55 protein-coding genes and 1 CRISPR repeat array (2 of these 56 only partly in view) are annotated in these 56,233 nt (G+C 61.8%); of the genes, 32 read left to right on the forward strand and 23 right to left on the reverse strand.

Annotation, left to right across the window (positions count from 1 at the left end; genetic code table 11):
- The 9 genes in view from HJD22_RS16210 to murB are tightly spaced (at most 45 nt apart) and all read left to right on the forward strand, a layout consistent with a single transcriptional unit that may run on beyond the window.
- Positions 1 to 653: the final stretch of a DNA internalization-related competence protein ComEC/Rec2 gene (locus tag HJD22_RS16210; RefSeq protein WP_340163049.1), read on the forward strand. Its footprint begins 1,609 nt before the window's first position; only the last 653 of its 2,262 coding nucleotides appear in the window; its start codon lies off the left edge, out of view; it ends in the stop codon at positions 651 to 653.
- Positions 654 to 698: 45 nt separating this feature from the next.
- Positions 699 to 1,385 carry a MotA/TolQ/ExbB proton channel family protein gene (locus HJD22_RS16215; protein WP_208656136.1) on the forward strand — a complete coding sequence of 229 codons (687 nt, stop codon included), beginning with the start codon at positions 699 to 701 and terminating at the stop codon, positions 1,383 to 1,385.
- Positions 1,382 to 1,810, forward strand: coding sequence for a biopolymer transporter ExbD (locus tag HJD22_RS16220; RefSeq protein WP_208656135.1), 429 nt, complete (start codon positions 1,382 to 1,384; stop codon positions 1,808 to 1,810). Before HJD22_RS16215 ends, HJD22_RS16220 begins: the two co-directional genes overlap by 4 nt.
- On the forward strand, positions 1,807 to 3,546 hold the full coding sequence (gene msbA, locus HJD22_RS16225; RefSeq protein ID WP_208656134.1) for a lipid A export permease/ATP-binding protein MsbA: 1,740 nt from the start codon (positions 1,807 to 1,809) through the stop codon (positions 3,544 to 3,546). The genes HJD22_RS16220 and msbA overlap by 4 nt, the downstream gene beginning before the upstream one ends.
- A complete protein-coding gene (gene lpxK / locus HJD22_RS16230; protein WP_208656133.1) occupies positions 3,543 to 4,550 on the forward strand; it encodes a tetraacyldisaccharide 4'-kinase in 1,008 nt (335 codons plus the stop codon). Before msbA ends, lpxK begins: the two co-directional genes overlap by 4 nt.
- Before the next feature lie 37 nt (positions 4,551 to 4,587).
- A complete protein-coding gene (locus tag HJD22_RS16235) occupies positions 4,588 to 4,824 on the forward strand; it encodes a Trm112 family protein (protein ID WP_208656929.1) in 237 nt (78 codons plus the stop codon).
- A complete protein-coding gene (gene kdsB, locus HJD22_RS16240) occupies positions 4,821 to 5,621 on the forward strand; it encodes a 3-deoxy-manno-octulosonate cytidylyltransferase (protein ID WP_208656132.1) in 801 nt (266 codons plus the stop codon). The genes HJD22_RS16235 and kdsB overlap by 4 nt, the downstream gene beginning before the upstream one ends.
- 2 nt (positions 5,622 to 5,623) lie before the next feature.
- Positions 5,624 to 5,749 carry a hypothetical protein gene (locus HJD22_RS18030; RefSeq protein ID WP_283101691.1) on the forward strand — a complete coding sequence of 42 codons (126 nt, stop codon included), beginning with the start codon at positions 5,624 to 5,626 and terminating at the stop codon, positions 5,747 to 5,749.
- Complete coding sequence (gene murB, locus HJD22_RS16245) at positions 5,746 to 6,765, forward strand: UDP-N-acetylmuramate dehydrogenase (RefSeq protein ID WP_340163050.1); 1,020 nt, start codon at positions 5,746 to 5,748, stop codon at positions 6,763 to 6,765. The genes HJD22_RS18030 and murB overlap by 4 nt, the downstream gene beginning before the upstream one ends.
- A gap of 129 nt (positions 6,766 to 6,894) precedes the next feature.
- Here the strand turns inward: murB and rne are convergent, their stop codons facing one another.
- A complete protein-coding gene (gene rne / locus HJD22_RS16250) occupies positions 6,895 to 10,149 on the reverse strand; it encodes a ribonuclease E (RefSeq protein WP_208656130.1) in 3,255 nt (1,084 codons plus the stop codon).
- Positions 10,150 to 10,737: 588 nt separating this feature from the next.
- Here rne and rluC point away from each other — a divergent pair.
- Genes rluC through sppA form a run of 3 tightly spaced genes read left to right on the forward strand, consistent with a single transcriptional unit; the run spans position 10,738 to position 13,457 of the window.
- Complete coding sequence (rluC, locus tag HJD22_RS16255) at positions 10,738 to 11,685, forward strand: 23S rRNA pseudouridine(955/2504/2580) synthase RluC (RefSeq protein ID WP_208656129.1); 948 nt, start codon at positions 10,738 to 10,740, stop codon at positions 11,683 to 11,685.
- 14 nt (positions 11,686 to 11,699) lie between these two features.
- A complete protein-coding gene (locus HJD22_RS16260) occupies positions 11,700 to 12,350 on the forward strand; it encodes an HAD family hydrolase (RefSeq protein WP_208656128.1) in 651 nt (216 codons plus the stop codon).
- Positions 12,351 to 12,368: 18 nt separating this feature from the next.
- Positions 12,369 to 13,457 (forward strand): signal peptide peptidase SppA, encoded by a 1,089-nt coding sequence (gene sppA / locus HJD22_RS16265; protein WP_208656127.1) that lies wholly within the window; start codon positions 12,369 to 12,371, stop codon positions 13,455 to 13,457.
- 27 nt (positions 13,458 to 13,484) lie between these two features.
- Here sppA and HJD22_RS16270 read toward each other — a convergent pair whose 3' ends face one another.
- Positions 13,485 to 14,066 carry a nucleoside triphosphate pyrophosphatase gene (locus HJD22_RS16270; protein WP_208656126.1) on the reverse strand — a complete coding sequence of 194 codons (582 nt, stop codon included), beginning with the start codon at positions 14,064 to 14,066 and terminating at the stop codon, positions 13,485 to 13,487.
- A 152-nt stretch (positions 14,067 to 14,218) separates the two neighbouring features.
- Here HJD22_RS16270 and HJD22_RS16275 point away from each other — a divergent pair, with 152 nt between their 5' ends.
- The 12 genes from HJD22_RS16275 (at position 14,219) to HJD22_RS16330 (ending at position 23,558) form a co-directional block, all read left to right on the forward strand.
- A complete protein-coding gene (locus HJD22_RS16275) occupies positions 14,219 to 14,746 on the forward strand; it encodes a YceD family protein (protein ID WP_208656125.1) in 528 nt (175 codons plus the stop codon).
- A 30-nt stretch (positions 14,747 to 14,776) separates the two neighbouring features.
- A complete protein-coding gene (gene rpmF / locus HJD22_RS16280) occupies positions 14,777 to 14,947 on the forward strand; it encodes a 50S ribosomal protein L32 (RefSeq protein WP_009099300.1) in 171 nt (56 codons plus the stop codon).
- A gap of 36 nt (positions 14,948 to 14,983) precedes the next feature.
- Positions 14,984 to 16,024, forward strand: coding sequence for a phosphate acyltransferase PlsX (gene plsX / locus HJD22_RS16285; protein WP_208656124.1), 1,041 nt, complete (start codon positions 14,984 to 14,986; stop codon positions 16,022 to 16,024).
- A 59-nt stretch (positions 16,025 to 16,083) separates the two neighbouring features.
- Positions 16,084 to 17,028 carry an ACP S-malonyltransferase gene (gene fabD / locus HJD22_RS16290; RefSeq protein ID WP_208656123.1) on the forward strand — a complete coding sequence of 315 codons (945 nt, stop codon included), beginning with the start codon at positions 16,084 to 16,086 and terminating at the stop codon, positions 17,026 to 17,028.
- Between the two features lie 49 nt (positions 17,029 to 17,077).
- Entirely contained in the window at positions 17,078 to 17,821 is a 744-nt protein-coding gene (gene fabG, locus HJD22_RS16295; RefSeq protein WP_208656122.1) for a 3-oxoacyl-ACP reductase FabG, read from the forward strand.
- A 114-nt stretch (positions 17,822 to 17,935) separates the two neighbouring features.
- Positions 17,936 to 18,169: an acyl carrier protein gene (gene acpP, locus HJD22_RS16300; protein ID WP_016414620.1), complete on the forward strand. Its 234-nt coding sequence runs from the start codon at positions 17,936 to 17,938 to the stop codon at positions 18,167 to 18,169.
- A 234-nt stretch (positions 18,170 to 18,403) separates the two neighbouring features.
- A complete protein-coding gene (fabF, locus tag HJD22_RS16305) occupies positions 18,404 to 19,642 on the forward strand; it encodes a beta-ketoacyl-ACP synthase II (protein WP_208656121.1) in 1,239 nt (412 codons plus the stop codon).
- Positions 19,643 to 19,645: 3 nt separating this feature from the next.
- The gene (gene pabC, locus HJD22_RS16310) at positions 19,646 to 20,485 is read left to right on the forward strand and encodes an aminodeoxychorismate lyase (protein WP_208656120.1); all 840 of its coding nucleotides are present in this window, start codon (positions 19,646 to 19,648) and stop codon (positions 20,483 to 20,485) included.
- A gap of 13 nt (positions 20,486 to 20,498) precedes the next feature.
- Positions 20,499 to 21,500: an endolytic transglycosylase MltG gene (mltG, locus tag HJD22_RS16315; protein WP_208656119.1), complete on the forward strand. Its 1,002-nt coding sequence runs from the start codon at positions 20,499 to 20,501 to the stop codon at positions 21,498 to 21,500.
- A 24-nt stretch (positions 21,501 to 21,524) separates the two neighbouring features.
- On the forward strand, positions 21,525 to 22,178 hold the full coding sequence (gene tmk / locus HJD22_RS16320) for a dTMP kinase (protein WP_208656118.1): 654 nt from the start codon (positions 21,525 to 21,527) through the stop codon (positions 22,176 to 22,178).
- Between the two features lie 2 nt (positions 22,179 to 22,180).
- Positions 22,181 to 23,161 carry a DNA polymerase III subunit delta' gene (locus HJD22_RS16325; protein WP_248730293.1) on the forward strand — a complete coding sequence of 327 codons (981 nt, stop codon included), beginning with the start codon at positions 22,181 to 22,183 and terminating at the stop codon, positions 23,159 to 23,161.
- Between the two features lie 61 nt (positions 23,162 to 23,222).
- Entirely contained in the window at positions 23,223 to 23,558 is a 336-nt protein-coding gene (locus tag HJD22_RS16330; RefSeq protein WP_208656116.1) for a PilZ domain-containing protein, read from the forward strand.
- A 6-nt stretch (positions 23,559 to 23,564) separates the two neighbouring features.
- Here HJD22_RS16330 and menE read toward each other — a convergent pair whose 3' ends face one another.
- From menE to frdA, 9 genes are read right to left on the reverse strand one after another with little or no spacing between them, the layout of a single operon-like run.
- Positions 23,565 to 24,959 carry an o-succinylbenzoate--CoA ligase gene (gene menE / locus HJD22_RS16335; RefSeq protein WP_208656115.1) on the reverse strand — a complete coding sequence of 465 codons (1,395 nt, stop codon included), beginning with the start codon at positions 24,957 to 24,959 and terminating at the stop codon, positions 23,565 to 23,567.
- Positions 24,952 to 25,902 carry an o-succinylbenzoate synthase gene (gene menC / locus HJD22_RS16340; RefSeq protein ID WP_208656928.1) on the reverse strand — a complete coding sequence of 317 codons (951 nt, stop codon included), beginning with the start codon at positions 25,900 to 25,902 and terminating at the stop codon, positions 24,952 to 24,954. Before menC ends, menE begins: the two co-directional genes overlap by 8 nt.
- A complete protein-coding gene (gene menB, locus HJD22_RS16345) occupies positions 25,902 to 26,762 on the reverse strand; it encodes a 1,4-dihydroxy-2-naphthoyl-CoA synthase (protein WP_208656114.1) in 861 nt (286 codons plus the stop codon). Before menB ends, menC begins: the two co-directional genes overlap by 1 nt.
- Positions 26,743 to 27,531, reverse strand: a complete 789-nt coding sequence (gene menH, locus HJD22_RS16350; RefSeq protein ID WP_208656113.1) for a 2-succinyl-6-hydroxy-2,4-cyclohexadiene-1-carboxylate synthase — start codon at positions 27,529 to 27,531, stop codon at positions 26,743 to 26,745. Before menH ends, menB begins: the two co-directional genes overlap by 20 nt.
- On the reverse strand, positions 27,521 to 29,227 hold the full coding sequence (gene menD / locus HJD22_RS16355; RefSeq protein ID WP_208656112.1) for a 2-succinyl-5-enolpyruvyl-6-hydroxy-3-cyclohexene-1-carboxylic-acid synthase: 1,707 nt from the start codon (positions 29,225 to 29,227) through the stop codon (positions 27,521 to 27,523). The genes menH and menD overlap by 11 nt, the downstream gene beginning before the upstream one ends.
- Before the next feature lie 39 nt (positions 29,228 to 29,266).
- Complete coding sequence (frdD, locus tag HJD22_RS16360; protein WP_208656111.1) at positions 29,267 to 29,644, reverse strand: fumarate reductase subunit FrdD; 378 nt, start codon at positions 29,642 to 29,644, stop codon at positions 29,267 to 29,269.
- The gene (locus HJD22_RS16365) at positions 29,641 to 30,039 is read right to left on the reverse strand and encodes a fumarate reductase subunit C (RefSeq protein ID WP_217267778.1); all 399 of its coding nucleotides are present in this window, start codon (positions 30,037 to 30,039) and stop codon (positions 29,641 to 29,643) included. Before HJD22_RS16365 ends, frdD begins: the two co-directional genes overlap by 4 nt.
- 9 nt (positions 30,040 to 30,048) lie before the next feature.
- The gene (locus HJD22_RS16370; protein WP_208656110.1) at positions 30,049 to 30,780 is read right to left on the reverse strand and encodes a succinate dehydrogenase/fumarate reductase iron-sulfur subunit; all 732 of its coding nucleotides are present in this window, start codon (positions 30,778 to 30,780) and stop codon (positions 30,049 to 30,051) included.
- A complete protein-coding gene (frdA, locus tag HJD22_RS16375) occupies positions 30,777 to 32,561 on the reverse strand; it encodes a fumarate reductase (quinol) flavoprotein subunit (protein ID WP_208656109.1) in 1,785 nt (594 codons plus the stop codon). The genes HJD22_RS16370 and frdA overlap by 4 nt, the downstream gene beginning before the upstream one ends.
- Positions 32,562 to 33,084: 523 nt before the next feature.
- On the opposite strand from frdA, the gene HJD22_RS16380 reads away from it, so the two are divergent.
- Positions 33,085 to 34,536, forward strand: coding sequence for an anion permease (locus HJD22_RS16380; RefSeq protein WP_208656108.1), 1,452 nt, complete (start codon positions 33,085 to 33,087; stop codon positions 34,534 to 34,536).
- Between the two features lie 80 nt (positions 34,537 to 34,616).
- On the opposite strand, the gene HJD22_RS16385 is transcribed toward HJD22_RS16380, so the two are convergent.
- On the reverse strand, positions 34,617 to 35,945 hold the full coding sequence (locus tag HJD22_RS16385; RefSeq protein WP_217267779.1) for an isochorismate synthase MenF: 1,329 nt from the start codon (positions 35,943 to 35,945) through the stop codon (positions 34,617 to 34,619).
- A gap of 263 nt (positions 35,946 to 36,208) precedes the next feature.
- Between HJD22_RS16385 and menA the strand changes: the two genes are divergently transcribed.
- The 6 genes from menA to HJD22_RS16415 all read left to right on the forward strand — a co-directional run bounded on the left by menA (position 36,209) and on the right by HJD22_RS16415 (position 43,042).
- Positions 36,209 to 37,117 carry a 1,4-dihydroxy-2-naphthoate octaprenyltransferase gene (menA, locus tag HJD22_RS16390; protein WP_208656107.1) on the forward strand — a complete coding sequence of 303 codons (909 nt, stop codon included), beginning with the start codon at positions 36,209 to 36,211 and terminating at the stop codon, positions 37,115 to 37,117.
- Positions 37,118 to 37,201: 84 nt separating this feature from the next.
- Positions 37,202 to 38,029, forward strand: coding sequence for a TatD family hydrolase (locus HJD22_RS16395; protein ID WP_208656106.1), 828 nt, complete (start codon positions 37,202 to 37,204; stop codon positions 38,027 to 38,029).
- A 41-nt stretch (positions 38,030 to 38,070) separates the two neighbouring features.
- The gene (locus tag HJD22_RS16400; protein WP_208656105.1) at positions 38,071 to 38,616 is read left to right on the forward strand and encodes a DUF1285 domain-containing protein; all 546 of its coding nucleotides are present in this window, start codon (positions 38,071 to 38,073) and stop codon (positions 38,614 to 38,616) included.
- On the forward strand, positions 38,613 to 40,823 hold the full coding sequence (locus tag HJD22_RS16405) for an ATP-dependent helicase (protein ID WP_208656104.1): 2,211 nt from the start codon (positions 38,613 to 38,615) through the stop codon (positions 40,821 to 40,823). Before HJD22_RS16400 ends, HJD22_RS16405 begins: the two co-directional genes overlap by 4 nt.
- Before the next feature lie 152 nt (positions 40,824 to 40,975).
- Complete coding sequence (locus HJD22_RS16410) at positions 40,976 to 41,938, forward strand: Gfo/Idh/MocA family oxidoreductase (protein WP_208656103.1); 963 nt, start codon at positions 40,976 to 40,978, stop codon at positions 41,936 to 41,938.
- Between the two features lie 15 nt (positions 41,939 to 41,953).
- Entirely contained in the window at positions 41,954 to 43,042 is a 1,089-nt protein-coding gene (locus HJD22_RS16415; RefSeq protein WP_208656102.1) for a DegT/DnrJ/EryC1/StrS aminotransferase family protein, read from the forward strand.
- A gap of 94 nt (positions 43,043 to 43,136) precedes the next feature.
- On the opposite strand, the gene HJD22_RS18135 is transcribed toward HJD22_RS16415, so the two are convergent.
- From HJD22_RS18135 to cas3, 9 genes are all read right to left on the reverse strand, one after another.
- Complete coding sequence (locus HJD22_RS18135; RefSeq protein WP_208657058.1) at positions 43,137 to 43,241, reverse strand: 4Fe-4S dicluster domain-containing protein; 105 nt, start codon at positions 43,239 to 43,241, stop codon at positions 43,137 to 43,139.
- Positions 43,242 to 43,249: 8 nt separating this feature from the next.
- Positions 43,250 to 44,926: a CRISPR direct-repeat array (repeat unit 29 nt; unit sequence CGGTTCATCCCCACGCCTGTGGGGAACGG).
- A gap of 110 nt (positions 44,927 to 45,036) precedes the next feature.
- Positions 45,037 to 45,330 carry a type I-E CRISPR-associated endoribonuclease Cas2e gene (gene cas2e, locus HJD22_RS16425; protein WP_208653626.1) on the reverse strand — a complete coding sequence of 98 codons (294 nt, stop codon included), beginning with the start codon at positions 45,328 to 45,330 and terminating at the stop codon, positions 45,037 to 45,039.
- A gap of 1 nt (position 45,331) precedes the next feature.
- Entirely contained in the window at positions 45,332 to 46,252 is a 921-nt protein-coding gene (cas1e, locus tag HJD22_RS16430) for a type I-E CRISPR-associated endonuclease Cas1e (RefSeq protein WP_208653625.1), read from the reverse strand.
- A gap of 3 nt (positions 46,253 to 46,255) precedes the next feature.
- The gene (gene cas6e, locus HJD22_RS16435) at positions 46,256 to 46,954 is read right to left on the reverse strand and encodes a type I-E CRISPR-associated protein Cas6/Cse3/CasE (protein WP_208653624.1); all 699 of its coding nucleotides are present in this window, start codon (positions 46,952 to 46,954) and stop codon (positions 46,256 to 46,258) included.
- Positions 46,954 to 47,736: a type I-E CRISPR-associated protein Cas5/CasD gene (gene cas5e / locus HJD22_RS16440; protein WP_208653623.1), complete on the reverse strand. Its 783-nt coding sequence runs from the start codon at positions 47,734 to 47,736 to the stop codon at positions 46,954 to 46,956. Before cas5e ends, cas6e begins: the two co-directional genes overlap by 1 nt.
- An 11-nt stretch (positions 47,737 to 47,747) precedes the next feature.
- A complete protein-coding gene (gene cas7e / locus HJD22_RS16445; protein ID WP_208653622.1) occupies positions 47,748 to 48,842 on the reverse strand; it encodes a type I-E CRISPR-associated protein Cas7/Cse4/CasC in 1,095 nt (364 codons plus the stop codon).
- A gap of 60 nt (positions 48,843 to 48,902) precedes the next feature.
- Positions 48,903 to 49,592: a type I-E CRISPR-associated protein Cse2/CasB gene (gene casB, locus HJD22_RS16450; RefSeq protein ID WP_208653621.1), complete on the reverse strand. Its 690-nt coding sequence runs from the start codon at positions 49,590 to 49,592 to the stop codon at positions 48,903 to 48,905.
- Positions 49,589 to 51,286, reverse strand: a complete 1,698-nt coding sequence (casA, locus tag HJD22_RS16455) for a type I-E CRISPR-associated protein Cse1/CasA (RefSeq protein ID WP_208653620.1) — start codon at positions 51,284 to 51,286, stop codon at positions 49,589 to 49,591. The genes casB and casA overlap by 4 nt, the downstream gene beginning before the upstream one ends.
- A gap of 612 nt (positions 51,287 to 51,898) precedes the next feature.
- Positions 51,899 to 54,547 carry a CRISPR-associated helicase Cas3' gene (gene cas3, locus HJD22_RS16460; RefSeq protein ID WP_208653619.1) on the reverse strand — a complete coding sequence of 883 codons (2,649 nt, stop codon included), beginning with the start codon at positions 54,545 to 54,547 and terminating at the stop codon, positions 51,899 to 51,901.
- 144 nt (positions 54,548 to 54,691) lie between these two features.
- Between cas3 and HJD22_RS16465 the strand changes: the two genes are divergently transcribed.
- Positions 54,692 to 55,141, forward strand: coding sequence for a hypothetical protein (locus tag HJD22_RS16465; RefSeq protein WP_208653618.1), 450 nt, complete (start codon positions 54,692 to 54,694; stop codon positions 55,139 to 55,141).
- A gap of 187 nt (positions 55,142 to 55,328) precedes the next feature.
- On the opposite strand, the gene HJD22_RS16470 is transcribed toward HJD22_RS16465, so the two are convergent.
- Complete coding sequence (locus HJD22_RS16470; RefSeq protein WP_208653617.1) at positions 55,329 to 55,922, reverse strand: malonic semialdehyde reductase; 594 nt, start codon at positions 55,920 to 55,922, stop codon at positions 55,329 to 55,331.
- A gap of 81 nt (positions 55,923 to 56,003) precedes the next feature.
- On the reverse strand, positions 56,004 to 56,233 hold the end of the coding sequence (locus HJD22_RS16475) for a TspO/MBR family protein (RefSeq protein ID WP_248730297.1). It continues 247 nt past the right edge of the window; only the last 230 of its 477 coding nucleotides appear in the window; the start codon falls outside the window, past its right edge — the gene reads right to left on this strand; the stop codon is at positions 56,004 to 56,006.

Consider the following 56,233-nt stretch of genomic DNA (forward strand, 5'->3'; position numbering starts at 1 on the left):
CGGGATCCATGCCGCTGGAAAGCCTATGGCGCACGCCGCAGCGTTTCGACAAGGTGGTGGTCAGCCACGTCGACACGGATCATGCCGGAGGTGTGCCGGTACTGGCCGAGCACCGTGTCGAGCGCTTTTTGGCACCGCGCGGCGAACAGGTCGGGGTACCGTTCGACGCCTGTCAGGCAGGCGAGGGCTGGCATTGGGATGGTGTCGAGTTCCGCTTCCTATGGCCCCCCGCTGGCAGCGACAATGACGAGTGGTTCAGCAATGATCGTTCCTGCGTACTACTGGTCGAGGCGGGGACGCAGCGGATTTTAATCACCGGTGATGTCGGCCGTCAGGTCGAGCGCCGCTTCCTGCTGGCCATCGAGCCGCCAGTCAACCTGCTGGTGGCCGGTCACCACGGTAGCCGTACTAGTACCGGCCCGCAGCTGGTCGACATGTTGAAGCCTCATCATGTCATCTTCAGTGCCGGTCGCGACAATGCCTACGGCCACCCCCACGACGAGGTGGTGCAGCGGCTGCGCGATCCGTTGCGCTGTCTCTGGAGTACGGCGCTGGATGGGGCCGTGACCTGGCGATTGGGAAGTGATGAGGCGCCACACGTCAAGGCCGAGCGTTCCAGCACATGGCGGCGGTGTCGAAGCCCGTTGCCATAGGGTAGAATCGCACCCTATACAAGAGGGCGGTGCGAGAGACCCCGAATGGAAATGCTTGAAGCTCTGCTGGCCGTTGGCTGGCTGATGTTGCCGCTGTTTGGCTGTTCACTCGTCGCCTCGGTGATCATCATCGAACGTTGCTGGACCCTGCGGCGGAGTCGAATTGCGCCGCTGGGGCTGGGCCAGGAGATCTGCATGCTGATCGCCCGCGGTCAGGTCAACCTGTTCTGGCTGGAGAGCCACTCGCCGCTGGGCGGTGTGCTCGCCTCGGGCCTGCGTAACGTTAGCCTGGGTCATGACCAGGTGCGAGCCCGCCTGCAGGATGCCGCCACTGCCGTGATCCACGATATGGAGCGGTTTCTGAGTCCGCTAGGTACCATCGCGGCTATCGCCCCGCTGATCGGCCTGCTGGGGACGGTAGTGGGAATGATCGAGGTGTTTGCGGTGATCGTCAGCGCCGACGGTGCCGATAGGGCAGTGGACATGGCTGGGGGAATTTCCCGCGCCTTGATGACTACCGCGGCGGGTCTGACCGTGGCCATTCCGGCGTTGATGTTCCATCGTCACTTTCAGCGCAAGGTCGAGGATATTACTGTCGCCATGGAGGAGCAGGCTGGGCAGATGGTGGAGTTTCTGGCGCACCATGGCGGTGACATCGTGCTGGCTGAGCGGCGCTCGGAAGGGCATGGCGCGGGCGAGTCGCGCGATGTCTCGCAGGTCGCTGGTACATGAAGTTCGCCCGGCGGCGGCGCGACCCGGTCGATGTCAATCTCACCCCGCTGATCGATGTCGTGTTCCTGCTGTTGATCTTTTTCATGGTCTCGACCACCTTCGATACTCGTCAGGCACTCGAACTGGTATTACCTCAGAGCAGTAGTAGTGAAGTGTTGACGCCGCTGCCGGTGACGCTATCGGTCACTGTCGATGGCGACTATCGCCTGGGTAATCGAATCCTGTTCCTGGCGGAGCTGAGTGTGGCTCTGGCGGAGGTGGCTGAGTCGGCGCGCGAACATGGCCTGATCCTCGAAGCCGACGAGCGCAGTACGCACGGGGCCGTCGTGGCCGCCCTCGACCGCGCCGGTGCATTGGGAATTCAACATATCCGTATTGCCACCCGTGACGGGCAGGCATCTCTCTCACACGTGGAGATACCGTGACGCAAGCATCCAGCTGGAACCTTTACACGCGACTGCTTGGCTACGTCAAACCGCACTGGAGGTCGTTTGCGCTGGCCGTAGTGGGCTATGTCATCTACGCCGCGTCGAGCACGGCGCTTGCGGAAATGATGAAGCGGCTGATCGACGGCATTCAGAATCCCGATGCCTCCTTTCGGCTCTTCCTGCCGCTGTTCGTGGTCGGCATGTTCGCCGCCCGCGGCTTGGGGACCTTTCTTGGCACCTATTACATGAGCAATGTGGCACGCAATGTCGTGCATTCACTGCGCTGCAACGTATTCAACCATATGCTGCATCTCCCCGGCCGTTTCTTCGATTCCCACTCCAGTGGCCACCTCATTTCCCGAGTGACCTATCACGTCGAGCAGGTCACCGGGGCGGCAACCAATGCCGTGACCATTCTGCTGCGTGAAGGGCTCTTCGTGGTCGGCCTGATTGCTTATCTGCTGTGGACCAACTGGCTGCTCACGCTGCTGTTTCTTGGCGTGACGCCGCTGATCGCCGGGGTGGTCAACTATGCGAGCAAGCGCTTTCGCGACATTTCCCAGCGTATCCAGCACTCCATGGGGGACGTGACTCACGTCGCTTCCGAGGCGTTGACCGGCTATCGCGTGGTGCGCACCCATGGCGCGGAGGAGCACGAAAAGCAGCGCTTCGCCGCCGTCAGCAACTACAATCGCCAGCAGAGCATGAAGGAGGCGTTGACCAGGGCGGTCAGCACCCCGGTCATCCAGCTGTTGGTCGCGGTGGCGCTGGCGGTGCTGGTGTGGCTGGCAATGTCGCCGGCGCTGATGGACAACATGACGCCAGGTGAATTCGTGGCCTTCGTCACGGCGGCCTCGCTGATGGCCAAGCCGGTGCGCCAGCTCACCGAAATCAATAGCGAGATTCAGAAGGGGATCGCCGCATCGGCCGAACTCTTCATGCTGCTAGAAGAGCCGCTCGAACATGACGAAGGCACGCGCGACCCCGGCCGCCTGGTAGGGAAAGTGAGTCTGCGCGGCATTCGCTTCAACTATGCCCCCGGTCAGCCCGAGGTGCTCAAGGGTATCGATCTGGAAGTCAAGGCCGGTGAGATGATCGCCATCGTCGGACGCTCGGGAAGCGGAAAATCGACGCTGGTCAGCCTTTTGCCGCGTTTCTATCGGCCAAGTGCCGGTAAGATTCGCATCGATGGGGTGCCGATCGAAGAGTTCCGTCTCGCGCCGCTACGCCGTCAGATCGCACTCGTCTCCCAGCAGGTCACGCTATTCAATGCCAGTGTTGCCGACAATATCGCCTATGGCGTGCCCGCAGCCGAGCGCGAAGCCATCGTCGCCGCCGCCCGGGCAGCCTATGCTCATGACTTCATTGCGGCACTGCCCAAGGGCTACGATACGGTGATCGGCGATAATGGCGTGATGCTCTCTGGCGGCCAGCGCCAGCGACTGGCCATTGCCAGGGCCATCTTCAAGAATGCACCGCTGCTGATCCTCGATGAGGCGACCTCGGCCCTGGATAGCGAATCCGAGCGCTACATCCAGCGAGCCCTGGAGGAGGTGTGTCGCGGGCGAACCACCTTCGTCATCGCCCACCGCCTTTCGACCATTGAGCGCGCCGACCGCATCCTGGTCATGGAGCAGGGCGAGATCGTCGAGCAGGGGACTCATGCCGAACTCCTGGCCCGCGAGGGTGCCTATGCGGCGCTACATCGCCTGCAATTCCAGGAGCCGGCATGAGCCTTGGCCAGCACATGCTGCGCGCCTGGTATGACGATGCCGCCTGGCTCGCCGCACTGCGGCCGCTGGAGATGATCTATCGCGGTGCGATGCGTCGGCGTGAGGTCGCTTATGCCAGCGGTCGCAAGCCGGTGTGGCGAGCGCCAGTACCAGTCATCGTGGTTGGCAATATCACGCTGGGCGGTACCGGCAAGTCGCCGCTGGTCGCCTGGCTGGGGCGTTATCTGAGCGAACACGGCTGGCGGCCCGGACTCCTTTCGCGTGGCTATGGCGGCAGTAGCGAGGGTTATCCGCTGCAGGTGACGAGGGATACTCCAGTAACCCAGTGCGGCGACGAGGCATTGATGTTGGTCGGCCAGACTGGCCTGCCGATGGTGGTCGACCCCGACCGACCGCGGGGCGCCAGGGCGCTGGTCGAGGCCGGCTGCGACATCTTGATCAGCGACGACGGCTTGCAGCATCTGGCACTTGCGCGTGATCTCGAGCTGGTCGTGGTCGATGGGGCGCGAGGAGTGGGCAATGGGCGTTGCCTGCCCGCTGGACCGCTGCGCGAGCCTATCGATCGTCTTGCGCGGGTCGATGCCGTGATCGTCAACGGCACGCCTCATCGGCCCCTGCCGGTCGCTGGCCATACGATGCACCTCGAGCCGAGCCGCTGGCGCCGCGTGATGGACGATACGCCGTCATCACTGACACCGCTTCCCTTTACCGCACCGGTACACGCCCTGGCCGGTATCGGGCATCCGGTGCGTTTTTTTGCCACGCTTGAATCACTCGGCATCGATTACACGCCACACCCCTTTGCCGACCATCACGCCTTCGGTGCCGACGATCTGCGTTTCAGCGATTCGCGGCCAATCGTGATGACCGCCAAGGATGCCGTGAAATGCCAAGCCTTCGCCGATAGCCGCTGCTGGGCGCTGGATGTCGAAGCCTGCCCCGCTCCCGCCTTCGTGGCGTGGTTCGCTCAGCGCGTCGAGGCCTTGTCCGCTCGGACACCCTAACGTCGATCAACTCAACTACGGGATCGTAACCATGACGATAGACAAGGAATTGCTGACCATGCTGGTCTGCCCACTCTGCCAGGGCAAGCTCAAATATGATCGTGAGGCAGAGGAGCTAAAATGCCACTTCCACGGCCTGGCCTTCCCGGTACGTGATGGTATTCCCGTCATGCTGGAGGAGGAGGCGCGGCTTATGGATACCGATGAGAAGCTTGGCAAGTCTGTCGTTTCTCCTACGGCTCCCTCCGGAGGCATCGGCGGAGACTCTGCATGAGCGAGTTCGTCGCGGTCATACCCGCGCGCTTCGCCTCCTCGCGTCTGCCCGGCAAGCCGTTGCTTGCGATTGGCGGAGAGCCCATGGTGGTCCGGGTTTGGCGTCAGGCCAAGAAAAGTGGCGCCACTCGGGTGGTGGTGGCCACCGATGATGCACGCATCGCCAAGGCAGTCGACGCGGTGAGGGGGGAGGTAATCATGACCCGCCCCGATCACCCGTCGGGCACCGACCGGCTAGCGGAAGTCGCCGAGCGCCTGGCACTTGATGACCAGGCCATCGTGGTCAATGTCCAGGGTGACGAACCGCTCTTGCCCCCCGCCCTGATCGATCAGGTGGCCAGGCGTCTGGCCGAGGATCGCGACGCCTCGATTGCGACCCTGGCCGAGCCGATCGATGATCTCGATACACTTTTCAATCCCAATGTGGTCAAGGTGGTCCGCGATCTGCAGGAGCATGCGCTCTATTTCTCTCGAGCGCCCATCCCCTGGAACCGCGAGGCGTGGCGGCGTGAGACCTGGCAGGGTAACGGCACAAGCCGGAACGCCGAATCTTTCGGTTCCGATACCTGGCTGCGCCACATCGGGCTTTACGCCTATCGGGTGGGCTTTCTCAACGCCTACCGGTGCTGGCCACCGGCGCCTCTCGAGGCGCTCGAGCAGTTGGAACAGCTGCGCGCCCTGCAGCAGGGGCATCGTATCTTGGTGGCCCTGGCCTGCCAGACCCTGCCGGGTGGCGTCGACACTGCCGAAGACCTGGCGCGGGTTCGCGACTGGGTGGCACGCAACGAGGAGGTGTGACGATGCGAGCACCGTTCGATGTCGCCGATGTGCTGGGCAGGGCGCTCCCCGATCCCTGCTACGGGGGGAGGGAGGGCTTCGATCATGCGCTGGAGCTGATCGAGCATGCTGCGGATGGCCAGTGGTGAATGACATCGTCACCGACCATGACCTGAGTGGGGCCAATACACTCGGGTTACCCTGTATCGCCGAACGATACGTTGCCGTGACGCAGGCAGCGCGCCTTCCAGCATTGCTGGCGATGGCCAAGGCTCGAGGCTGGTTGATCACCGTACTGGGCGGCGGCAGTAACGTGATTCTCCCGCCACGCCTGGAAGGACTTGTGATTCAGCCGATGTTTCGCCGCTTCCAGCTAGAGGAGTTAGGAAGAGAGGAGGTCACCGTGCTTGTCGAGGCGGGTCTCCCATGGCATGAGCTGGTCATGGCCACGGTGACAAGGGGACTATGGGGCATCGAGAACCTGGCGTTGATTCCCGGTAGCTGCGGTGCGGCCCCGATCCAGAACATCGGTGCCTATGGTGTCGAGCTTGCCGACGTGCTGGAGAGTGTTGAGATCATGCACCTCGATACCGGGCTGCATGAAACGCTGAGTCGGGATGACTGCGAGCTTGCCTACCGCGATAGCATCTTCAAGCGCTCCCTCGAGAACCGGGTGTTGATCACCCGGTTGACGCTTCGCCTGTCGCGTCGCCCTTGCCCACGCCTGGCCTATGGAGATCTTGTCAAGCGACTCGGAGAGGCGCCGACTGCACTGGAGGTGGCGCAGGCGGTCAGCCAGGTGCGTCGCGAGAAACTTCCCGATCCCACCGTGCTGGGCAATGCCGGGAGCTTCTTCAAAAATCCGCTGGTGTCTGCTGGCAAGGCTAGAGCGCTGCTGGAAGCACACTCGACGATGCCCCATTTTCCCCAGCCGGATGGCAGCGTCAAGCTCGCCGCTGGCTGGCTGATCGATCGGTGCGGGTTGAAGGGGTATCGCCAGGGGGCGTTTGGCGTGCATGATCGACAGGCGCTGGTGATGGTACACCATGGCGGTGGCGATGCACGAGGCTTGCTTGAGTTCGCCGCCGAGGTGGCGGGGCGGGTAGAGACCCATTTCGGGATTCATCTGGAGCGCGAACCACGCTTGATAGGCGCAACTGGATAGTTGCACAGCGGAAGGTCAGCAGAGAGTCGCCTCGCTGGTCGTGTCGATTCAACACGAAAAAGCCCGCCCATGTTGATGGCGGGCTTTTTCTTGGACTCAAGGCGCATCCGAGGGGTGCGCCCGTTACGGCTATTGACTATCTTCCGCCTTGGCCTGCTGCTGACGACGACGGATCTCGCGCGGGTCGTTGTGGGCACGACGACGGGCGCGGGGGGGAGTTGCAGCCTCAGTCTCGGCGGCGGGTTTTCCGACTTCGCTCGGCGTCTCGTCGACGTTGGGCTTCTCGGCCTTGGGCATTTCAGGCTCGGGCGCTTCGGCCTGAGACGAAGGCGCTTGCTCATCCGCTTTGGCTTGCGCCTGGGACCGAGCTGCAGCCTTTTCCTTGGGCTTGCCGGCAGTGGGATTTTCGGTGACAGATGCCTTGACGGCAGCGGCCTCGACGGGCTCAGCCGGAGCTGGTGCCGCCGGCTTGGCTGCCGATTCTGGCTCTAGCTCAGGCGCTTTGGGCTTAGGTGAGTCATTCTCAGATGCTTTCGGCTCGACCTCGCCTGGCTCAGGCTTGGCGGCTTCCTCAAGCTTGGTCTCCTCTTGCGCCTCGGTAGCTGCGGCAGGCGCCTGTGCATTGCCGGCAGTCGGCCTGGCTTCTAGCGTCTTGGCTTTCGCTACTGCCCCTGCTTTGGTGTCAACCGTAGATGTGGTGCTTGGCTTTGAAGCATCACTGTTGCCAACCTCGCTCTTGGCGATGTCCGGTTGACGCTTAGGCGCTTCTTCGGTCTTGACGTCGGCCTTCTCCTCGAGAGCGGTCTCCTCGACGGGCTTGGCACTCGTCATGTTTTCCGGCTCGGCAGAGGCGGCCTTGGGTGTTGCGCGCTTGTCGTTAGCCTCTACCACAGCCTTGGCCTCGATGTGCTCCTCTTTCGAGGCAGTCTCCTTTGGCGCTGACGTCTGCTGCGTGCTTTCGAGCTTCGCGGTATCGGTCTGCGCTGCCTTGTCCTGCGAGGAGCCAGGCTTGGTTTCCGGCGTGGCATCGGCGTTAGCTTCGCTCAGGCCAGCGTCACCCTTCACTCCCTCGGCCTGCAGCTGTTGCTGCTCGGCTTCGGCCTGCGGGTTGATTGCGCGCTTGCGGCTGCGATTGCGCGGATTGTTGCGGGTACGCTTGGGCTTGCCGTCATCCTTGGCCATATTGGCTTGCGCATCGGCGCTGGCGGGCTTGGTGGCAGGCGCTTCCCTGCTGCTGTCGGTCCCCTCGCTGGGCTGGCGCTGTGAGCGACGCTCGTCGTCCTGGCGCGCACGGCCACGCTGATTGCGACCTTCGCTTGGTGGTCGAGCGGCGCCACTCTGGCTCTCTGGCTTGCTCTCGGGTCTGGCATCGCCCTTGTTGTCACTCTTGCTATCGTGACGCGACGTCTCCGGGCGGGCGCCACGAGTCTGGCGGCTGTTGTCGTCACGGCTCTCGCCGCGCGGCTCGTTACGCGAACCGCGGCGATTGCCGCCACGTGCGCCACGACTGCCACGCTCCTGGCGCGAATCGCTGCTGTCGCTGCTGTCTCTACGTGGTGCCTTGGTAGGGACCTCTGCGGTGGCACTCTCCTGGCGCGGCTTGGCGGGCGCTGCACTAGGAGCGTTGTCACCGCCGCCCAGCAGCTTACCGAGACCTCTGACCAGACGAGAGAGCACGCCGGTCTCTTCGGCGGGAGCAGCGCTCGAGGCGGGTTCGACCTTCTTCTCGACTTCGCGAGGGGTGACCGGCGCCGGCTCCTGCTGGAGCGAGGCGGGCGCGGGGGCGTTGTGGATCACGGACTTGACCGCCGCCTCGGCACGCTGGATCGGCTTGTGGTTGCTGGGGTCGGGCTCTCTGCCAATGTCGGTGTCGACGGAGAGTTCGAAGCTGGACTTGTCAGCGTCATCCTCATCGAGGTGATCGTCGCGCAGCCGCTGCACGTCGTAGTGCGGGGTATCCATGTCGGGATTGGGCAGCATCAAGACGCGAACCCCTTGACGGCGTTCGATCTCGGCCAGCACGTTGCGCTTTTCGTTGAGCAGATAGGTCGCCACCGGCACTGGCAGAATGGCACGGATCTGTGCGCTGCGCTCCTTCATCGCCTCCTCTTCGATCAGGCGCATGATGGAGAGCGACAGCGAACGCACGTCGCGAATGGTGCCCTGGCCATCGCAACGCGGGCAGACCACGCCGCTGGTCTCGCCTAGCGAGGGACGCAGGCGTTGGCGCGACATCTCCATCAGGCCGAAGCGCGAGATACGTCCGATCTGGACGCGAGCGCGATCGAGCTTGAGCGCATCGCGCATGCGATTCTCGACTTCACGCTGGTTTCGGGCCGGATTCATGTCGATGAAATCGATCACGACCAGGCCGCCGATGTCGCGCAGGCGCAGCTGGCGGGCGATCTCATCGGCGGCCTCGGAATTGGTCTGGAGTGCTGTCTCCTCGATGTCACTTCCGCGAGTGGCGCGGGCCGAGTTGATGTCGATGGAGACCAGTGCTTCGGTGTGGTCGATGACGATCGAACCACCGGAAGGCAGCTTCACTTCGCGCTGATAGGCGGTCTCGATCTGCGACTCGATCTGGAAGCGTGAGAAGAGGGGAACTTCGTCGACGTAGAGCTTGATCTTCTGCTGGTAGGAGGGCATCACCTGGCGGATGAAGGCTAGCGCTTCCTCGTGCACTTCGGCGTTATCGATCAGCACCTCGCCGATATCCTGGCGCAGGTAGTCTCGCATCGCACGGATGATCACGTTGGACTCACGGTAGATCAGGAAGGGAGCGGCGCGCTTGCCGGCCTCTTCAGTGATCGATTCCCACACTTGGACCAGATAGTCGAGATCCCACTGCAGTTCCTCGGGGCTGCGGCCGATCCCCGCGGTGCGCACGATGACTCCCATCTTGTCGGGCAGCGTCAGGTGGTTCATGGCCTCCTTGAGCTGGGTGCGCTCATCGCCTTCGATACGACGCGAGATGCCGCCAGCCCGAGGATTGTTGGGCATCAGTACCAGAAAACGGCCCGCCAGGCTGACGAAGGTGGTGAGTGCCGCGCCCTTGTTGCCGCGCTCCTCCTTGTCGACCTGGACAATGACTTCCTGTCCCTCCTTGAGCACCTCCTTGATGTTGGGGCGCCCGGAGGGCTCCTTGAGGAAGTATTCGCGGGAGATCTCCTTCAGGGGAAGAAAGCCGTGCCGGTCGGCACCGAAATCGACGAAAGCGGCTTCCAGAGAGGGTTCGACACGGGTGATCTTGCCGCGATAGATATTGGCTTTCTTCTGCTCTCGAGCGCCGGATTCGATATCCAGGTCGTACAGGCGTTGTCCATCGACTAGAGCGACGCGCAGCTCTTCTGGCTGAGTCGCGTTGATGAGCATTCGTTTCATAGTGTCTCGCTAGTTGGAGCGTGCCGAATGGCGTCCACTAGGCATCGACGAAGGCGAACCTCTGGGTGCTGCGTGCTTGTGCTCAGCTTATGTCGCGCATGTTGGTGCGACCTCCCCCGAAGGCTGCTTGTCAGGCTGGCTGCCGGGGCGAGACCATGTTGAGTACGCGGCGGTGGCAGGACATGTTTCGGTGAGCAACGCGCTCATCCGGCCCTGCGGTCAACCGCCAGACACCTGGCATTCATCGATTCGCCAACGCCGGCCACCGGCACGCTGTTAGGTATTCCCGTGACTGGTAAACGCTCCCGTCAAAACCGGACGGAAGGGGACCCAGGGTCGGGCGTGGCGTAAATTTCGTTCTGTGCTGCTCTTCTGCGGACGGCATGGATGCGGCGCTTGCCTTCATCGATGCGGCCTTGTTCGTCGCTCTGGCCGGCGTGTATGGCGTGCCGGCGCGTTGCGGGCATTAGTGACCCATTCAAGCGAACCAGAAATATAACAGCAATAAGGGTGAGCGGCAATTGACGCCGAGCCGGTCGGGGTGCGCTACAATGCGCGGCTTAATGAGGTAAGTGACGGAGTGGCGTTATGGCCGAAGGGCGTGAGGTACAGTGGGTTGAAGTCACCGAAGGCCAGGTGGGACAGCGCATCGACAATTTTCTGCGCACTCGTCTCAAGGGCGCGCCCAAGGCATTGATCTACCGCATCGTTCGCAAGGGGGAGGTGCGCGTCAACAAGAAGCGCGTCAAGGTCGACTATCGCCTTGTGATGGGCGACATGGTTCGCATTCCGCCGCTGCGGCTCGCGCCCGAGGAGGCGGTGCGCGACGTCAGCGACAATTTGCGCAACCTGCTGGCGGGGAGCGTGCTGGTCGAGGGGCCGGACTGGCTGGTGATCAATAAGCCCTCCGGTCTTGCCGTGCATGGCGGCAGCGGGGTCAAGATCGGCCTGATCGAGGCGCTGCGCCAGATTCGCGAGGATCTCGATTTTCTGGAGCTGGTGCATCGGCTCGACCGCGATACCTCGGGCTGCCTGTTGCTCGCCAAGTCGCGTCCGGCCCTACTCACACTCAACAATGCCCTCAAGCAGCGCCAAATGGACAAGCAGTACCTGGCGCTGGTTGCCGGGCGCTGGCCGGACAAGCGGGACTATATCAGTGCGCGCCTGGATCGCTACGAGGCGGGTAACGGCGAGCGGCGGGTGCGGGTCGACCCCGACGGCAAGATATCGCGGACCCGATTTGCGGTGCGCGAAACATTCTCCAGCACCACGCTGGTGGAGGCGGAGCCGGTCACTGGTCGTACCCACCAGATACGCGTGCATGCCGCGCATGCCGGACACCCGCTGCTTGGCGACGACAAGTATGGCTCGCGTGAGGGGCAGCGTCAGGCGGAGCAATTGGGACTCTCGCGGCTGTTCCTCCATGCAGCGGCGCTGACTTTTCCCGAGCCCAACAGTGGTCGACCGGTACATATCAAGGCGCCTCTTGGTGAAGAGCTCGAGGCGGTACTTGCCCGCGCTCGCCAGAAAGCCTAGGACGAGAGGATCGGATGCGCTACCGACTGGTGATTTTCGATTGGGATGGCACGCTGATGGATTCCGAAGCGCGTATCGTTGCCTGCATGCAGGCGGCGGCGCTTGACGTCCAGTGGGGGGCGCTGAGTCGCGAAGCGGTACGCGACATCATCGGCCTAGGCCTGCCCGAGGCGATCGCCAGGCTGTGCCCAGGCATTGCCAGCGAGCAGGCCGACGCGCTGAGGTCGCGTTATAGTCACCATTTCGTGGCGGCCGAGCAGACCCCCTTGTCCTTCTTTCCGGGCGTCGAGGCCGGCGTGGCAAGACTCAGGGAGAGCTCATCGCTGCGGTTGGCGGTCGCCACCGGCAAGAGTCGGCGAGGGCTAGAGCGTGTATTTGCCGCCAATGGCAGCGGTGCCTGGTTTCATGCCAGCCGTACTGCCGACGAGACGCGCTCCAAGCCGCATCCGCAGATGCTCGAGGAACTCCTGGCCGAGACCGGCGTCGATGTCAGCGAGGCGTTGATGGTGGGCGATACCGAGTACGACCTGGAGATGGCGCGGGCATTGGGCATGGATCGGGTGGCGGTCACCTATGGGGTGCATGAGCGCGCCCGGCTGGCGGCCTGCGCGCCGATCTTCTCAACCGATGCCTTTCCCGAATTGATCGATTGGCTCCATTCTTGACCGCTTGGCAGGGTGACGATGAGTAACGATGACGATAGACAGGATGACCGCTGGACCCAGGGGCCCGAGCTGACCCCCGAGGAGGTTAGGCGTCAGCGAGCTGATGCGGCAAGGGCCGCCGCGGGAGGACGTCATGACGATGCCGATACGCTGCGCGAGCGCCAGCGTCTGCAGCAGCTCGAGACGATGGATCGCTGGATTGGTGGGGTGCTGGCTGAGCAGCGTCGAAGCCGGCGCTGGAAGCTGTTTTTCCGCTTTGCATTCCTGCTCATTTTGCTGCTGCCGTTGGGCTTCACGCTATATGGTCTGTTCGGTGCGCAGCGCGATGCGGGGCCCACCGAGGCGCATTTGGGGGTAGTGGAGGTCAATGGCGTGATCGATAGCGATTCGCCAGCCAACGCCGAACGTATCATCGAAGGGCTGAACCGGGCGTGGGATAACGATGCCGCCGCTGCCGTAGTGCTGCATATCAATAGCCCCGGTGGCAGCCCCGTCCAGTCGCAGCGCATCTATGACGAGATCATGCGTCTGCGCGACGAGGGGGACAAACCGATATTCGCCGTGATCGAGGATGTGGGAGCGAGCGGTGCCTACTATATCGCCGCGGCCGCCAACGAGATCTTCGTCGCGCCCTCGAGCCTGGTGGGATCGATCGGGGTGGTCTTTGCAAGCTTTGGGCTGGAGGAAGCCATCGAGCGCCTGGGAATCGAGCGCAGAGTCTTCATCGCTGGCGAGAACAAGGCGTTTCTTGATCCTTTTGCCGCGATCGACCCTGATCAACGCCTGTTCTGGCAGGATGTGCTGAATACCACTCATCGTCAGTTCATCGAGGCGGTGAGGGCCGGGCGAGGCGAGCGGTTGAGCGAGGACGACCAGCTCTTCTCTGGCCTTATCTGGACCGGCGAGCAGGCCATCGAGTTGGGGCTGGTCGACGAGATCAACAGTCTGGATGGGTTGTCGCGGGAGCTGTTCGGCGAAACGCGCCTGCGCGACTATACACCGAGCCTGGACCCCTTCGAGCGGTTGACCCGCCATTTTGGGCGGGTGACCGCCGACTGGCTGGGTATTCCCAGTGCCCACTCACCGGTGCGCTATCAGCTGCCTTGAGCGGCTACCTGAAGAGCGGGGCGGGATTCAACTCAGCGGGTCGATTCCCACCTCGCGCAGCAGTGCGCACAGGCGTATCAGTGGCAGTCCTATCAAGGTGTTGGGGTCATCACCTTCGAATCTCTCGAATAGCGCGATGCCAAGCCCCTCCATGCGGAAGCTGCCGGCGCACTGCAGCGGGCGCTCACGCTCGACATAGCGTGCAATTTCCGCTTCGCTAAGTTTGCGAAAGAGTACGTCATAGCGTTCGTGGCAGACGCGATGGCAGTGCCTGGCGGTATCGATGACTGCAAGGCCGGTAAGAAAGCGCACGCGCTGCCCTGAAAAACGCAGCAGTTGCTTGCGTGCGCCGGCCTCATCGCCTGGCTTGCCGAGAATCTCACCCTGGAACAGCGCGACCTGATCGGCGCCGATGATCACATGCTCCGGAAAGCGTTCGGTCAGGCGCTGGGCCTTGGCAAGCGCCAAGCGATGCACTAGTGTCTCGGGCGTTTCCTCTGCCTGCGGCGTCTCGTCGATCTCGGGGCTGGCATGCTGATACGCCACACCCAGACGATCGAGCAGTTGGCGCCGCCAGGGCGAGCTGGAGGCCAGGACCAGACGTGGCATAGCGGTTATCTCCTTGGTGTCCTGAGGTCATGAGGCACTCGCAGTCTGCCCGCTTGGCGAACCGCTTGTACAGATTGCATGATAAAGAAGTGGCAATGAGTCGCTACACGCGCTTTGACAGGGGCTTGGCGAGTGCCTATCATTGCGCGCCTATGTTAACGACACGACTTCCCTTGCAGGTTGAGCCCTACCGGCTTGCCGCCAATGCCGAACGTCTCGAGGGGCTGGTTGCCCTCGATGGTTTGACGCGTCTGGCCGATGAGGTTGGCCCGCAGCAAGGCGATGCCAGGGTGCGACTGGACTTTTCCGTTGACGCCCAGGGCAGGCGGGTTATCGAAGGTTGGATGCAGGCCGACCTGCAACTGCCGTGCCGACGCTGCCTCGAGCCGATGCCGATGGCAGTGGAGAGCCATTTTCAGCTCGGCATGGTGAGTAGCGATACCTTGGCCGCCGATCTGCCCAGCTCTCTTGAGCCGGTATTAGTGGAAAACGAACAGCTGAATCTCCTGAGTGTGCTTGAGGATGAACTGATCCTCAGTTTGCCTCAGGTGGTTTACCACGATGAGGCGCAGTGTCGCGTCTCTCGCGACCAGCTGAACAGCGGAGCGCCAGCCGAGGCATCGGAAACGCCCGCCGCAAGCCCTTTCGATGTGCTACGCAAGTTGAAAGGCAAACCCTGATTCATTATCGATGCACTGGAGTATCAACTCATGGCAGTTCAACAGAACCGCAAGACCCGTTCCAAGCGCGGCATGCGCCGTAGTCACGACGCGCTGAGCGCCCCGACCCTGTCCCAAGACAAGGAAACCGGCACCACCCACCTGCGTCACCATGTCTCGCCGGACGGTTTCTACCGTGGTCGCAAGGTCGTCGAAGTTTAAGACGCCATCCTATATGGCGGACATTGCCCGCTAATCGTGCGAATCGCCATCGATGCGATGGGCGGGGACCTGGGTCCCCGCGCCACCGTGCTCGGCACAGTACGCGTGCTGCTCGCCAATCCTAGCCTCAGCGCCTTTCTGTTCGGTCCGCACTCGGTGCTGTCGGCCGAGCTTTCGGCGTTGCCGCAATCCATGCATGAGGTGCGTTCACGCCTTACCCTGGTCGATGCCCAAGACATCGTCTCCCAGGCTATGAAGCCCTCGCGCGCGCTGCGTGAAGGGACTCAGAGCAGCCTGGCCATGATGCTCGCCTGCGTTGCCCGGGGGGATGCCGAGGCAGGGGTGAGCGCCGGCAACACGGGCGCGCTGATGGCATGGGCACGCCGCGAGCTCGGGACCGTGGCGGGAATTCCTCGCCCGGCAATCAGTACTGCCATCCCGACCCGGGATGGCGGACGCTGCTATCTGCTCGACCTGGGTGCCAATGTCGAGGCGAGTGCTGAGCGGCTGGTGGATTTCGCGCTGATGGGCTCGGTCATGGCGAGCCGGCTCGATGGTATTGTCGCGCCACGGGTGGGGCTGCTCAATGTGGGCGTCGAGGGGACCAAGGGCAGTGCCAGTGTGCGGGGCGCCGATACGCTGCTGTGTGGATACGCCGATCTCAACTACCTTGGCTTCGTGGAGGGGGACGGGCTCTTCTCCGGCAAGGTGGATGTGGTGGTCTGCGATGGCTTCGTCGGCAATGCCGTGCTGAAGGCAAGCGAAGGGTTGGCACGCATGTTGATGGAGCGTGTGCAGCAGACCTTCGAGGCCCATTGGGGCAGTCGGCTGGTAGGGTGGCTGGCAAGACCGGCGCTGCGGCGGCTCAAGGGTCAGCTGGATCCGGTGCGTTATAACGGCGCCAGTCTGCTAGGACTCAAGGGCATTGTGGTCAAGAGTCACGGCGGGGCGGATGAGGTGGGATTCTCCTTTGCCGTGGAGCGAGCCATGCAGGAGGTCAGCCAGGCGCTGCCGACTCATCTGGAGCACGAGTTGGGCAGGTCGCGGTGCGCTAACGTCTCGGTCGCGGGCGGGTGAGACGTTAGCGAAATCGATTCCCGTCGATACGACGAATTCAATACCCAGAGGTAGATGCCATGACTCAATCCCTGGCCCTCTTGTTCCCCGGGCAGGGCTCCCAGCATATCGGTATGATGCGGGAGCTGGCCGAACGCTACAGTGTAGTGCGTACCACCTTCGAAGAAGCCTCGGGAGCGCTTGGCTACGACCTTTGGCATGTGGTTCAGGAGGGACCTGAAGAGGTGCTCAACGCCACGGCCTGCACGCAGCCAGCGCTGCTTACCTCGAGTGTCGCCATCTGGCGCGTCTGGCAGGAGCTGGAAGGACCTCGTCCCGCAGTCATGGCCGGCCATAGCCTGGGCGAATATAGCGCCATGGTATGCGCTGGCGTATTGTCCTTCGCCGAGGGAGTGCAATTGGTCAAACTGCGCGGAGAGGCGATGCAGGAGGCGGTGCCGGCGGGTAGTGGGGCGATGGCCGCGATATTGGGTCTTGAAGACGAGGCCGTGGAGCACGCCTGTGCTCAGGCCGCAGGGGATGAAGTGGTGTCGGCGGTCAACTATAATGCCCCTGGCCAAGTCGTCATCGCAGGCAGTGCGGCGGCTGTCGAACGGGCCATCGTTCGCTGTCAGGAGGCGGGGGCCAAGCGTGCGCTTCCCCTGCCGGTGTCGGTGCCCTCGCACTGTGCATTGATGAGACCCGCTGCGGAGCGTTTGGCACAGGCACTTGACGCGATAGAGCTGCGTGCGCCACGTTACACCGTGTTGCAAAATGTCGACGCCATGGCGCACGCCGATATCGCTACCCTACGTACGCGCCTGGTCGAGCAGCTCTACCAGCCGGTGCGCTGGACATCGTGTGTCGAAGCGATGATCGAACAGGGGGCTGAGGTCTTTATCGAGTGCGGCCCCGGCAAGGTGCTGACTGGCCTTAACAAGCGTATTGCTCGTGGTTCAAAGGGGCTCGCGGTCAACGACCCGGACAGCTTGGTGGCCGCACTGGAGTTGGCAAGAGAGTCCTGAGTCTGCGTTGCTCAGAGACGACCGGTATGACGATTCATCGAGAGATGCTATGACGAGCGAAGCGAGAGTGGCGCTGGTGACAGGCGCCAGCCGAGGTATTGGTCGCGCCATCGCCCATGAGTTGGGGCGCCAAGGGCGTGTGGTTATCGGTACCGCCACCAGTGAAGAGGGCGCTGCCCGTATCGATGCCGACTTCAAGGCGCAGGGTATTCAGGGGACTGGTCGTTGTCTGGATGCCACCGACCAGAGCAGTGTCGAGGCGCTGGTCAAGTCGGTCGGCGATGAGTTCGGCCCGGTCACGATCCTGGTCAACAATGCCGGGATTACCCGCGATAACCTGCTGATGCGCATGAAGGAAGAGGAGTGGGATGCGGTACTCGACACCAACCTCAAGTCCGTTTACCGTGTCACCAAAGCCTGTCTGCGGGGCATGACCAAGGAGCGCTTCGGACGTATCGTGAGTATCAGCTCGGTAGTGGCGACCATGGGCAATCTCGGGCAGAGCAACTATGCTGCGGCCAAGGCCGGCATGGAGGGCTTTTCACGAGCGCTGGCACGCGAGGTGGCGTCGCGCAATATTACCGTCAATGCGGTCGCGCCGGGCTTTATCGCCACCGACATGACCGAGGCACTACCCGAAGCCCAGCACGAGGCGCTACTGAAACAAATCCCGCTTGCACGACTTGGTAAGCCGGAAGAGATCGCTGCGGTGGTCGGTTTCCTGACCAGCGATGCGGCGGGCTACATTACTGGTGAAACCCTGCAGGTCAACGGTGGCATGAATATGCGCTGACGCCGCATGCCGTCGCTTATGTTGCGTCGGCATGGGGTGGTCTATAAACTACCCCGCAGCTTTTGGGCTAGCGGATTTCGAACGGCTATTTTGAACGATTGGAGTGACCACATAATGAGCACTATCGAAGAGCGCGTGAAGAAAGTGGTAGCGGAGCGTCTGAACGTCAAGGAAGAGGATATTCAGAACACATCTTCCTTCACCGAAGACCTTGGCGCCGATTCTCTGGATACCGTCGAGCTGGTGATGGCGCTCGAAGAGGAGTTCGATACTGAAATCCCCGACGAAGAAGCGGAGAAGATCACTACCGTTCAAGAAGCGATCGACTACGTCAACGCTCATCAGTAATGCGTGACGTGACGCATGCGGTGCTGAATTAGACACCCATGCATTAGTACGAAAAGGAGCCGCTCTGGTAACAGAGCGGCTCCTTTTTTTTGTTGTATGTCATCTGTGTGTCGACGGCGAAAGGGGCGCCCAATGCTGGCGCACATGAGCAATGTGTTCAGGTATAATGCGCGCAAATGCGGCGCGCGCGAGATCGAGCGTAGCCGTGCCATCAGGTAGTCGGGAGGAGAGCTGATGCCTCGTAAAAGGGTCGTGGTGACCGGACTTGGTCTGGTGACGCCGGTGGGTAACACTGTCAAGGAGAGTTGGGACAGTATCCTGGCGGGCAAGAGCGGCATTACCAGTATCGAACACTTCGATGCCAGTGGATTCAATACGCGGTTTGGCGGCTCGGTGAAGGGCTTCGATATCAGCCCTTACCTGAACCCCAAGGAAGCGCGCAAGATGGATCTGTTCATCCAGTACGGTATGGCTGCCGGCGCCCAGGCAATGGAGGACTCGGGGCTCGAGTGCACCGAGGCGAACGCCGACCGGATCGGGGTGGCCATCGGTTCCGGCATCGGAGGCTTGCCGATGATCGAGCAAAACCACAACGCCATGAACAAGGGCGGCGTGCGGCGCATTTCGCCGTTCTTCGTGCCTGGTTCGATCATCAACATGATCTCCGGCAACTTGGCCATTCAACACGGTTTCCGTGGCCCCAATATCGCGATTACCACTGCCTGCACCACCGGCACCCACAATATCGGCTACAGTGCCCGTACCATTGCCTACGGTGACGCCGACGTCATGCTGTGTGGCGGTGCTGAAATGGCCACTACACCGCTGGGTCTTGGCGGATTTTCGGCGGCGCGGGCACTGTCGACGCGCAATGACGACCCACAGGCGGCCAGCCGTCCCTGGGACCGCGATCGTGACGGCTTCGTGCTCTCTGACGGTGCCGGCGTGATGGTGCTCGAAGAGTATGAGCATGCCAAGGCGCGTGGCGCCAACATCTATGCCGAGCTGGTCGGTTTCGGCATGAGTGATGATGCCTACCACATGACGGCGCCGCCGGAAGATGGGCGCGGCGCTGCACTCGCCATGAGCAACGCCATTCGCGATGCCGGTATCGACACCACGCGCATTCACTACATCAATGCCCATGGCACCTCCACGCCTGCCGGCGACCTGGCCGAGAGCCGCGCCATCGAGCGGGTCATGGGTGGCAGCGCCAAGCAGGTGGCGGTGAGCTCCACCAAATCGATGATCGGTCACTTGCTCGGGGCAGCCGGGGCCGTGGAGGCGATCTTCAGCGTACTGGCAATTCGCGATCAAGTGGCGCCTCCCACCATCAACCTGGATGCGCCTCAGGAGGGGTGTAACCTCGACTACGTGCCGCACACTGCGCGGCCGATGAAGATCGAGGCGGCACTCTCCAACTCCTTCGGGTTCGGTGGCACCAATGGATCGCTGATCTTCGCCCGGGTTTAATCCATGTCGTCAAGCTCACCGGAAGCCAGTACCACCGTGCCGATCGATGACCGTGGCCTGGCTTATGGCGATGGCCTGTTCGAGACGGTGCTGGTACGTGACGGGGTGGCCGTGCTATGGGAGGAGCACCTCGCGCGGCTTGCGCGTGGCGCCGAACGGCTTGGTATACCGCTGCCTTCCCGCGAGCGACTCGACGCGCTACCCGGTCAGGGCGGCTCTGGGCTGGTATCGCTCAAACTGATACTCACCCGGGGCAGCGGGGGGCGAGGCTATCTTCCCCCTGACGCTGGCGAGCCACGGCTGGGCTGGCAATTCGCGCCCTTTCTTCCAAGCGAGCAACGCTGGCGGGAGGGTGTCACGGTGCGTCTCTGTCGGCTAGCGCTGTCGATTCAGCCGGTTCTGGCCGGGCTCAAGCATCTCAATCGGCTCGAGAACGTGCTGGCCCGGCAGGAGTGGCGCGATACCGCCATTGCCGAAGGCTTGCTATGCGACACGCAGGGCCGGTTGATCGAGGCGACCTGCATGAACCTGTTCTGGTCTTGCGAAGGGCGACTGGAAACGCCGCGTCTCGATGGCTGCGGCGTTGCAGGAACGCTGCGCCAGGCACTGATGGCGCGCTTGCCCATCGAAGAAGTGGAGGTGGGCGCTGAGGTACTCGAACGTGCCGAGGCGGTGTGGCTGGGCAATTCGCTGCAGGGGCTGTGGCCGGTGATTGAGCTTGTCGAAAGCGAGGGCAGGCCCCGGCGCTGCTGGCAAATCGGTACGCTCCATCGCGATCTGCAGCATATTGCTCAGCCGCTGCTGGGATACCCTGCGCCGATGCAAATGACCGAGCAAGAATGACCGAGGTGGCGCAATGCGCGTAGTGAAAGTCCTGTTGATTTTGATCCTTCTTGCCGCGCTGGGTGCATGGGGGGGGTATCGTTACTGGGAGTCGCGATTCGATGCGCCGATTGTCCTTGACGAAGTGACCCTCTACGAGGTGCCGCGCGGCGCTGGATACAACCGGGTGGTGAGTGACCTGGCAAGCCGCGGGATCATTGCCGACGACTGGGCCTTCCGTGCCCTGACGCGGCTCGAACCGGAATCCATCCCGCGGTTGCGGGCTGGCGAGTACATGCTCGAGCCCGATATGAGTGGCCGCGAGCTGCTCGCACTGTTGGGCAGTGACAAGGTGGTCACCTATCCACTGACTTTTCCCGAGGGCTGGACGTTTCGCCAGATGCGCACGCTGCTGGCAGCGGCACCCAAGCTCGAACAGCGTACTGCGGATCTCAGTGACGAGGAGGTGATGACGCTGCTGGGTAGCGAAGGGGAATATCCTGAAGGGTGGTTCTTTCCCGATACCTACCGGTATCACAAGGGGGTGAGCGACCTGGAGATCCTGCGCCAGGCGCATCGGCGTATGCAGGTGACGCTTGACGAGGTGTGGGCCGAGCGCGACGACGACCTGACCATCGAGACGCCCTACGAAGCGTTGATCATGGCATCGCTGATCGAGCGCGAGACCGGCGCGCCCGAGGAGCGCCGCGAGATCGCCGGCGTCTTCAAGCGGCGCATGGAAACCGGCATGCGCCTGCAGACCGACCCCACCGTGATCTATGGCATGGGCGAGCGCTACGAAGGGCGCATCACGCGTGCCGATCTGCAAGAAGCCACGCCCTACAACACCTACGTCATTCCCGGTATGCCACCCACGCCGATCGCCATGCCGGGGCGGGCATCGCTCGAGGCGGCGGTCAATCCCCTGCCGGGAGATACGTACTATTTCGTATCGCGTGGCGATGGTACTCACCACTTTTCGCGTACCCTACGTGAGCACAACAACGCCGTGAATCGCTACATTCGCAACCGCTAACCCAGAATGGCAGCCGGGAGAGAGATGATAAGTCGAGGACGCTTCATTACCCTGGAGGGGGGCGAGGGGGTAGGCAAGAGCACCAACCTGGGGTGGGTCTGCGACTGGTTGACGGCGCGCGGCATCGAGGTCGTGTCGAGTCGCGAGCCGGGAGGAACGCCACGCGCCGAGGCGATTCGTGAACTGCTGCTCGATCCCGCCTGCGAAGAGCCCCTCGATGCCACCGCCGAGCTACTGCTGATATTCGCCGCCCGCGCCCAGCATCTGGCCCAGAAGATCCGTCCAGCCCTGGAGCGAGGGGTCTGGGTGGTGTGCGATCGCTTCACCGATGCCACCTTCGCCTATCAGGGCGGCGGCCGCGGTCTCGATACCGACCATATCGCCACGCTGGAACGGCTGGTGCAACAACAGCTGAGCCCGGACTTGACCCTGCTGCTGGATATGCCAGTAGATGCGGCCCAGATACGCCTGGCGGCGCGCCTCGACCATCGGGGAGAACGGCTCGATCGCTTCGAGCGTGAGCGTGGCGAGTTCTTCCAGGCAGTGCGCGCCGCCTATCTGGCCCGCGCCCAGAGCGATCCGGCGCGTGTAGCGGTGATCGACGCCAGCGGCAGTCTGGAAGCGGTTCAGGCCCAACTGGGCGCACGCCTGGCCGAGCAGGTCGCCTCATGGCGGTGAACATGGCATCGCCACTGCCCTGGCAAACACGCCAGTGGCAACGGCTCGTCGAGCAGCAGACGTCGGGGCGGCTGCCCCATGCCCTGCTGATCTCGGGGGCGCATGGGATCGGCAAGCAGGAGCTTGCCGAGGCGCTGATCGCCCGCAGCCTGTGCCAGACGCCGGGCGATACCGCCTGTGGCCAGTGTCACAGCTGTGCCATGCTCGCCTCGGGCTATCATCCCGATCTGCTGCGTGTCTCGCCCGCCGAGAAGAGCCGTCAAATCCGTATCGATCCGATCCGCGAGGTCAATGCCTTCGTCACCCAGACGGCCCAGCAGGGGGGGGCGCGGGTGATCGTGCTGCAGCCTGCCGAGGCGATGAACGTGGCTGCGTCCAACGCGCTGCTCAAGAGTCTCGAGGAGCCGGGAGACAATACGCTATTCCTGCTGCTCTCTGATACGCCATCACGAGTGCTGGCCACCATTCGCTCGCGCTGTCAGCACTGGAGCCTTGCCCTACCCCCTGCCGCTGAGAGCGAAGCCTGGCTCGCTACGTACCTGCCAGACAGCGACGAGGCGACTTTCTGGCTCAAGGTGGCCGGCGGGTTGCCGCTACTGGCGCGTGAACTGGCCAATGCCGACGCGCGCGCCTTGCGTCAGGAGCTTCACGAGCTGTTCGACGCCCTGGTACGGGGGGCCGAGCCGGTGGCCGAAGCCGCCCGCCTGAATGGCCATTCGGTGGAAACCATCCTATGGTACGGTATTGCCTGGCTCGAGGATCTGATCCGACTGGGCCTCTCGGGCGATACCCAGCGCCTGCGCAACCCTGATCTGATGCCGCTGTATCGGCAGGCGGTCAAGAACGGTCGTGCGCATGACTGGTTCCGGCTGCTCGACTACGCCCGTGAGCAGCGTCGTCTACTTGCAGTCGGCGGCAATCCCAACCCTCAGTTGGTACTCGAAGCCTGGTTGATACGCTGGTCGGCACTGCTCAGATCCTGAAGTAGGATCGTGCCAACAACCAGAGGCACATCACTGTCTCATACCTGCCCAGGAGCGCATCATGGCCGGACAGAAAGCGTTGTCATTGAAAATCGATAGTGCCGCCACGCTGCTATCGGCCTACATGCCCTCGCTCGAGCGCGGAGGAATCTTCGTGCCGACCCGCGAGCCCTATCAGCTAGGGCAGGAGGTATTCGTGCTGCTGACATTGCCGGGGGAGAGCGAGCGGCTACCGGTGACCGGTCAGGTGGTATGGATTTCGCCTCCCGGCGTTTCCGGGCGGCGCATGCCGGGCATCGGCATCCATTTTCGTGCCGAGGATGAGGCCGTGCGTGATCGTATCGAAACGCACCTGGCCGGTCAGCTGGACAAGGGCGTGCCCACCTTTACCCTTTAGGCAGCGTCAGGTAGCCCGCTTCGCCAAGGCTGCAAGACGCTGGCGAGAGGGCTTGAGGCCCGCTTCGTCGGCAGGCCAGGGTAGCCACAGCCGGGGCACCATGTAGCCTGGCAGCGTCTCACGCAGCCATGCCTCGAGTTCTCGGCCGGAGAGCGGTTCGCGGTGCCAGGCGATGAACGCCGCCGGGCGCTCTCCCCACTGCTGGTCGGCAACGGCGACCACGATCGTCTGGAGCACGGCTGGATGATCGACCAATCGCTGTTCGATGAGCTCCGGTTGGACATTCTCGCCTCCCGAAACGAACATATTGTCGAGACGCCCCTCCACCACCAGCTCGCCTTGCATGTTGATGTGCCCCTTGTCGCGGGTATGAAACCAGCCCTGTTCATCAAGTGCACTTACCAATCGCGCTTCATGTAGGTAGCCGGCGAATAGAGTCTCGCCACGGACGCAGATCTCGCCCTGCTCGATCTTTACCTGGCGGCCCGGCAGAGGCGTTCCCACCACGCCCGGGGCGGTCGGTGTGCCGGTGCAGACCTGGCTGCTCATTTCAGAAAGACCATAGCTCACCTTGGGTGTCAGCCCCAACTTGCGAACTCGCTCCACCAAGGGGGCGGGGATGGCCGCGCCTCCCAAGAGCAGTTCGCGTAGTTGCGTACGGCCAGGGTCCCACCCCTCGGCAAGCAATCGCCAGAGCTGCGTGGGTACCAGTGAAAGGTGGGTAATGGCGTCGCGCTCCAGACGCTGTTTCAATGGCGTGGCACGGTCATCCAGCACCAGTGTCGCGCCTGCCAGAAATACCCGAAAGGGGATGGCATATCCGCCGACATGGAACAGCGGCAGTGAGAGCAGCCAGGCACTGTCGCGATCGAGTGGGATCAGCGTGGCGGAGCCACGAGCCGAGGCGAGATGGTTGGCGAGTCGGTGGGCTACTGCCTTGGGGGCGCCGCTGGACCCCGAGGTCAGGATCAGGTTGCTGATTCTCTCGGGATGCCACGGCGCGTCATCTTGGCTATCGCAGGCAGAGTCGAAGTCGACAGTCAGCCTTTGCCACGGGCCGGGAGGTACCGGCTGCATCGAATGGAAGGCCTCGACCTCGACTTTGGCGGCAAGTGACGCCTGTCTGGCCGTTGGAAAGGCGGGGTTGAGCGGGCACAACACAATACCGTTGCGCAGGCAGGCCCAGGCCAGCAGGACATCCTCAACGGCGCCACTGATCACGGCCGCAAGACGATCGCCGTCCTTGAGTCCGGCGCCGGTCAACTGGCGTTGCACACCATTGATGCGCCTGTCGAGGTCTGCATAGCTGAGCGTGCCTTGCGGGCCTCGCATCGCCTGCTGGGCTGGCGCCAGCGTCGCCCAATAACGAACCGGGCAGGATGTGATCGTTTCACTAATCATGCGAGCTTCCTTCCGTGCAGCTGGAGTAAAGAAGCGTGAGTCGTTCGAGGTCGAGCCTGCCGTGCTCGTCGAAGATATCCTGGGCGAGCCAGGGCGCGGTACCGAGCCCCGGCGCCTGGCCCGGCGCCCATTGAGCCGCGAGACGAGCCAGTTGGCCCCGGCCGAGCTTCGACTCGAAGCAGGAGGAGACCACCAGCTGAAGTCCGAACACTTTTGCCTGGGTGACCAGCGCCTGGCAGCGAGCAAGAGAGCCGATCAGCATCGGCTTGAGCACCAGTGCCTTGAGCTGGGGGATTGGCCGCCAGGCCTTGTCCTGGGCCAGGGTTTCATCAAGGGCGACCGGCATACCGCTTGCGCCGGCGACATGAGCCGTATCGGCAAAGGAGGTGCAGGGCTCTTCCAGGTACTCGATGGCGCTGACCATCGCACGCTGGCAGAAGCGCAAGGCCTCTTCACGGCTCCAGCCCTGGTTGGCATCCAATATCAGCCTGAGCGAAGGGTAGCGTGCATGGAGCCTGGCAATCAGGCGCAGCTCCTCCTCCATTGGATAGCGGGCGACCTTGAGCTTGGCCTTGAGCGTATCGCGAGAGAGCTCTTGCGCGGCCTGCTGGATCACCTCATCCGGCGTGCCTTGCAGCAGGGGATAAGGAAGAGACGGAGGGGTGTCCAGCCTAGGCCAGCAGTAGCGTGCGCAATCGAGCCCGAACTGCACCGAGGGCAGAGACGTGGTCGGTTCGCGATCCTCCGCCAACTGGCCAAGGCAGGCGCGAACGTCATGTTCAGCCTCTGCCAGCGTCTCGCCAGAGAAGCCTGGCAGGGGGGCAATTTCTCCCCAACCATCAGCGATGCGCACCAGCAGCCCCTCACGCTCCATCTGCCATTGGCCCTGAAGCTGCATGGGCTGGATCAGGGGCAGCCGATAGCTATAGAGGGCAGCAGCCATCACGGGTTGCGCTTGTAGCGCGAAAAATCGGGGCGGCGCTTCTCATTGAAGGCATTGCGTCCCTCCTGCCCCTCTTCGGTCATGTAGAATAGCATCGTGGCATTGCCCGCCAGCTCCTGCAGCCCCGCTTGACCATCGCAATCGGCGTTGAGCGCTGCCTTCAGACAGCGCAGCGCCATCGGGCTGTGCTGCAGCATTTCACGACACCAGCGCACACTCTCACGCTCGAGTTCAGCCAGGGGAACGACGCTATTGACCAGGCCCATTTTCAGGGCCTGGTGCGCATCGTACTGACGGCACAGGAACCAGATCTCGCGGGCCTTCTTTTGACCGACGATGCGGGCCATGTAGGCAGCACCCCAGCCTCCGTCGAAGGAGCCGACCTTGGGCCCGGTCTGGCCGAAGATGGCGTTGTCGGCGGCAATGGTGAGATCGCACATCATATGTAGCACATGGCCGCCGCCGATCGCGTAACCGGCGACCATGGCCACGATCGGCTTCGGGCAGGTGCGGATATCGCGCTGGAAGTCGAGCACATTGAGGTGATGTATGCCCTCGTCATCCTGATAGCCACCATAGTCGCCACGAATGCGCTGGTCACCGCCGGCGCAGAACGCCTTGTCGCCGGCACCGGTGAGAATGATGGTACCGATCCGCTCATCGTAGCGGGCATCGGTCAGCGCCTGGAGCATCTCCTTGACGGTGCGCGGACGAAAGGCATTGCGCACCTGGGGGCGGTTGATAGTGATCTTGGCAATGCCATCGGTGGCCTTGTGGTAGAGGATGTCCTCGTATCCCGCCGAATGGTTTTGCCATTCCACGGGGGTATAGAGTTCCGCCTCACTCAACGCTTCTATCATGTCTACTCCGTTCATTCTGAATGTCGGTAAGGTGGAGCCACTCGCGCAGTACTTGGGTAAACCGTTCGGGCTGGCTTGCATGCAGATTATGTCCCCCCTCCAGGGTCCAGTGGCGTATCGTGTCGCCAAGCAAGTCGACTCGCTGCGCGAGTTGCTGGAATTTATGGTCGCGATGCCCGGTGACATAGCCTACCGGTAGTGTCGTCCGGGCCAGCCAGGCGCTGAGGTCCGGCTGGTGGCCAAGGGAGGTGGCGCGCAGCATGAATGCCACTGCTTGCGGGTCATTGTCCAGGCGTTGCTTTATCAGCTGCTCCCGTGCGATAGGGCCGAGGTCGGCGAATACCGGCTGTCGATACCAGTCGGCCAGTGTCTCGGCAAGAGGTGCCTGTTCGAAGCACTTTGCCCAACTCTCGTCATGCGCAAGGCGCTGTGCCCGCTCGAAACGCGGCAGGCCGGGATGACTGCTTTCGAGCAACACGCCTTCAAGGCCCTCGGGGCGACGGCTGGCGTGGTAGAGCGCGAGTCGCCCGCCGAGCGAGTAACCCACCAGACGATAGCGGGTAACGCCACGTCGCATGAGTTCCTTGCACAGCCAGTGATGGGCCTCGCCGAAGCAGGTGATGCGCAGTGCCTTTTGCTTCCCATGTCCCGGCAGATCCAGGGCATGGCACTCGCGCTCGGACAGGCTCGCCATGACGCTCTGCCACTCTTCTCGATCGCCCAGGAGTCCATGCAGAAAGACGAGGGGAGTCGGACCTCTATCGGGCATGGGTGATCGTGTCCTTGAGTCTTGCAAGATCTTCGCTTATCTGCTCGCTGGGCAGCCGCACCTCGATCAGGGTAACGCCCCCCTCCAGGGCCTTCAGGTAGCCCTCATCGAACTCGGCAAGGCTGCTCGGAGCAACGTACTTAAGACCGAACATCGCCGCGGCATGCGCGAAATCCAATCCATGTGGAAGGCGGTAGTACTTATCGAGCAGGTTGTTGTCGCTGGGTACCGGCAATAAGCGAAAGATGCTGCCGCCATCGTTGTTGAGCAGGATCACCACCAGGGGAGCCTGCGCCTTGCGCAGCAGTGCCAGGCTATTGAGGTCATGCAGGGCACTCAGATCGCCGAGCAGTAGGGTGGTGGGCTCGCGACGCGTCGCGGCCAAGCCGCATGCCGTGGCGATCAGGCCATCGATCCCGGACGCGCCCCGGTTGAGCATGACCCGGCTGGGCCCCCGTCCGGTGCTTCCCAGCATATCCATCAGGCGTGCGGGTAGGCTGTTGCCGACCATGAGCTGGCCTATGATCAGATGGTTCAGGCGGTGGCAGACACCAAGCTCCGAGAGCTCTTGGCAGGCTTTCTCGATCGCCAGGCTGGTCCGGGCATGCAGCTCGGTAAGCCGATGCCAAGGGGTGTGCTCGCGCTCAGCGAGATTGGCCGAAGCGAAGTCGCTGGCTTGAGCCACCAGCCGCCGCCGAACTCGGTAGTCGGGATCGTGCCGGGCGGGGGAGGGATCGACAAGCCAGTAATCGTGCCACGGATGGGTTGCGATAAAGGCAGCGAGCCGCTTGGAGATGACTCTTGCGCCGAACTGGAGCAGTACCTCGGCGCGGGCAAGCTCGGAGGTAAACGCGACGTCGAGCAGGGCGAGATCGGTATGCAGTAGCGTGCCGGCATCGAATCGCAGCTGACTCTGCAGGTCTGCAATCAAGGGCCAGCCGAGGCGTTCGGCAAGTTGCGCCACCCTGTGCGCCTCTTGCGGAGTATCGATACGCCCGGCCACGATCAGGCCGCGCCGCGCCCGAAAGTCCGTCCAATCCGGCTGAGTCGAGCAGGAGCGGTGCGGAATCTCCCATGGTGACCAGGGCTGCGCGCTGGTTGGCCAGTCACCCAGGGGGCGCAAGTAGTCGCTGGTGTCGGCCCTCTGTGCCCCAGGGTAGAGCGGTTCGGAGTAACGGCAGTTCACGTGAATCGGGCCCGGGGTGTGACGCTGGGTGGCCAGCGCCTGATCGATGACGCTCAGCACGAAGGCGGCGGGAATTGCCGGGGTGGGGCTTGGTAGGTTTCGCTCGAAAACCGCATAGCGGCCAAAGAAGCCCTCCTGGTCGATGGCCTGGTTGCTGCCGTTGTCGATCGCCTCGATCGGCCGATCCGCCGTCAATAGAATCAAGGGAATGTCGTTCAGCCGTGCTTCGACGACTGAGGGGTAGAGGTTGGCCAGCGCCGTGCCCGAGGTGGTGATGAGCGCGACGGGGCGGCCACTGCCGATGGCGATGCCGAGTGCCATGAAGCCTAGCCCGCGCTCATCGAAGTGAACATGACGCCTGAAACCTGAGTGGGTAGCGGCGGACATGGTCAGTGGTGATGAGCGCGAGCCGGGCGCCAGAACGATGTCACGCACCCCGTGACGGTACAGCTCCTCTAGGATGAGGGCAGACCAGACATGGTTGAAGGTGGCATGGTTGAACGGAAACATGGCACTCCTGAGGGTGGCTCCTGACAGTGATTGAGTGTGTCACAGGACCCCGAAGGCGAAGCCAATCAGCGCCACTGCGCTGAGCAGGGCAGCTCCCCCATACATCAGCCGCTTGTTCACGTGATCATTGCCCAGCTTGAGATCATGCATGCCATGACGGATACGGTGCGCTGCATGAAATAGGGGCAGACAGACGACTGCACCAATGAATATCAGCCCTGGCAAACTGAACGTCAGCGACTGGGCGCGTGCGTAGCTCAGCGCGTCGGGTGACAGCAGTCCGCTCGGTATCAGGAGTGCGATGAACAGGATCGCGGCTGGCACGAAAATGGCAAAGCAGACCCCCCCGGCACTGAACATGGCCCACCAAAGCGGCTCGTCGATCGCCTTGCCACCCTTGAACGGTTGCTTGTTCATGACGCTCCCCCCCCAAAGACCCAGGCAAACAATATCAGAACGGCGACGACGCCCAGCCACTGTCCCGCGATCATCCAACTGGCGTGAATGGCGCGCTCGCCGAGCCTGACGGGCATGACGCGTGGAAAGAGTTGGAAGAACGTCCAGGCGTGAAACAGGCTGGCGGCGAACGCCAGCAGGTGGATTCCCATTACCAGAGGGTGTTGCATGAATTGCAGCCAGCCCTGCCAGCTTTCGGGTCCCTGCAGCAGGCTGAACAGCCCCGCTATCAGCGAGAGGACGAAAAATACCAATGGCACCACCGTCGCCTCCCGAGCCATGTAGGCCATGAAGAAGCGATGCTTCAACCACCAGTTGCGTTTCAGCTCGGGTAAATACCCCATCTGCTTGGCCATGCTATCCCCCTAGCCCTTGAAGAGCGCGATCAATGTGCTTTTGGCCGACTCGACCTTACCCTGATTGACCGCCGCCGCCGGGTCCACATGCTTTGGGCAGACTTCCGAGCAGAAGCCAACGAAGGTGCAGCTCCAGACCCCGTCATGGGTATTGAGCACTTTCATGCGCTGCGCCTTGCCTTGATCGCGGCTGTCCAGGTTATAGCGGTGCGCCAGAGCCAGGGCCGCAGGGCCGAGAAACTCGGGATTGAGCCCGAACTGTGGGCAGGCGGAGTAGCAGAGGCCGCAATTGATGCAATTGGAAAACTGCTTGTACTTGGCCAGTTGCGCCGGCGTCTGCTTGAAGGTGTCGTCGCTCTCACCCTCTTTCTCTTGCGAATCGTTGATCAGGTAGGGCTGCACCGCCGAGAGATGTTCGAGAAACAGCGTCATGTCGACGATGAGGTCCTTCTGCACCGGGAAGTGGGCCAGAGCCTCGATCTTCAGATCTCCGGCGTACTCACGCACGAAGGTCTTGCAGCCCAGCTTGGGGATGCCATTCACCATCACCCCACAGGAGCCGCAGATCGCCATGCGGCACGACCAGCGATAGCTCAGCGTGCCATCCAGCTCCTCCTTGACGTAATTCAGCGCATCGAGCAGCGATGTGCCGTCATCGAAGGGGACGTCATAATCCTGCCAGAACGGAGCCTCGCCCTGCTCGGGCAGGTAGCGTTGGATAGTGAGCTTTTTGGTGGTCATTTCTGCGCTCCTTTCGCCGCATCGCCATAGGCCCGCTCGGCGGGGGCGGAAAAGCGAATATCGACCTCCTGCCAGTGCAATTGCGCGGGTCCCTCGCTGCTTGAGAAGACCAGGCTATGCTTCAGGAAGTTGACGTCGTCACGCGTCTGCATGCCCTCATCGAGGCGTTGATGGGCGCCGCGGGACTCCTTGCGCTCAAGCGCTGCCAGACAGCTCGCCTCAGCGATATCCAGGCCAAAGCCCAGCTCGAGACACTGCAGTAGGTCGGTATTGTAGGCTTGGCTGCGATCCTGTAGCCGGACATTACGATAACGCGCCTGCAGCTCGCGGATCGTCTGTAACGTCGTCTGCATGGCGTCGGCTTCACGATAGATACCGCAGCCGCTATCCATGCTCTGCACCAGCTCGCGCTTGAGCTCAGCCCAGCTCTCATCACCACTGGCATCGCACAGTTGAGACAACTTGTCGGCTTGCGCCTGGGGCTGTTGCTGCAGGATGGCAAGATCGCTGAAAGCGACCTCGCTCGCCCGACGACTCGCCTGTTCACCTGCCAGACGCCCGAACACCAGCAGCTCGGTCAGGGAGTTGGAGCCGAGGCGGTTGGCACCGTGCAGCCCGACCGAGGCGCACTCGCCTGCGGCATACAGGCCCTTGATGCGCGTCTCGCACTGAGCGTCGGTCTCGATGCCGCCCATGGTGTAGTGCACCGCCGGACGAATCGGGATTGGCTCGTTCACCGGATCGACATTGACATAGGACTTGGCCAGCTCGCAGATGAAGGGCAGGCGCTCATGCAGATAAGCCTGGCCCAGGTGGCGCAGATCGAGGAAGACCACGTCGCTGTCTGCGTATTTGCCAGTACGTCCTGCCTTCTGCTCCTGCCAGAATGCCTGGGAGAGCTTGTCGCGGGGGCCGAGTTCCATGTACTTGTTCTGCGGCTCGCCCAGCGGGGTTTCCGGTCCCAGGCCGTAATCCTGCAGATAGCGATAGCCGTTCTTGTTCAATAGCACCCCGCCTTCGCCCCGGCACGCCTCGGTGATCAGGATGCCCGAGCCGGGCAGCCCGGTCGGGTGATACTGGACGAACTCCATGTCGCGCAGGGCTACCCCATGGCGATAGGCGATGGCCATGCCGTCGCCGGTGACGATGCCCGCATTGGTATTGAATCGAAACAGACGTCCCGCCCCGCCAGTAGCCAGAATCACCGACTTGGCGCGCAGAAGAGTCAGCGCGCCTGTCGCCACTTCCAAGGCAATGACACCTGCCACGGCATCGTCGACGACTGCGATGTCGATGACGAAGTACTCATCCAGGCGCTCGATTTCGGGATACTTCAGCGAGGTCTGAAACAGGGTGTGCAGCATGTGAAAGCCGGTCTTGTCGGCGGCAAACCAGGTACGCGCGGTTTTCATGCCCCCGAAGCGACGCACCTGGATGGAGCCATCCGGCTGACGGCTCCATGGACACCCCCAGCGCTCCATCTGCACCAGCTCTCGATGGGCGTGTTTCACGAAGTAGTCGACCACGCCCTGCTCGGCCAGCCAGTCGCTACCGGCCACGGTATCGTCGAAATGGGCTTGCAGCGTATCCTCGGGGCTGGTCACGGCCGCGGCTCCCCCCTCCGCCGCTACCGTATGAGAACGCATGGGATAGACTTTTGACAGTAGCGCGATGCGTTGTGGGTTACCCTGTTGCTTGGCACTTTCGGCGGCGGCAATCGCGGCGCGCAACCCGGCGCCGCCTCCGCCCACGATGACGATATCAAAGTCCTGATGGCACATGATCTCTCTCACCAGTGTAGTAACATTAAGCAACAGTCCCGAACGCCGCGAGCGAACTTCATCCTTGCCATTTCAACAATATGTGATGAATGGGCAAAAGGCCATGTCGGTATGGCGCGGTCGCTCACTATAACCTTTCATTAGATGTCAAAAATATGGCAAATGATGACAGTGATGGATATGCCCGTGTGTTCAATGAATTCTGTGGCTGACAACTATTCCGCATGGCCCTTGAAATGAGTTTGACATAGCCAAGAGGCGGCCACCATGTACTCAACGACAATAAGTACGGAAATTTGCCTTGCAGCAAGATTTTTTCAAATAAAGGCGAGCGCGCTTTGCCGGTAGCGGCCCACATGGCTAGGATGATTAGTAACCGCTGTTGGAAGAGTGAACAGCTCTTTACATTCTTGTGGCGCCGATCCATCTGCCTGTTAAGGGAGGAGCGGGGGCGAGGGACGACGCGGCGGCGTGAAGCTTCTTCCTATAACGACTCTTTCGCTGCAAAAGTGGAAACGTAAAAATGAACTCTCTACTGAAGCTGCTTTCACCTCTCATGGTGGCCTTCGTCGTGGCGATACTGCCGGTGCCCGATGGTCTGCCGCCCCATGCATGGTACTTCTTCGCCATCTTCCTCGGCTGTGTCGTTGGGTTGATCCTCGAACCGTTGCCGGGGGCCGTGATTGGCTTGATGGGTGTCACCTTGATCGCCTTGCTGTCGCCCTGGGTGCTCTACTCCCCCGAGCAGTTGGCGGCCCCAGGGTTCAATGCGGCCAACAGCGCTTTCTCATGGGCCGTGTCGGGGTTCACCAACGCCACCGTATGGTTGATCTTCGGTGCCTTCATGTTCGCTCTGGGCTACGAGAAGACCGGGCTTGGACGGCGCATTGCACTGTGGCTGGTCAAGACAATGGGGCGGCGGACGCTGACGCTGGGGTATGCGGTGATGATCGCCGATACCATCCTGGCGCCCTTCACTCCGTCCAATACCGCGCGTAGTGCCGGCACCATCTATCCAGTACTGCGCAACCTGCCTGGCCTATACGACTCGCATCCGAACGATCCCAGCATGAAGCGCATGGGTAGTTTTCTGATGTGGACCGCCATCGCCTCCACTTGCGTGACCAGTTCGTTGTTCCTGACCGCCTTGGCGCCCAACCTGCTCGCCATCGCACTAACCGAGACCGCTACAGGGATTCGCATCGGCTGGGGCGAGTGGTTCATGGCGGTGGCACCGGTGGGTATCCTGCTGCTCCTGGTCGTGCCGCTGCTCTGCTACTGGCTGTGCCCGCCGGAAGTGAAGTCAGGCAGCGCGGTCTCCGACTGGGCGATGGGAGAGCTCGAGACACTGGGCAGGTTGACCCGCAATGAGATGCTGCTGGTCGGCCTGGTGGTCATGGCACTGCTGCTGTGGATATTCGCAGGCGATGTAATCTCGGCCTCACTGGTGGGGCTCATCGTGATCTGTGCAATGCTGCTGTTCGGCATCATCACCTGGAATGATATTCTCGATAATCGTGCCGCCTGGAACACCTTTGTGTGGTTCGCGACCCTCGTCGCGCTGGCCGGCGGGCTCAGTCAGGTCGGTTTCGTCGGCTGGTTCGGCAGTGTGGTGGGGGCGCGCATCAGCCACTTCGATCCGCTGATCGCGATGATTGCGCTGACCGCGATCTTCTATCTGCTGCATTACTTCTTTGCCAGTGTCACTGCCCATGTCACGGCACTGCTGCCGGTGATGCTGGCGGCGGCCTCGGGGATCGTGGGGCTCGACATGCATATGTTCGTGCTCATGCTGCTGCCGACTCTCGGTTTCATGGGTATCCTCACCCCGTATGGCACTGGACCGAGTCCCGTCTACTACGGTAGCGGCTACCTGCCCGGGCCGCTGTGGTGGCGCCTTGGGGCCATCTTCGGCCTGCTGTTCCTGATCGTCTGGCTGGGTGTGGGCGTGCCCTGGTTACTGCTCATCCTGTAAGTATTCTTACCTTGACGTATCTTCACAACGCCCCGGCCTGACAGCCAAACCGTCAGGACCGGGGCAGCCTTGCATGTGAATCATCCCAACATCGACATGACATTGGCGATCTTGGTATCGAGCTCCTGCCACTCGGCGTAAGGCTCCGAGCCCTCGACGATACCGGCACCGGCAAACAGGCTCACGGCGTTGGCCGTGACCCGGGCGCTACGAATGGCTACGGTAAACTCCGCATGTTCGCGGCTCATGATGCCGCAGGCTCCCGCATACCAGCCGCGTGCATGGGCCTCATGGGTGCGAATGAAATCAAGCGCATGCTCGTGTGGCATGCCGCCCACCGCTGGGGTGGGGTGCAGGGCTTTGAGCAGTTGCCAGTCCGCTACCTCCTCGAGTAGCTCGGCTTCGATATCGCATCGCAAGTGCTGTAGCAGTCGCAGCTTCAAGATATGAGGCTCGCTGAAGCGAATGTCGCGGGAGAGGGGGGCGAGACGTCTGCAGATATCCGCCTGCACTATCCGATTTTCATGACGGTTCTTGGTATCGCTGTGCAGGACGCTCGCCAGTGCATGGTCAAGAGCGGTATCCCCGCTGCGTCGCATGGTGCCGGCGAGGGCCTCGCTAAGGAGCTGTCTGCCGTCACGCCGATAGAGCCGCTCCGGCGAGCAGCCGATGAAGGTGTCAGCAGGGGAGAATTGATAAGCGAAGTGAAAACAGTCGAGGCTGCGGACTTGCCAATGATGCAGCAGCTGCCAGGGGTCTATCGGCTGATGCGTGACCAGGCGGCTCTCGCGAGAGAGTACGACCTTTTGCGTATGCGACTGGAAGGCGGGCTGAATGATCTCATTCACCCACTCCGCCCACTCTGAGGGTTCCGGCCGGTCGTGACGAGTGAATGAGATCGGCTCCCAGCCTGGTAGTGGGCGTTCGGGGCGGATGGCGTCCAGGGCCGTCTCAGCTGCTGCCAATTCGGCCTCGTGGTTGGTTGAGTCGAACAGCAGATTGAGACTGAGCTGTGCCAAATCGCCCTGCCGCATCAGTTCGATTCTCGGTAGCAAGAAACGGCAACCGCCGAAGGCTGGCCATTGGCGGGTGTCGGTAGGATCGAAGGCGAGCCCTCCGAAGTAGCGTAGGGCACCACCAGACTCAAGCAAACCCAGCTCGTTCAAGCGAGTGGGATCAGTGATCTCATGCACGCAGCCGAGAGTTGCATACTGAGAGGCGTTCGGTTCGCGCCCTTGCCAATAAAGGCGCGGGAGCAGCACTTGAAGCGAGAGCCACGCCAAGGGGTCAGCAATCGCTATCGACATGGTCAATCGAACGAAGCCATGCGGTGCTTGTCCGCGAAGTTCGGCCAGACGTTTCTTTATTGCTAGCATCGTGTCGTCGGAGGAGGGTGTAATAGTAATCATGTAATGGTGACATAACGATCGTTTCCAAACCAACTAAAAACCATTGCTATCTCTATACATGGTCTTTGTACCGATGTGCTGGCTGTATTATTTAATTAAAAAAAGAAAAATTGGCTATCTGCATTGTCCACTTCGAAATATTCATGGATCAAGTTACCTTATCCGTTAGGGACCGTATCAGAGTACACGGGCCGACTGCTTCATGAAGCAGCGATATCTGGTAATATCGCATATCGCCTCAACGTAATACGCAAGGAAATCTCATGGGCACTTTATCGGCCTGGTTAATGGCGATGCGGCTGAGAACGCTGCCCCTGGCCTGCTCCTCGATTCTTCTGGGCAGTGGCCTGGCCGCAAACCGGGGGGAATTCGATACAAGGATAATGGTGCTTGCCCTGCTTACCGCCACGCTGCTGCAGATCCTCTCCAATCTGGCCAACGACTATGGCGATTGGGTATCCGGGGCCGACAATGGGGAGAGGATCGGCCCTCCACGTGCGCTTGCGTCAGGTGTGATCTCCCGTCGTCAGATGTCGCATGCCATGGCACTGACTGGCCTGGCGTCCGCCGTGGCGGGGTTGTTATTGCTATTCGCCTCCTTCGGTACCGACTGGATGGCGATTCTGGCCTTTACTGCACTGGGGGCGACGGCGATCCTTGCTGCCATCACCTATACGGTAGGCATCGGTCATACCCCCTATGGTTATCGCGGGTTTGGCGATATATCGGTATTTCTGTTCTTCGGGCTGCTCGGTGTGCTGGGCTCCTACTACCTATTCACCCATACGCTGACGTGGGAACTGCTGCTACCGGCGGCAGCCTGCGGCCTGTTGGCCACGGCCGTGCTCAATATCAATAACGTACGCGATATCGAGAGCGATGCGCAAAGTGACAAGATTACCCTGGCGGTGAGGCTTGGACGTCGCGGAGCGGTGATCTACCATTGGGCACTGCTGACGATGGGGCTGCTACTCAGTCTGATATTTCTCTATCTGGATGAGGCGGGAAAATGGGCGGGGCTTTTAATGCTTGCCATCCTCCCCCTGGGGCATGCTGCCCTTACGCTGGGCAAAAGCCGCGATGGCCAAGTGCTCACGGGGGCCTTGAAAGAGACCGTGCTCAGCGTCTTTGTCTATCATCTGCTGCTGTCACTCGGGCTGGCGCTTTCATGATATCGTTGGCAGCCTCGAGCCATTGCCAATCGAGTGGCATGCCTGCTCGCTCATTCCCTTGGATATGCTGGAATAACGCACCGTATGTACGTCGACTCCCACTGCCATCTCGACCGTCTCGATCTCGCTGCTCACGGCGGAGAACTGAGTGCTGCGCTGGATGCCGCTCGCCAGCGGGAGGTCCATCAATTCCTGGCCATCGCCGTGACGCTCGCTGGCGTGCCGGGCCTTGCCGAGATATCTCGGCAGCATGAGGATGTAGTGATCTCCGCCGGCGTGCACCCGTTACACTCCCTGGCGCGGGAACCTACAGTAGAGGCGATCAAGGCAAGCGCCGATACCTACGGAGCGGTCGCTATCGGCGAGACGGGGCTTGATTACCACTATGATTCGGTCTCCCGTAGGACCCAGTATGAGCGCTTCAAGCGCCATCTGATCGCTGCCCAAGAGCTGGAGTTACCTGTCATCGTACATACCCGCGAGGCGCGTGATGAGACGCTGGCGCTGATTCGCGAACATACCGACCCTGCCGTTGGCGGCGTGCTGCACTGCTTTACCGAGGATCTGGCGATGGCTCGCGAAGCCGTGCGCCATGGTTTCTTCATTTCGCTTTCAGGCATCGTCACCTTTCGCAATGCCGAGGCATTACGCGAACTGGCACGTGCGATTCCCCTCGATCGGCTGTTGATCGAGACCGACAGCCCCTATCTTGCGCCGGTACCGCATCGTGGCAAGCCCAATGAGCCGCAATGGGTGGTGGAAGTGGCCGAGTGCATCGCCAACGAGCGGGGCATCAGTCTCGATGAAGTGGCCATGCAGACCACTGCCAACTTCTATCGTCTGTTTCGTGCTGCGGCACCCCAGGCCTCGCCAGACGTGCGTGACATGCTGGCGCGTGCCAACCTGTTGTAAATGATGGCCTCTGGCCTGCGTGGCGCGACAAGGAGCGTGTTATGTCTCTTGAACCCTTGCTCTCCCATCTCGATCCCGATGATGACGAACTGCCCCCCATCGAGCGCTGGAATCCCGACTACTGCGGTGAGATGGATCTCACTATTACCGCCGAAGGCCGCTGGATTCACGAAGGCACCCCTATCGGGCGTGCAAGTCTTGTACGTGTGCTCTCGCGTGTCATGCGCCGTGAAGAGGATGGTCACTACTACCTGGTCACGCCGGTGGAGAAGGTCCGCCTCCAGGTCGAGGATCGCCCCTTTCTGATCGTCGATGCCGATGAAACTACTGCAGGCTGGCAACTGACGACCAATGTCGGCGATCGGCTGACGCTCGGTGAAGCGCATCATCTGTGCTTGAGCGATACGCCTGCCGGTGAGGAGGTGCCTGAGGTGGCGGTGCGCTTCGGGCTTGGCGCTCGGCTCAATCGCAACGTGTTCTATCGCCTGGTTGAACTGGCCGAAGAGCGCCAGGGCGAGGCGGGCATCGAGCTCGGGCTGGTCAGCGCCGGCATATGGCAACCCCTCGGGCGTCTGGATAGAACGTGAGACTGACCGACGAGCAGCGTGCCGTGGTGCATCATGACGGCGGTCATGCCCGCGTGGCGGCGGTGGCTGGGGCGGGCAAGACTACCACCATGGTGGCGAGGGTGCTTCACTTGCTGGAGCAGGGGGTGGCGCCGGCGCGAATGCTGGTGCTGATGTTCAATCGCGCCGCGCGGGAAGATTTCAACGCCAAGCTTGGCCGTTGGGCGCCGCCTGGCCAGCCGTTGCCCGACGTACGTACCTTCCACTCCATTGGTCATCGCTTGACCGCGAGCCTGACGCGCTGGGGGGCGCTTGCCCCAAAGCAGTTGCTTGCCGCCGACTGGCAGCGTGAGCGACTGCTTCGCCAGGCCATCCATCAAGCCCTGGCCAATGACGAGGCGAGCCTGGAGGCGGCCCTTGATGCCGAGCGGATCGAGGCCTTCGGCCATTTCTGTGAACTGGTCAAGGCCGAGATGGCGGTATCCACCGAGCTCTATGAGCGCCTGGATTTCGGCAGTGACACCGGCCATTTTGTGGCTGCGTTCGACGAGTGCGAAGCGCTGCTCGATCGTCATGGAGTGATGACCTACGCCGACCTGCTCTATCGTCCGCTGCGTGTGCTCGAGGCGGATCGTGTGCTTCGCGAGCGGGTCGAGGGCTATCTCGAGCATGTGATCATCGATGAGTACCAAGACATCAACGAGGCGCAGCAGCGTCTCCTGGCGATACTCGCCGGCCAGCGCGCGGCTGTCATGGCGGTGGGCGATGCCAACCAGTGCATCTACGAGTGGCGCGGTGCACGTCCCGGCACCATGCTCGAGGACTTCACCCGGCTGTTCGGTTCCGCACGGGACTACCCATTGTCGACCACCTTTCGTCATGGCCATGCCTTGGCACTGGCGGCCAACCATGCCATCGCCGCCAATCGGCGGCGTCCCGACCAGCTGTGCCTGGCGGCACCGACCAATCCCGACACCCTGTTGGGCGTGGCACAGGGTGGGGCTCGCCTGATCGAGGCACTGCAGGTATGGCAGGCGCAGGGCCGACGCCTGGACGAAGGCTGTATCCTGGTACGTAGCTGGACGCTGTCCGTCTCGGTGCAGCTGCAACTGCTGCGTGCCGGTATCCCGTTTCGGCTCTCCCGTGAGGATCGTTTCGTGTTTCGCCTGCCGCTGGTGCAGGCGCTGGCCGGTTATCTGCGTCTGGCGCGAGCTCCCCATCTGCTCAACGATCCTGGCCATGTGCTGATGCTGCTTGCCCAGCCGCCTCCCTTCGTGGCCCGGGAGCGGTTGACGGCGCTTGCCAACCGCCTGGCCGACACCCAGCAGTGGCCATCGACGCATGATCCGCTGCTGGCCAATCTCAAGCCGATCCAGCGGCGCAACCTCAAGCGTCGCTGGGAGTTGCTGTGCGAATTGCCACGACTGGCGCAGCTACCGCCGGCCAAGCTGCTCGAATATGTCGTCGAGCGCCTGGATGCCGAAAAGGTACTCAAGCGTGCGGCGGCCAGGCGAGAGAAGGGTGAAGAGGACGTGCGGCTGCTGGATGTAATGATCGAACAGGCGAGCGAGCTTGACCAGGACCCCGATGCCTTCATCGCCCTGTTGCAGGAGCCGGTGGAGAGCCAGGCGCAGGGGGTGCTGATCACCACGGTGCATGGTGCCAAGGGACTGGAGTGGCCCTTGGTCGCACTATGGGGAGCCAACGAAGAGGATTTTCCCCACTACAGCCGCGACAACCCCCTGAGCGAGGCGCGCCTGGAGGAGGAGCGCCGGCTATTCTACGTGGCGATCACCCGGGCGCGCGAGCGCTTGCTGATGCTGCATGATGGCGGCGAACATCGCCCCAGCCGCTTCATCGCCGAGACGGCCTGGGAGGAGTGCCAGCGTATCGACGCTGCGCTGAAAGCCACCGCGCCTGGCGATACGCCGCTTGCCGTGACCTCACCGGCGCTGGTCGAGCGCTATCTGGCGATGGCCGGCCAACCCATGCCGGTCGAGGCGGCCAAGCCCCAGGGGGTGGCCAGCCCGGCAGGGGAGTACCGATCCCACGGCGATTTTCAAGCGGGTCAGCGTATTCGTCATGCGGTGTTTGGAGAGGGGGAGATCTTGGTGGTCGAGGGGAATCCCACCAACCCGGTCATCGATGTCCGATTCACTCAGGCGGGCAGACGGCGCTTGATTGCGCTGCGTGCCCCCCTTGAACTGCTTGCAAGCGTTGACAGCTGATTTGATGCGGGCTGTCATAAGAACGTTACAATAAGATGTCTACGCCTGTAGGTGGATTGACGCAGACGCCTTGCTGCGCTCTGCTGAACGAGAGCGGGATGCTCTGCCGTTACACAATGGAAGTAGCGGGAATCAGAAAAGAGAAGGATACCATGAAGAATTTTGCACTGATTGGAGCCGCCGGCTACATCGCCCCGCGCCATATGCAGGCCATCCAGGGAACCAACAATGCTCTGGTAGCCGCCTACGATATCAACGACTCGGTAGGCATCATCGACTCGATCTCGATGGACTGCGCCTTCTTCACCGAATTCGAGCTCTTTCTCGAACACGCCTGGAAACTCGGCCGTGAAGGCCGCGAGGCGCTCGACTACATCTCGGTGTGTTCACCGAACCACCTGCACAGTGCCCATATCATGTCTGGGCTGCAGCTCGGCTGCGACGTGATCTGCGAAAAACCATTGGTGCCGAATCCTGCTCAACTGCATGAGCTGACGCGTGCCGAAGAGGAGACCGGCAAGCGTGTCTTCTGCATCATGCAGCTTCGTCATCACCCGGCGATCCACGAGCTGCGCGACCGTGTCGCCGAGGCGGACGATGACTACAAGTTCGATGTCGAGCTGACCTACATCACGTCCCGCGGTCCCTGGTACATGTCGAGCTGGAAGGGCGACTCCCGCAAGTCCAGCGGCGTGATCGGCGATATCGGCATTCACTTCTTCGATGCCCTGCACGTGATTTTCGGCAAGCTCGAACGCAGCGTTCTGCACTACAGCGACGAGTTCAAGGCCTCCGGCTACCTGGAGTACGAAAAGGCCCGGGTGCGCTGGTTCCTCTCCATCGACATTGCCGACCTGCCCAAGGAGATGGAGGGGAGCAATCAGCGGACCTATCGCGCGCTGACCTGCGATGGCGAAGCCTTCGAATTCTCCAACGGCTTCACTGACCTGCATACCGTGAGCTACCGCGAGATACTGGCGGGGCGTGGCTTCGGTATCGAGGAGGTCCGGCACTGCCTGGAGACAGTCTACGCCCTTCGTCATATGCAGCCCGAATCGCCCAAGCAGGAAGAGGCACACCCTCAGCTTATCGCGCTGCTCGATGGTGCGGCCTGACCGGGAGATCACGCCATGATGGCCTTTATCGATCTTGCCAATCAGCAGGCACGCATCAAGCCGCGTCTCGATGCCGCCATCGGGCGTGTCCTTGCCCACGGCCGCTATGTGCTGGGGCCGGAAGTGGAGGAGCTTGAGGCTCGTCTGGCGGCCTATGTCGGAGTGAGCCACTGCATCAGCTGCGCCAACGGGACCGATGCCCTGCAGATCGCCCAGATGGCACTGGGAATCGGCCACGGAGACGAGGTGATCGTGCCTGATTTCAGCTTTATCGCCAGTGCCGAAAGCGTGGCCCTGATCGGCGCCACCCCGGTCTACGTGGACATCGACCCGCACACCTATCTGCTCGACCCGGCAGGAATTGAAGCAGCCATCACTCCGCGTACCCGAGCGATCATGCCGGTGTCGATGTTTGGCCAGTGCGCCGATTTCACTGCCATTGACGCGATCGCCGAGCGCCATGGGCTTGCGGTCATCGAGGATGCTGCTCAGAGTTTCGGTGCTACCCATCACGGCAGGCGATCCTGCGCTCTGAGTCGTGTCGCCTGTACCAGCTTCTTTCCCAGCAAGCCATTGGGCGCCTATGGCGATGGTGGAGCGATCTTCACTCATGATGATGACCTGGCCGAAGCGCTCCGCCAGATCGCCCGGCACGGTGAGACACGCCGCTACGAACATGAGCGGGTCGGAGTCAATAGCCGGCTGGATACCCTTCAGGCGGCTATCCTGCTGGCCAAGCTCGAAATTTTCGACGAGGAGCTGGCGCTGCGCCAGGCGGCGGCAGAGCGCTATGACCGCCTGCTGCAGGGAATAGGGATTACCACCACGCCTCACGTCGAGGCGCACAACCTGAGCGCCTATGCCCAGTACAGCATCCGTGTCGAGAACCGCGAGGTGGTGCGTGAGGCGCTGGCGCGTGACGCAATCCCCACCGCAGTGCACTACCCCTTACCGCTAAGCCAACAGCCGGCGGTGGCCAGCCGTGTCGACCTGCCCCAGACCCGAGCGGTCTGCGAACGGATTCTCAGCCTGCCGATGCACCCCTATCTCGAGGAGGCGCAGCAGCGACAGGTCGTGGAAGCCTTGGCGTGTGCCATGACATGAGCTTGACGTAAGTGTGACGGAGGCGGGAAAGCAACGGGCATGCCATGGCATGCCCGTTTCTCTTCGCTGTTCCGTTAGCTGCTGGATACCGGTGTCACATGTTGGGGTAGTTGGGCCCGCCGCCACCCTCTGGCGCCACCCAGGTGATGTTCTGCGATGGATCCTTGATGTCGGGTCGTGGATACCGAGGGCTGCGCAGCGGGCATGCGGTTCATCCCCACGCCTGTGGGGAACGGACCGGCACCTGCCCGATGGTCGGCGCCACCGCCGGTTCATCCCCACGCCTGTGGGGAACGGATGACAAAGCTTCGCCTATCCGAGCGTCCAGACGGTTCATCCCCACGCCTGTGGGGAACGGTGCATCGGCGTTCAAAGGACGAAAATGAAACGCGGTTCATCCCCACGCCTGTGGGGAACGGCAGGGCATGATGGACGACTCATCGGACATACCCGGTTCATCCCCACGCCTGTGGGGAACGGGGTGTATTCCTCACCACCCCAGCCAAGCGTCACGGTTCATCCCCACGCCTGTGGGGAACGGCTGCTGGACAGCGCCGTCAAGAGCGCGCTTGACGGTTCATCCCCACGCCTGTGGGGAACGGGTGGCGAGGACGTGCTCATCTCGTTTCTGGCGGGGTTCATCCCCACGCCTGTGGGGAACGGCAGTGTAGGCGTGCTGCTCGATCGCTTCAACGCGGTTCATCCCCACGCCTGTGGGGAACGGTCGCTGCGTAGCGGCGAGCTAGACGAGCGCGACGGTTCATCCCCACGCCTGTGGGGAACGGTTCGGCTCGCGCGTGCCCGAGCTACTTGGCCGCGGTTCATCCCCACGCCTGTGGGGAACGGGGGTATTGGGTATTTAACGCTAAGTCCGGATTCGGTTCATCCCCACGCCTGTGGGGAACGGTAATATGCCGTTCATCACCTCGCGTCGAATGTCGGTTCATCCCCACGCCTGTGGGGAACGGCGTCGAGGGTGGGGGCTATGAGCACCTGCAAACGGTTCATCCCCACGCCTGTGGGGAACGGTACGACAGTTAAATCAGCATCGAGCACGTCGCCGGTTCATCCCCACGCCTGTGGGGAACGGGCCAACATTTGCCGACACGCCTTTAAACACGCCGGTTCATCCCCACGCCTGTGGGGAACGGATGGGTCTATAAATTATAGACTAGCCATTTATCGGTTCATCCCCACGCCTGTGGGGAACGGGCCTGTTGACGTATAGCGCAATGAATAATGGCCGGTTCATCCCCACGCCTGTGGGGAACGGATAATGCATTCTAGTGTGTATTGGAGCGGATACGGTTCATCCCCACGCCTGTGGGGAACGGCAAATGTACGACGGTGTAATAATTGTTGTACGCGGTTCATCCCCACGCCTGTGGGGAACGGATCGTTACGCCATGGGCTTATTTCAAAGTGCGCGGTTCATCCCCACGCCTGTGGGGAACGGTTGATCCAAGCGAATAATACATTTCCATCGGGCGGTTCATCCCCACGCCTGTGGGGAACGGCCGGGACTATCTCACATAATGGTCAATTTGTACGGTTCATCCCCACGCCTGTGGGGAACGGTGCAATAACATATATCATAATGTGTATACACACGGTTCATCCCCACGCCTGTGGGGAACGGATTGGAGATAGCGGTCTGCCCCAAACCAGAAGCGGTTCATCCCCACGCCTGTGGGGAACGGTCATTGGCTTTGAGCCATCCAAAGTCACCGGGCGGTTCATCCCCACGCCTGTGGGGAACGGGAACGGCATTTGCCGAGTGCGGAAACTCCCAATCGGTTCATCCCCACGCCTGTGGGGAACGGGGTATAAAACCTTCGCTAATAAATACGTAGAACGGTTCATCCCCACGCCTGTGGGGAACGGTCTAATTGTAGATAGTTGATCTACAAAAGGAAAATCGCCAGCAGAAATTCCACCGACGATTTTGCCTGTTTTTTGTACAGCCTGAATTTTTAAAGATCCTGTATTACCAATCACTTAGCCTCGATGGGCAGAAAGCGCACCAGACGCAACCCATCGTGATCCCAAGGCTCACGCCGGTTAGCGCCATAGGTCTGGAACTCGAAGCCGGATTCATGGTTGCTAGCCCAGGCCATGGCGACGTTGCCATCCTCTGCCAGGGCATGGACCTGCTCCCAGATCATTTCTCTAATGCGCTTGCTGACATCGCCGACATACACACCTGCACGAATCTCCAGCAGCCAGACGGCCAGCCGTCCACGCAGGCGGGGCGGTACGGCTTCGGTGACGACAACGATCATGGCCATCCTATTGACTCCTGTGGCCGCTATCGCCCAGCGATGTCGGTTCAGGGATGGCGGGTGGCACAGCGTCCGCGGGTGGCAGCGGCGGTTCGATCTCACCGGCGGCCAGCACCTCTTCGATCATCGGAATGATCCGCTGCAGCAATCGGGTCTGCTTGAAGGCGTCCCGGCAGGCGATGCGTACCTCGCGCTCGGGCATGGGGGGATTTCTGGCGGCGATACGAAACGCCGCTGGAACGACGGTCTCGAATTTGACGATATCGGCGATGTCGTAGACGAAGCTCAGCGGCTTGCCGGTATGCAGAAACCCGATGGCCGGAGCGTAACCGGCGGCCAGAATCGCTGCCTCAGTAATACCGTAGAGGCACGCCGTGGCCGCCGAAAGACACTGGTTGGCCACATCCGAGGCATCCCACTGCTTCGGGTCGTAGCGTCGTCCCTGCCATTTCAGGCCATACTGCTTGGCCAGTACCTGGTAGGTCTTGCGCACGCGGGCACCCTCGATGCCGCGAAGCTGTTCGACACTGCGCCGTGAGGGCGGCGCTTCACCAAAGCGCAGTTCGAACATCTTGCGCACTACCTTGAGTCGTAGACTGTCGTCCAGCGCCAGTTGGGCCTGGTAGAGCAGCTTGTCGGAGCGTGCTCCACCAGGCTGTCCAGCGCTGTAGAGTCTCACCCCGGCATCGCCCACCCAGATAAGCAGCGTACCAACGACCGAAGCGAGCTTGACCGCTGCGTGGGAGACCCTTGTGCCGGGTTCGAGCAGCAGGCAGGCAACCGAGCCCACCGGGATATGCATGCGCTCGCCGTTGACTTCGTCGATGACGACGAAGGCTCCGTCGCGTACATCGATCTGCCCCATACCGACAAAGATCATCGACATCCGGTCCTTTATCGGGATGGGTTTGAGGGGGATGAAGCTCATGGATCACTCCGGTACGCGGCGTAGCAACATCAGGCCACAGCCAAAGGCCTTGGCGCGACCAATGCCCTCTTGCAGCGCGCGCTTGAGCCGTTCGGGCTCCGTCACCTCCATCAGACCTTCGTAATCCACGCTAGAATAGCGGATGGGCTGCCCGCCCTCCTTCTTGCTCAGCGCGTGCTGGCGGTATGCGCCCACCTCCGGCGCGACCGGCAGCGTGAAGCCAAAGCCTTCAGCGCGTGTCTGGAGCCAGTTGCGTGCTGCGGCCTCCATCGCCTCGATGCATGCCTGGCTCGTCCGCTCCCCCTTGGGGAATGGTTTGCGCGCATCCATCAAGACATCGGCGCGATGGGAGCGGCTGCCATGGCCCAAGGGTTTAGCAATCGTGGGATTGGCGCGCAGCCGAAAAGCCAGTCGATCGCCCTGCGCAAGCTGGGGAGTGAAAGGCTTGCACTGCACGTCGAAGCCCTCGACCGGCTCGGGCGGCCGATCCGAGGCGACGTAGAAGCGAGGCAGCCCCGCGCTCTTGCCGCTGGCGTCTTCTTCCATCTCCTGGCGGAAAATGAAGGGCCGCTCGCCCTGGGGCGTCTCGGGATACAGTCTCCAGAGCAGTTGATGAGCGGTGTAAGCGCCCCCTTCCAACACATCGAACAACTCGGCACGAGTCAAACGGTTGAGATCGAGCCTGACACTTGAAAGATACATTAGCGTGCCCCCTTCACAGCTTCGATTCGCCTGTGTTCAAGACGCGGCCCGAACTGCCAGCTGCGGCGGTGCAGCGGCTCGTCCCACACCTCGCTAGATTCGTTGGCTGTATCGCTGCCATCGAGTGCATCGGCATCGCCTTCCCAGGCGTAAAGCACTTGCTCGGGCAAGCGCAATAGTTGCTGATCCTTCTTCTCGTTACCTACCATCGCAAGCCAGGTGCGCTCCGGGTCCAATGCGCTTTCAAAGCGGTGATCCAGCGCCTGGCGCCAGTGGCTGGCCTCGACCACTGTGGGTAACAAAGGCGCGGCCAGGGGGCACGCCTTGCGGCCGAGATAGAGCGGAAAACGAGGTTTTTCCAGCGCGCCCTTGAGTTCCTCCAGTGACCAGGCGGCGTTAGCGGTGAGACGCACCGCCACGCTCCACAGTCCATCGCAGCGATAGTCTCTCGACGAGAGAATGGTATTGAGCGCCTCCTTGGGTATTGAAAGCTCCTCGCGGCGTGTGCGGTGGGTTACCTTTGACTGCGATGGCGGCACCTGCACGGTGTGATAGTCGCGCAGCAACAGCCCCGGCGAGCGCTGCTTGACCGCTACCTGAAGACCTTTGCGCAGGCGGCGCTGACCGTCATCGTCGTCGCGCTTGATGCCGAGCGCCGCCCCGATCAGCCCCAGAATGGCGCTACGGCTTGGGTAGGTGGCCGTCGGCCGCGTTTCGCCAACGGCGGCCTCGCCCCAGCTCGCCATGGGCGCATAGAGGCGAAAAACCAGATGGTGTGGCATATCGCCTCCGCTTAGTCGTCGCCCTTGAGGAAGGTCAGCAGCCTCTGCAGATTCCCCTTGGTGATATCGCCACTCAATTTGCAGGTGTCATACTCCGGCGTCGCTGAGAGGATAAAGCGGCGATCCGCGCCAGCACCGTAGGCGTCATCGAAGGCCTGGGCCTGCCTTTCCAGTTTCTCAATCGCCTTGACGGCCTGCCCTTCGCCATTGACCGGCTGCAGGAAGGACGCCGACAGCGAACGCGGTTGCTGGTCGCCTTTCTCTGCCAGCAGGTAACCCGCATGGGCGCGGGAGCCGAAACTGTTCTGCTTGCCCTTGGGCGAGATCTTGACGGCGGATTCGACCAGCGCGGCGATGGCACGGTCAGCCAGTTCAGCGTTGCCCTGCAGGTTCTCGATCAGCAGATCTCGGTCGATGCAGATGTAGAGGTAGAAGAGCCCGGCGGCAAAGCCGGCCTCGCCGATATGTGCAGCTCCCCGATCCTCATCGCCGGTGTTAAGGTCATCGACGGCGGTAAAGTAGTCGTCCTCGACCTCGGCAGCGTGCACAGTGATAGCGTGGGCGACCTGACAGGCGGCTTCGACGTTGTAGCTGGGGGCGGCGGCAAGCATACGGCCGAACAGTGCCACATCGACGGCGGTGGGGCGCTGCGCGAGCAGTTTCTCGAGTTCCTCATCACTCGGTTCACGATTCTCAGCGCCCAGGGTATCGGCCAGTCCTTCCAGCGCTGCGATCTCTTCGGGGCCGACATGCACTAGCTGTTCGATCTCGTACTCGTGCTTTTCGCCCTTATCGACCTTTCGCAGTTTACCGAAGACACCGGCGATCTTCTCGGCACTGCTACCGGCTACTTTCTCGTCGGCGCCCGCGTCTTTCATGCGGTCATACACCTGCTTGCCCAGGCGCTTGGTGCGCGTGCCCTTGTACCCGTCGACCGCCGCTTCGAATAGCTCGGAGGTACGCCAATTTCGTTTCAGACTCTGCGAGGAGACGCGCAGCCGCCGGGCGCCGCCCATAAAGGCCGTCTTGGGTCGGCCCAGATCATCGCGGTTGAGATTGGAGGGTGGATAGGAAGTGAGCAGGTGAAGCTGGATGAAGTGGCTCATGATGGGTTCCCTGAATACGAAGAGTGATATGGATGTTGGAAAGTGGCTGTCATCGTTTAATTAGTCGCCCGCTGCCGACTTCAACGCTCGCGCCTTGAAGTAGGCATCGCTCATGACGAAGGCGAAGCGCTGGGTGGCCTCGGCGCGGTACTGGCCGCGCTGCTCGCGATGCCAGAGTGCTACCATATCGGCCAGACGGACAACGCTAACGCCGGCGTTATCAGCCAGTTTGAGCGCCCGGCGAAAGCGTCGAATCAGCTCGTCACCGCTGTGACAGTCGAGCAACTGCTGAAAACGTAAATCGCTCATGCGCGGGGTATCGCCGGTATTGGGTCGCTTCTCTCCCAAGCGTTTGCCAAGAGGAGCGTCGAACGTCTCGCCGCGCAACTCGCACGCGACAGCGGCGATGACCGCCCAGGTCTCGATGCGCTGATCGCGGGAAGTCCTGGGAGGTGCTTCCTGCCAGGCCTTTGATTCGAGCGCTTGCCAAAGATGGCGAAAGGCTTCGGTCAGCATGACCGACTCGATAGTGGCACAGCGGCGCAGTGTGGCGCGCACACCGCGGGGGTAGGGCCGTTGCTTCGAGTATCGCTTGAGTTCCTTGTCATCCATGACCAGCCGCCGCCACCACAGGCGCAGCTCATAGGCCTCTTGATGGGTGAGCGCATAGTGGTAGCCCTCTACCGTCTCGCCTTTTGTGGCCTCACCCTCTGCCCCTTGTGGCTGCGCTCGTTGTTCCACCTCACTCATGCTGCGCTCTCCTCATCACGTTGGGTCGTTGGGGATGACAGCTCAAAGCTGCCCACCTGGGCGAACGTCTGAACCGTTTTGCCGATCTTCTTGCCGCTGCCGTTCAAATAGGCCTGCAAGTAACGCCGGGCGCTGGTGATCCGCTCCAATTGCTGCATCTTCATGCCCTCCAACGGCCCGCTGATGGCCTGTGCATCGAACAGGGACAGCGCTTCATGCTTGAGAGCGAGGTACCACTGTCGGTGAATGCCGGGGGAGAGCGTCGGCGTTGCGGTTTCATCGCGCAGCGTCTCGCCCATCATGCGCAGCGCCTTGAAGAACGCCAACTGGGTGGCTTCGAAGAACTGGGCATCGACCTGACTCATATCACCCTTGGCATCTTCCGGGCGTTTGAACCAGGCACGCTTGAGCTGGTTGCGCAGGGTCCAGGTAAACTCCGAAGCCAGATCGACAAAACGTTTGACCCAGTCGCGTAGTATCTCCTGATGCGCTTCGGGCACCCCTACCAGCGGCATTTCCACGCTATACCAGCCGCGCGGCTTCATGTTGTCCATGTCATAGCCAAACACCCAGAGTCGGGCGCGCCGGAACAGCGCCTCGAACGTTTCACCGTCGTCACGTGCGGCTTGCACCATACGGTACTTGTGCAGGTGGTGAGTGACCACGCGGGCGGGCAGCGCTCCGCTGACGGCTTCATCTTCCAGCACCAGCCCTGGCCAGTGGCGGTAGCCCAGCCCGCCGGGTTGCCCCTTGCTGGAGAGCGGTAGTTCATCGAGCTTTTTGGGATTGAGACGGCGATAAGGTGTGAGCGGGTGCCGCCAGGGGCCGTCGTAGTTGGCACCCTGCTTCTTGGCACGCAGACGGCGCACCGGGTGCGACGTCTCCCGGCCGCAGAGATCGCAACACCCCGGCGTCTCGTCGAACAGCAGCCGGTAGCGCCGCGGCATCGACCAGAAGGCGTGTAGTGGGTGCACTTGTTCGGGCAACACCTCGGTGCCCTTCTTGTCGCTGATGCGGGTCTCGGTCATCCAGAAGAACAGCTTGCCATCATCTGCTTTGGGCGGACGCCACGTTTGCCCCGGCTGACCCACCGCGTCGGCGGGCATCACATTGGGCCAAAGACGATGCCATAGCGGCTTGGACTCGTCTTCCGGCAAGATCAGGGTGGTGAGCGGTCCGCCACCACGCAGCCCGACCCGAATGCCGGCCCCACCAGCGGGTGCGTTAATCTGCATGGTAAAAAGCGCCAGCGCCGCGCACTCGGGGCAAACGGTCTCTACCCGGCCGCGCTTGACGAAGAAATCGGTATTGTTCTTGATGCCGTTGGCACCGGGCGAGTCGATCAACAGGCCGGCGATCGGCGCCTCCTTCACGTCTTCCAGCGGGTCCAGGTCCTGCATGAAGCGTGGGCCATCGCCGTCGAGCACGAACGCCGCTGCAAAAGGCGCCAGCGCTTCATCGAGCGCCGCCACGCTGGGCGGTATCTGGTAGCGATCCAGCCAGGCGTCGGTATCCTCCGGCGTCATTGCTGTCTGCAACAGCGCAATCAGAAACTGCCAGGCTGCGCCCTGGAAATCAGCTCGGGGTAGTGCTAGATCGAGCACCTCGGGGTCGGCGAGGGCCGAAGGTGGGCGATATTCGATTCGGCCATCGCGATGTCGAAAGGGCAACCAGGGTTCTGTCAGTAGATTCATGGGCATCCCTCGAAAAAAATGGGCTGACTCATTTACAGAGCCAGCCCCATGCTTAGTTCAATTTATCCACCTCGTTGCTGTTTGTGGTAACCGGCGACCCGACAACGCGAAAGCTTTTGATGTCGATGACTCGGCCACTGCCGAAGTGCAGATAGAAACGAAAGAACATAATGCCTCCTTGGCATTGAATACAATTGGAGGCGACGACCGCTTGTGCGTTAACACCAAAAATATTAGCCTGTCGTTGCGAGCAACAAGCACAGTTCGGTGATTCGTCGCCGTTCTGTCCTCTTACATATAATAAGGTGCTAAGTGCCATCTATAGCAAGTCCAATTGCACTGCAAGAGACATAGACCCTTCTACACGGAGCTGGTATCATTGTCAAGCAAAGTGCTTTTCACTACGACAGTGGTGATGAACCTGTGCTTAGCGCCAGCTAGGCAAGGCCAAAAAGGCGTTCCCCACACGCGTGGGGATTTTTCGACGTTTCCCCACTCTTGGCCCTCATCGCGAGGGCGCTCCCCACACGCGTGGGGATTTTTCGCCTCGATGCTCAGCCACCGTGCCCTGCACGACGCGTTCCCCACACGCGGGGGGGTTTTCCTACTGGCCTACTCTCCTAAGCTCACGCCCCACTGCTCATCGTAACCACACTTGTTATCCTCTTCCGGCAGCCAGGGCTGGACAAAGCGCAGCCCACGGTGGCGCTGCTGCAGCGCTTCCCACTGCTCGGTATAGTGCCCCGGTAGCGCGGCGAGTTTCTTGACCTGGCTCTCCCTTAGGCGGCATCGGCTCAACCGATCGGCGTGCCGGTGGTCCTCTGCCCAGAGCACCAGCGTCTCGCCCTGACGCTTGAGTAGCGCCACTTCGAGGCTCCGCTCGTCGCTAAGCCGAGTCCCGAATTCGCGCTCCTCCTGCCAGGGGTCGAAGTCGGCATCAAGGCGGTAGCCCGCTTCAAGGTTCAAGGCATTGTGGGTGGCCAGCGAGACCGCCAGCCTGTCCATCCCCGTTCGCTCGAAGTGCGCCTGATCCAGCGCCTCGGGAATATCATCCACCGGGAAGGAGTAGACACTCTCGATCAGCGTCCGCGCTTCGCCGGGCATGGTAATGGCGCGCAGCTTGCGCAGCACACGCTGAGTCAGCCAGATCAGCGACGTATCCTTATATACCGCCTGGGTGCCGCGGTGCGCCTGGCTTAGCCAGTCCGCCCTGGGATGCGCGTCCCATTCGGGCGCGAGCACATGCAACACAGGATCAGCTCGCTCACCGCGCTGGTGGCGCTGCAGGCGCCCGGCGCGCTGAATAAGTAAATCGATGGGGGCAATGTCACTGACCATTCGGTCAGCATCGCAGTCGAGACTCTCTTGAAAAACCTGCGTCGTGACAAGCACTTGGCCGCGTCTTAACGGAGGCGTTGAGTCTTTGCCAAACCTGCGGATAACCTCCGCTTCAATTCGCTGGCGGTCCACCATCGCAAATCGGGCATGGAAGAGCAGGCAGCACTCGGGCTCAGGATGGCGCTCAAGTAGCTGTTGGAAAGCCCGGATGGCGTCGTCGACGGTATTGCGCACCCAGACGATGCATTCTCCCGCCTCCACCGCCGCCAGCACGCACTCGATGGTCTCTTCTTCTCTCTCCAGCCACTCGATGGCCACGCTACGCGTGACTTCCGAGCGGGCTGCGACGGGGATCTCCACGGGGGCACCCTCCCCGCAGTGGGTGAGCAGCGGATAGTCGGTTTTCTCGAGCGAGCTGGGCTCCGCGCCCAGTCCATGACGCCAGGCCGCTACCAGCGCCTCACGCATGGCGTGGGGCAGCGTCGCCGTTAGCAGGATAGCGCTACCGCCCTGGCGCGCATGGTGGGCCAGCAGTTGGTGCAGCAGGGTCTGCATGTAGTGATCGAAGGCGTGCACTTCGTCGATGATCAGCACCTTGCGCGCCAGCCCTAATAGGCGCAGCGACTGATGGCGAAACGGCAGCGCGCCCATCAGCGCCTGGTCGATGGTGCCCACGCCCACATCGGCCAATAGCGCCTTCTTGTTCGAGTCGGCCAGCCAGCGGTTGCACTGGGTCGAGGCGCTGGCGTCTTCCGCGCCGTAGTCGTCGTCTTCCGGCTGGACGATGGCGCGTTCGAACTCCTCGTTGAGTGCGCGAGCCCCGTGGGCAAGCACCAGAGAAGGCCGCGAAGCGCTGCTGTAAAAATGGTGGTGCAGGTCGCCCAGGCGGCTATACATGGCATTGGATGTCGCCATGGTGGGTAGCGCAAAGTAAAGCCCTTCGCCGTGCCCCGCGGCCAGCAGGCGCTGAGCCAGAATGCAGGCGGCTTCGGTCTTGCCCGCGCCGGTCACGTCTTCGAGGATGAACAGCTGCGGACCGCCCAAGGGGAGACTCTCTGCTTGCTGCTGAAGCGGGGTGGGCGTGGCGCCACCGTCGAACCATTGGGCAAGGCCCGCGTAGGGCATCGGCTCCGGCGGGCGGCCGAATCCGGTGGCCTCCAGCACCGCTTCGGCCTGCTTGAGCGCCCGTGGCCAGTATTTACCCAGTGGAATGGGCTTCTGGCAGTAGGGAAAATAGTCACGATGCGACCCCAACCAGTCGCTGAGGGTGGCCCAACCGGCAACCGTCCAACTCAGCGTCTTGAAGACCGCCTGCCAGTTTTTGTCGAGCAGTCTTTCGAGCGGCCAATGAGGTTTGATGAGCGCTGCCCAATCAGCGACAAAATCGCCCGCAGCGGTGACATCGTCGAGCTCACCATCGTCGATGTAGAACTGAGCGAGCGTGAGCTGGCCAGTAGATACGGGACGCCCATGATGGCCAAAGAACGGTGCCATCAGGTTATCCATGGGCTCCAGCAGTTTCGAGCTGCGTACACCCGCGTCCTCGGGCCAGCCAAGCCCCCCTTCCCTTCGCCATGTATTCCAACAGGCGTCCCAGAGCAGAACGCCCAGGCGGTCGTGGCGCTCGGTATATACATAGCGCGCCACCGAAGGAGCCAACGCCACACCCTCGGGTCTGGCAAGCCCCTGAAACGCACGCGAAAACTTACCAAGGTCATGCAACCCCAGCAGAAACACGAAGAAGCGGCGTAGCGCCTCGGGCGATATATCAAGCCGTGCCGCCAACAGCTGCGTCAGCGGACGCTCAGGAGCAAGCAAATACCAACCGACTGCCGCCACATCCAAGCTATGGTAGGGCAGTAGATGACACCGATCCCCTTCCTCAGTTGTTTTAGCCTTACCCCAGTACAGGTAGTAACTCATTGCTGACGCCCTGTCGTTATTTTTTGTTACGCACCATCTAAGCACTCTATCCTTTCAGTCACCACCACTGTCCAAGAAACCAGCATCTTTTTCAGGCCGGTATTGATAGAGGTCAAGGCTGAAAGAATCTATCGAGGAGTCAACATGTCAGATATTGCGCCACTGCCCTGGGACACGCTCGCCCGCTACCGGCTGATCGAGATTCTGGCGCTATGGGAAGGCCGGGTGGCCTCGTCCCAACTGGGAAGGGCTTTTGACATCGGACGCCAGCAGGCGCAGAAGGTCCTCAAGCAATATCGGGAACTTGCGCCGGGCAACCTGGTTTATGACGAATCGCGCAAGGGATTCATACCGGCCGATGACTTCTCTCCCTCTTTCTCTCGCGGCCGGGTTGAAGAGTATCTACATCTGCTGGGATCTGATCACCAACTGGATTGCCCCTTTGCGGGGCTAGGACTCGGCGCGGCGGATACCGATGCCGGCTTCATCGAGCAGGCCCAGGCCAACGACCTGCTGGTGAACGTCTATACCATCAATGGGGAAGACGACATGCAGATGCTACTCGACTGGGGGCGTGAATGTCCTCTTCAATGACTACCCCGGCCGCTGAGCGCGCCAGTGAAGTAAGCGATCGCTTACTTGCTGGCAATGCAGCACGCTGCCCGGGTGATCGAAGTGCCTGTACCGAGCAGCGCGTAGTTATAATGGTTTGTCCCATCTAACCGCTCATCCCCCATCTCTACCACTGATGCATATCAAACTTTGGCACTATGGATTCTAGTCATACCACCTCCGCCACTTCATCGAACGCGAAGCGTGGCCCCCTGGGGCGGGCTTTCTCGGGGTCGGCGACGCCGAGGTTAACGAGCAGGTCGGCGCGGTAGCGCCCATCGGGGAAGAATTCGGCATTGACGGCTGCGGCATCGAAGCCGCTCATGGGGCCGACATCCAGGCCAAGCATGCGTGCGGCCATGATCAAATAACCGGCCTGCAGCGCCGTGTTGCGTAACGCCGTGTCGTGAGCCTTGTCCGGGTGGCCGGCGAAGCTGTCGCGGGCATTGGCGGCGTGAGGGGCAAGCCGAGGCATGTGCTCGTAGAAGCGCGTATCAAAGGCGACGATCAGCGTGGCGGCCGCTTGCTGGCTCTTGTCGCGATTGCCCTCCGAAAGCGCGGGCTGCAGCCGCGCCTTGGCCTCGGGGCTGGTCACGAACACGAAACGCGCCGGCTGGCAGTTCATCGACGTGGGGCCCCACTTCGCTAGTTCGAGAAGCTCTCGCCAGGTCTCGGCCGCTACCGGTTCATCGAGAAAAGCGTTGGCGGTGCGGGCCGTGCGGAAAAGCGTCTCCAAGGTGCGGTCATCGAGCGGTGCGCGCATAGTAAGCCTCCTATCGAATAAGGCTTCAGCTTAGCACTCTTGATGTGAATCATGCCTTGCTAGGCACGTCGACATGCCGCCCTAGGCATTCAGCCACCAGGTGCCGGCATTGAGGTAGGTCGCGAAACAGGCCCACAGCAGATAGGGCACCAGCAGCCAGGCAGCGAATGGCGAGACCCGCGCGAAGCGCCGAAACGTGAGTACCAGCAGCCCCAGCAGCACGAGAAGATCGATCAGGCCCACCAGCATCCAGTGCAGGCCGAAGAAGAGAATCGACCACAGGCCATTGGCAACGAGCTGGGCAACGAATG

Origin of the sequence: Halomonas sp. TA22 (assembly GCF_013009075.1) — a bacterium.
GTDB lineage: Bacteria > Pseudomonadota > Gammaproteobacteria > Pseudomonadales > Halomonadaceae > TA22.

Coding starts and splice junctions, on each gene's coding strand:
- HJD22_RS16215 (WP_208656136.1), top strand. CDS start 699: ATGGAAATGCTTGAAGCTCTGCTGGCCGTTGGCTGGCTGATGTTGCCG.
- HJD22_RS16220 (WP_208656135.1), top strand. CDS start 1,382: ATGAAGTTCGCCCGGCGGCGGCGCGACCCGGTCGATGTCAATCTCACC.
- lpxK (WP_208656133.1), top strand. CDS start 3,543: ATGAGCCTTGGCCAGCACATGCTGCGCGCCTGGTATGACGATGCCGCC.
- kdsB (WP_208656132.1), top strand. CDS start 4,821: ATGAGCGAGTTCGTCGCGGTCATACCCGCGCGCTTCGCCTCCTCGCGT.
- HJD22_RS18030 (WP_283101691.1), top strand. CDS start 5,624: ATGCGAGCACCGTTCGATGTCGCCGATGTGCTGGGCAGGGCGCTCCCC.
- rne (WP_208656130.1), bottom strand. CDS start 10,149: ATGAAACGAATGCTCATCAACGCGACTCAGCCAGAAGAGCTGCGCGTC.
- rluC (WP_208656129.1), top strand. CDS start 10,738: ATGGCCGAAGGGCGTGAGGTACAGTGGGTTGAAGTCACCGAAGGCCAG.
- HJD22_RS16260 (WP_208656128.1), top strand. CDS start 11,700: ATGCGCTACCGACTGGTGATTTTCGATTGGGATGGCACGCTGATGGAT.
- sppA (WP_208656127.1), top strand. CDS start 12,369: ATGAGTAACGATGACGATAGACAGGATGACCGCTGGACCCAGGGGCCC.
- HJD22_RS16270 (WP_208656126.1), bottom strand. CDS start 14,066: ATGCCACGTCTGGTCCTGGCCTCCAGCTCGCCCTGGCGGCGCCAACTG.
- HJD22_RS16275 (WP_208656125.1), top strand. CDS start 14,219: ATGTTAACGACACGACTTCCCTTGCAGGTTGAGCCCTACCGGCTTGCC.
- rpmF (WP_009099300.1), top strand. CDS start 14,777: ATGGCAGTTCAACAGAACCGCAAGACCCGTTCCAAGCGCGGCATGCGC.
- fabD (WP_208656123.1), top strand. CDS start 16,084: ATGACTCAATCCCTGGCCCTCTTGTTCCCCGGGCAGGGCTCCCAGCAT.
- fabG (WP_208656122.1), top strand. CDS start 17,078: ATGACGAGCGAAGCGAGAGTGGCGCTGGTGACAGGCGCCAGCCGAGGT.
- acpP (WP_016414620.1), top strand. CDS start 17,936: ATGAGCACTATCGAAGAGCGCGTGAAGAAAGTGGTAGCGGAGCGTCTG.
- fabF (WP_208656121.1), top strand. CDS start 18,404: ATGCCTCGTAAAAGGGTCGTGGTGACCGGACTTGGTCTGGTGACGCCG.
- pabC (WP_208656120.1), top strand. CDS start 19,646: ATGTCGTCAAGCTCACCGGAAGCCAGTACCACCGTGCCGATCGATGAC.
- mltG (WP_208656119.1), top strand. CDS start 20,499: ATGCGCGTAGTGAAAGTCCTGTTGATTTTGATCCTTCTTGCCGCGCTG.
- tmk (WP_208656118.1), top strand. CDS start 21,525: ATGATAAGTCGAGGACGCTTCATTACCCTGGAGGGGGGCGAGGGGGTA.
- HJD22_RS16325 (WP_248730293.1), top strand. CDS start 22,181: ATGGCATCGCCACTGCCCTGGCAAACACGCCAGTGGCAACGGCTCGTC.
- HJD22_RS16330 (WP_208656116.1), top strand. CDS start 23,223: ATGGCCGGACAGAAAGCGTTGTCATTGAAAATCGATAGTGCCGCCACG.
- menE (WP_208656115.1), bottom strand. CDS start 24,959: ATGATTAGTGAAACGATCACATCCTGCCCGGTTCGTTATTGGGCGACG.
- menC (WP_208656928.1), bottom strand. CDS start 25,902: ATGGCTGCTGCCCTCTATAGCTATCGGCTGCCCCTGATCCAGCCCATG.
- menB (WP_208656114.1), bottom strand. CDS start 26,762: ATGATAGAAGCGTTGAGTGAGGCGGAACTCTATACCCCCGTGGAATGG.
- menH (WP_208656113.1), bottom strand. CDS start 27,531: ATGCCCGATAGAGGTCCGACTCCCCTCGTCTTTCTGCATGGACTCCTG.
- menD (WP_208656112.1), bottom strand. CDS start 29,227: ATGTTTCCGTTCAACCATGCCACCTTCAACCATGTCTGGTCTGCCCTC.
- frdD (WP_208656111.1), bottom strand. CDS start 29,644: ATGAACAAGCAACCGTTCAAGGGTGGCAAGGCGATCGACGAGCCGCTT.
- HJD22_RS16365 (WP_217267778.1), bottom strand. CDS start 30,039: ATGGCCAAGCAGATGGGGTATTTACCCGAGCTGAAACGCAACTGGTGG.
- HJD22_RS16370 (WP_208656110.1), bottom strand. CDS start 30,780: ATGACCACCAAAAAGCTCACTATCCAACGCTACCTGCCCGAGCAGGGC.
- frdA (WP_208656109.1), bottom strand. CDS start 32,561: ATGTGCCATCAGGACTTTGATATCGTCATCGTGGGCGGAGGCGGCGCC.
- HJD22_RS16380 (WP_208656108.1), top strand. CDS start 33,085: ATGAACTCTCTACTGAAGCTGCTTTCACCTCTCATGGTGGCCTTCGTC.
- HJD22_RS16385 (WP_217267779.1), bottom strand. CDS start 35,945: ATGATTACTATTACACCCTCCTCCGACGACACGATGCTAGCAATAAAG.
- menA (WP_208656107.1), top strand. CDS start 36,209: ATGGGCACTTTATCGGCCTGGTTAATGGCGATGCGGCTGAGAACGCTG.
- HJD22_RS16395 (WP_208656106.1), top strand. CDS start 37,202: ATGTACGTCGACTCCCACTGCCATCTCGACCGTCTCGATCTCGCTGCT.
- HJD22_RS16400 (WP_208656105.1), top strand. CDS start 38,071: ATGTCTCTTGAACCCTTGCTCTCCCATCTCGATCCCGATGATGACGAA.
- HJD22_RS16410 (WP_208656103.1), top strand. CDS start 40,976: ATGAAGAATTTTGCACTGATTGGAGCCGCCGGCTACATCGCCCCGCGC.
- HJD22_RS16415 (WP_208656102.1), top strand. CDS start 41,954: ATGATGGCCTTTATCGATCTTGCCAATCAGCAGGCACGCATCAAGCCG.
- cas2e (WP_208653626.1), bottom strand. CDS start 45,330: ATGGCCATGATCGTTGTCGTCACCGAAGCCGTACCGCCCCGCCTGCGT.
- cas1e (WP_208653625.1), bottom strand. CDS start 46,252: ATGAGCTTCATCCCCCTCAAACCCATCCCGATAAAGGACCGGATGTCG.
- cas6e (WP_208653624.1), bottom strand. CDS start 46,954: ATGTATCTTTCAAGTGTCAGGCTCGATCTCAACCGTTTGACTCGTGCC.
- cas5e (WP_208653623.1), bottom strand. CDS start 47,736: ATGCCACACCATCTGGTTTTTCGCCTCTATGCGCCCATGGCGAGCTGG.
- cas7e (WP_208653622.1), bottom strand. CDS start 48,842: ATGAGCCACTTCATCCAGCTTCACCTGCTCACTTCCTATCCACCCTCC.
- casB (WP_208653621.1), bottom strand. CDS start 49,592: ATGAGTGAGGTGGAACAACGAGCGCAGCCACAAGGGGCAGAGGGTGAG.
- casA (WP_208653620.1), bottom strand. CDS start 51,286: ATGAATCTACTGACAGAACCCTGGTTGCCCTTTCGACATCGCGATGGC.
- cas3 (WP_208653619.1), bottom strand. CDS start 54,547: ATGAGTTACTACCTGTACTGGGGTAAGGCTAAAACAACTGAGGAAGGG.
- HJD22_RS16465 (WP_208653618.1), top strand. CDS start 54,692: ATGTCAGATATTGCGCCACTGCCCTGGGACACGCTCGCCCGCTACCGG.
- HJD22_RS16470 (WP_208653617.1), bottom strand. CDS start 55,922: ATGCGCGCACCGCTCGATGACCGCACCTTGGAGACGCTTTTCCGCACG.